Source organism: Vibrio sp. La 4.2.2 (assembly GCF_027586995.1).
Taxonomy (GTDB): Bacteria; Pseudomonadota; Gammaproteobacteria; order Enterobacterales; family Vibrionaceae; genus Vibrio; species Vibrio mediterranei.
In genome coordinates this window covers 1-57,132 of the sequence record NZ_JAPPTJ010000011.1, presented here as the reverse complement: position 1 = coordinate 57,132, position 57,132 = coordinate 1, and the positions used below count along the sequence as shown (strand labels likewise).

61 protein-coding genes and 5 tRNA genes (1 of these 66 only partly in view) are annotated in these 57,132 nt (G+C 45.0%); 22 read left to right on the top strand and 44 right to left on the bottom strand.

The features are described from left to right. From OH456_RS21090 to lafA, 14 genes are all read right to left on the bottom strand, one after another. Window positions 1-491, bottom strand: the start of a protein-coding gene (locus tag OH456_RS21090; protein ID WP_038223373.1) for an ABC transporter substrate-binding protein. It extends 766 nt beyond the left edge of the window; the window shows 491 of its 1,257 coding nt (coding positions 1-491); it begins with the start codon at window positions 489-491; its stop codon lies off the left edge, out of view. A 98-nt stretch (window positions 492-589) separates the two neighbouring features. Next, window positions 590-2,044, bottom strand: a complete 1,455-nt coding sequence (locus tag OH456_RS21085) for an ATP-binding protein (RefSeq protein ID WP_198557450.1) — start codon at window positions 2,042-2,044, stop codon at window positions 590-592. Between the two features lie 3 nt (window positions 2,045-2,047). Further along, a complete protein-coding gene (locus OH456_RS21080; RefSeq protein WP_006074338.1) occupies window positions 2,048-2,776 on the bottom strand; it encodes a response regulator in 729 nt (242 codons plus the stop codon). Between the two features lie 161 nt (window positions 2,777-2,937). After that, entirely contained in the window at window positions 2,938-4,395 is a 1,458-nt protein-coding gene (locus OH456_RS21075; protein ID WP_198557449.1) for a protein adenylyltransferase SelO, read from the bottom strand. A 418-nt stretch (window positions 4,396-4,813) separates the two neighbouring features. Then, the gene (locus tag OH456_RS21070) at window positions 4,814-5,104 is read right to left on the bottom strand and encodes a hypothetical protein (protein WP_006074335.1); all 291 of its coding nucleotides are present in this window, start codon (window positions 5,102-5,104) and stop codon (window positions 4,814-4,816) included. Beyond that, the gene (locus OH456_RS21065) at window positions 5,097-6,065 is read right to left on the bottom strand and encodes an OmpA family protein (RefSeq protein WP_124941227.1); all 969 of its coding nucleotides are present in this window, start codon (window positions 6,063-6,065) and stop codon (window positions 5,097-5,099) included. Before OH456_RS21065 ends, OH456_RS21070 begins: the two co-directional genes overlap by 8 nt. Window positions 6,066-6,081: 16 nt before the next feature. Continuing rightward, a complete protein-coding gene (motA, locus tag OH456_RS21060) occupies window positions 6,082-6,948 on the bottom strand; it encodes a flagellar motor stator protein MotA (protein ID WP_006074333.1) in 867 nt (288 codons plus the stop codon). Beyond that, window positions 6,936-7,643: a sigma-70 family RNA polymerase sigma factor gene (locus tag OH456_RS21055; protein ID WP_006074332.1), complete on the bottom strand. Its 708-nt coding sequence runs from the start codon at window positions 7,641-7,643 to the stop codon at window positions 6,936-6,938. Before OH456_RS21055 ends, motA begins: the two co-directional genes overlap by 13 nt. A gap of 9 nt (window positions 7,644-7,652) precedes the next feature. After that, the gene (locus OH456_RS21050) at window positions 7,653-8,087 is read right to left on the bottom strand and encodes a flagellar biosynthesis sigma factor (protein WP_124940757.1); all 435 of its coding nucleotides are present in this window, start codon (window positions 8,085-8,087) and stop codon (window positions 7,653-7,655) included. Window positions 8,088-8,089: 2 nt separating this feature from the next. Next, window positions 8,090-9,271 carry a flagellar hook-length control protein FliK gene (locus OH456_RS21045; protein ID WP_270034198.1) on the bottom strand — a complete coding sequence of 394 codons (1,182 nt, stop codon included), beginning with the start codon at window positions 9,269-9,271 and terminating at the stop codon, window positions 8,090-8,092. Further along, window positions 9,271-9,573, bottom strand: coding sequence for a hypothetical protein (locus OH456_RS21040; RefSeq protein ID WP_006074329.1), 303 nt, complete (start codon window positions 9,571-9,573; stop codon window positions 9,271-9,273). Before OH456_RS21040 ends, OH456_RS21045 begins: the two co-directional genes overlap by 1 nt. After that, window positions 9,557-9,961 (bottom strand): flagellar export chaperone FliS, encoded by a 405-nt coding sequence (fliS, locus tag OH456_RS21035; RefSeq protein ID WP_006074328.1) that lies wholly within the window; start codon window positions 9,959-9,961, stop codon window positions 9,557-9,559. Before fliS ends, OH456_RS21040 begins: the two co-directional genes overlap by 17 nt. 12 nt (window positions 9,962-9,973) lie before the next feature. Next, window positions 9,974-11,296: a flagellar filament capping protein FliD gene (gene fliD / locus OH456_RS21030; protein ID WP_236111563.1), complete on the bottom strand. Its 1,323-nt coding sequence runs from the start codon at window positions 11,294-11,296 to the stop codon at window positions 9,974-9,976. Between the two features lie 66 nt (window positions 11,297-11,362). After that, window positions 11,363-12,253, bottom strand: a complete 891-nt coding sequence (gene lafA, locus OH456_RS21025) for a lateral flagellin LafA (protein WP_124940754.1) — start codon at window positions 12,251-12,253, stop codon at window positions 11,363-11,365. Between the two features lie 164 nt (window positions 12,254-12,417). Here lafA and OH456_RS21020 point away from each other — a divergent pair, with 164 nt between their 5' ends. Further along, window positions 12,418-14,505 (top strand): flagellar biosynthesis protein FlhA, encoded by a 2,088-nt coding sequence (locus OH456_RS21020; protein ID WP_124940753.1) that lies wholly within the window; start codon window positions 12,418-12,420, stop codon window positions 14,503-14,505. 66 nt (window positions 14,506-14,571) lie between these two features. Here OH456_RS21020 and OH456_RS21015 read toward each other — a convergent pair whose 3' ends face one another. Further along, window positions 14,572-15,087, bottom strand: coding sequence for a glycine zipper 2TM domain-containing protein (locus tag OH456_RS21015; protein ID WP_270034197.1), 516 nt, complete (start codon window positions 15,085-15,087; stop codon window positions 14,572-14,574). A 192-nt stretch (window positions 15,088-15,279) separates the two neighbouring features. Between OH456_RS21015 and OH456_RS21010 the strand changes: the two genes are divergently transcribed. Both OH456_RS21010 and OH456_RS21005 read left to right on the top strand, forming a co-directional pair. Then, entirely contained in the window at window positions 15,280-15,633 is a 354-nt protein-coding gene (locus OH456_RS21010; protein WP_270034196.1) for a hypothetical protein, read from the top strand. A gap of 63 nt (window positions 15,634-15,696) precedes the next feature. Next, window positions 15,697-16,296 carry a thiol:disulfide interchange protein DsbA/DsbL gene (locus tag OH456_RS21005; RefSeq protein WP_270034194.1) on the top strand — a complete coding sequence of 200 codons (600 nt, stop codon included), beginning with the start codon at window positions 15,697-15,699 and terminating at the stop codon, window positions 16,294-16,296. 68 nt (window positions 16,297-16,364) lie between these two features. On the opposite strand, the gene flgA is transcribed toward OH456_RS21005, so the two are convergent. From flgA to OH456_RS20910, 19 genes are all read right to left on the bottom strand, one after another. Then, complete coding sequence (gene flgA, locus OH456_RS21000; RefSeq protein ID WP_124940749.1) at window positions 16,365-17,072, bottom strand: flagellar basal body P-ring formation chaperone FlgA; 708 nt, start codon at window positions 17,070-17,072, stop codon at window positions 16,365-16,367. Then, window positions 17,065-17,484 carry a hypothetical protein gene (locus OH456_RS20995; RefSeq protein ID WP_236111570.1) on the bottom strand — a complete coding sequence of 140 codons (420 nt, stop codon included), beginning with the start codon at window positions 17,482-17,484 and terminating at the stop codon, window positions 17,065-17,067. Before OH456_RS20995 ends, flgA begins: the two co-directional genes overlap by 8 nt. Then, window positions 17,477-17,761, bottom strand: a complete 285-nt coding sequence (locus tag OH456_RS20990) for a flagellar biosynthesis anti-sigma factor FlgM (RefSeq protein WP_270034193.1) — start codon at window positions 17,759-17,761, stop codon at window positions 17,477-17,479. Before OH456_RS20990 ends, OH456_RS20995 begins: the two co-directional genes overlap by 8 nt. A gap of 60 nt (window positions 17,762-17,821) precedes the next feature. After that, a complete protein-coding gene (locus tag OH456_RS20985; protein WP_198557442.1) occupies window positions 17,822-18,829 on the bottom strand; it encodes a hypothetical protein in 1,008 nt (335 codons plus the stop codon). A gap of 13 nt (window positions 18,830-18,842) precedes the next feature. Further along, on the bottom strand, window positions 18,843-19,847 hold the full coding sequence (locus OH456_RS20980) for a FliG C-terminal domain-containing protein (protein ID WP_006074317.1): 1,005 nt from the start codon (window positions 19,845-19,847) through the stop codon (window positions 18,843-18,845). A 25-nt stretch (window positions 19,848-19,872) separates the two neighbouring features. Beyond that, window positions 19,873-21,546, bottom strand: a complete 1,674-nt coding sequence (gene fliF / locus OH456_RS20975) for a flagellar basal-body MS-ring/collar protein FliF (protein WP_270034192.1) — start codon at window positions 21,544-21,546, stop codon at window positions 19,873-19,875. A 14-nt stretch (window positions 21,547-21,560) separates the two neighbouring features. Next, window positions 21,561-21,944, bottom strand: coding sequence for a flagellar hook-basal body complex protein FliE (locus OH456_RS20970; protein WP_124940746.1), 384 nt, complete (start codon window positions 21,942-21,944; stop codon window positions 21,561-21,563). Window positions 21,945-21,965: 21 nt separating this feature from the next. After that, window positions 21,966-22,883 (bottom strand): OmpA family protein, encoded by a 918-nt coding sequence (locus OH456_RS20965; protein ID WP_236111574.1) that lies wholly within the window; start codon window positions 22,881-22,883, stop codon window positions 21,966-21,968. Window positions 22,884-22,891: 8 nt separating this feature from the next. Continuing rightward, entirely contained in the window at window positions 22,892-23,776 is an 885-nt protein-coding gene (gene flgL / locus OH456_RS20960; RefSeq protein ID WP_006074313.1) for a flagellar hook-associated protein FlgL, read from the bottom strand. 10 nt (window positions 23,777-23,786) lie between these two features. After that, window positions 23,787-25,166 carry a flagellar hook-associated protein FlgK gene (flgK, locus tag OH456_RS20955; protein WP_270034191.1) on the bottom strand — a complete coding sequence of 460 codons (1,380 nt, stop codon included), beginning with the start codon at window positions 25,164-25,166 and terminating at the stop codon, window positions 23,787-23,789. Continuing rightward, on the bottom strand, window positions 25,166-25,762 hold the full coding sequence (locus OH456_RS20950) for a rod-binding protein (protein ID WP_270034190.1): 597 nt from the start codon (window positions 25,760-25,762) through the stop codon (window positions 25,166-25,168). Before OH456_RS20950 ends, flgK begins: the two co-directional genes overlap by 1 nt. Beyond that, window positions 25,762-26,889 carry a flagellar basal body P-ring protein FlgI gene (locus OH456_RS20945; protein WP_270034189.1) on the bottom strand — a complete coding sequence of 376 codons (1,128 nt, stop codon included), beginning with the start codon at window positions 26,887-26,889 and terminating at the stop codon, window positions 25,762-25,764. Before OH456_RS20945 ends, OH456_RS20950 begins: the two co-directional genes overlap by 1 nt. Beyond that, a complete protein-coding gene (gene flgH / locus OH456_RS20940) occupies window positions 26,889-27,521 on the bottom strand; it encodes a flagellar basal body L-ring protein FlgH (protein ID WP_443088643.1) in 633 nt (210 codons plus the stop codon). Before flgH ends, OH456_RS20945 begins: the two co-directional genes overlap by 1 nt. A 129-nt stretch (window positions 27,522-27,650) precedes the next feature. Beyond that, on the bottom strand, window positions 27,651-28,436 hold the full coding sequence (flgG, locus tag OH456_RS20935) for a flagellar basal-body rod protein FlgG (RefSeq protein ID WP_270034187.1): 786 nt from the start codon (window positions 28,434-28,436) through the stop codon (window positions 27,651-27,653). A gap of 11 nt (window positions 28,437-28,447) precedes the next feature. Next, complete coding sequence (locus OH456_RS20930) at window positions 28,448-29,182, bottom strand: flagellar basal body rod protein FlgF (RefSeq protein WP_006074307.1); 735 nt, start codon at window positions 29,180-29,182, stop codon at window positions 28,448-28,450. 4 nt (window positions 29,183-29,186) lie between these two features. Beyond that, entirely contained in the window at window positions 29,187-30,413 is a 1,227-nt protein-coding gene (flgE, locus tag OH456_RS20925) for a flagellar hook protein FlgE (protein WP_270034186.1), read from the bottom strand. Between the two features lie 129 nt (window positions 30,414-30,542). Continuing rightward, window positions 30,543-31,208: a flagellar hook capping FlgD N-terminal domain-containing protein gene (locus OH456_RS20920; protein ID WP_270034185.1), complete on the bottom strand. Its 666-nt coding sequence runs from the start codon at window positions 31,206-31,208 to the stop codon at window positions 30,543-30,545. A gap of 45 nt (window positions 31,209-31,253) precedes the next feature. Then, window positions 31,254-31,682 (bottom strand): flagellar basal body rod protein FlgC, encoded by a 429-nt coding sequence (gene flgC / locus OH456_RS20915; RefSeq protein WP_006074304.1) that lies wholly within the window; start codon window positions 31,680-31,682, stop codon window positions 31,254-31,256. 24 nt (window positions 31,683-31,706) lie between these two features. After that, window positions 31,707-32,054 carry a flagellar basal body protein gene (locus OH456_RS20910; RefSeq protein WP_006074303.1) on the bottom strand — a complete coding sequence of 116 codons (348 nt, stop codon included), beginning with the start codon at window positions 32,052-32,054 and terminating at the stop codon, window positions 31,707-31,709. A 170-nt stretch (window positions 32,055-32,224) separates the two neighbouring features. On the opposite strand from OH456_RS20910, the gene OH456_RS20905 reads away from it, so the two are divergent. From OH456_RS20905 to flhB, 6 genes are read left to right on the top strand one after another with little or no spacing between them, the layout of a single operon-like run. After that, on the top strand, window positions 32,225-32,992 hold the full coding sequence (locus OH456_RS20905; protein ID WP_270034184.1) for a FliM/FliN family flagellar motor switch protein: 768 nt from the start codon (window positions 32,225-32,227) through the stop codon (window positions 32,990-32,992). Beyond that, entirely contained in the window at window positions 32,985-33,368 is a 384-nt protein-coding gene (locus OH456_RS20900; RefSeq protein WP_006074301.1) for a FliM/FliN family flagellar motor switch protein, read from the top strand. The genes OH456_RS20905 and OH456_RS20900 overlap by 8 nt, the downstream gene beginning before the upstream one ends. Window positions 33,369-33,394: 26 nt before the next feature. Then, entirely contained in the window at window positions 33,395-34,132 is a 738-nt protein-coding gene (gene fliP / locus OH456_RS20895) for a flagellar type III secretion system pore protein FliP (protein ID WP_270034183.1), read from the top strand. After that, complete coding sequence (gene fliQ / locus OH456_RS20890) at window positions 34,129-34,398, top strand: flagellar biosynthesis protein FliQ (protein WP_006074299.1); 270 nt, start codon at window positions 34,129-34,131, stop codon at window positions 34,396-34,398. The genes fliP and fliQ overlap by 4 nt, the downstream gene beginning before the upstream one ends. A gap of 5 nt (window positions 34,399-34,403) precedes the next feature. Beyond that, complete coding sequence (gene fliR / locus OH456_RS20885) at window positions 34,404-35,183, top strand: flagellar biosynthetic protein FliR (protein ID WP_006074298.1); 780 nt, start codon at window positions 34,404-34,406, stop codon at window positions 35,181-35,183. Continuing rightward, window positions 35,176-36,324, top strand: a complete 1,149-nt coding sequence (gene flhB, locus OH456_RS20880) for a flagellar biosynthesis protein FlhB (RefSeq protein WP_062462695.1) — start codon at window positions 35,176-35,178, stop codon at window positions 36,322-36,324. Before fliR ends, flhB begins: the two co-directional genes overlap by 8 nt. On the opposite strand, the gene fdhF is transcribed toward flhB, so the two are convergent. Then, window positions 36,305-40,420, bottom strand: a complete 4,116-nt coding sequence (fdhF, locus tag OH456_RS20875; RefSeq protein WP_270034181.1) for a formate dehydrogenase subunit alpha — start codon at window positions 40,418-40,420, stop codon at window positions 36,305-36,307. The two genes, flhB and fdhF, sit on opposite strands and share 20 nt — an antisense overlap. 425 nt (window positions 40,421-40,845) lie before the next feature. Between fdhF and OH456_RS20870 the strand changes: the two genes are divergently transcribed. Continuing rightward, complete coding sequence (locus OH456_RS20870; RefSeq protein ID WP_006074295.1) at window positions 40,846-41,253, top strand: hypothetical protein; 408 nt, start codon at window positions 40,846-40,848, stop codon at window positions 41,251-41,253. Window positions 41,254-41,478: 225 nt separating this feature from the next. Here the strand turns inward: OH456_RS20870 and OH456_RS20865 are convergent. Continuing rightward, window positions 41,479-41,555 (bottom strand) — tRNA-Pro (locus tag OH456_RS20865). Between the two features lie 255 nt (window positions 41,556-41,810). Between OH456_RS20865 and OH456_RS20860 the strand changes: the two genes are divergently transcribed. The 3 genes from OH456_RS20860 to rluF all read left to right on the top strand — a co-directional run bounded on the left by OH456_RS20860 (window position 41,811) and on the right by rluF (window position 43,777). Beyond that, window positions 41,811-41,951 (top strand): DUF3149 domain-containing protein, encoded by a 141-nt coding sequence (locus OH456_RS20860; protein ID WP_038229728.1) that lies wholly within the window; start codon window positions 41,811-41,813, stop codon window positions 41,949-41,951. A 139-nt stretch (window positions 41,952-42,090) separates the two neighbouring features. Next, a complete protein-coding gene (smrA, locus tag OH456_RS20855) occupies window positions 42,091-42,672 on the top strand; it encodes a DNA endonuclease SmrA (RefSeq protein WP_006075558.1) in 582 nt (193 codons plus the stop codon). 76 nt (window positions 42,673-42,748) lie between these two features. After that, a complete protein-coding gene (gene rluF / locus OH456_RS20850; RefSeq protein ID WP_270034180.1) occupies window positions 42,749-43,777 on the top strand; it encodes a 23S rRNA pseudouridine(2604) synthase RluF in 1,029 nt (342 codons plus the stop codon). 20 nt (window positions 43,778-43,797) lie between these two features. Here rluF and ybaK read toward each other — a convergent pair whose 3' ends face one another. The 8 genes from ybaK to hemA form a co-directional block, all read right to left on the bottom strand. Further along, entirely contained in the window at window positions 43,798-44,274 is a 477-nt protein-coding gene (ybaK, locus tag OH456_RS20845) for a Cys-tRNA(Pro) deacylase (RefSeq protein ID WP_038229724.1), read from the bottom strand. A 117-nt stretch (window positions 44,275-44,391) separates the two neighbouring features. After that, window positions 44,392-46,056 carry a bifunctional UDP-sugar hydrolase/5'-nucleotidase UshA gene (gene ushA, locus OH456_RS20840; RefSeq protein ID WP_038223381.1) on the bottom strand — a complete coding sequence of 555 codons (1,665 nt, stop codon included), beginning with the start codon at window positions 46,054-46,056 and terminating at the stop codon, window positions 44,392-44,394. A gap of 373 nt (window positions 46,057-46,429) precedes the next feature. After that, the gene (kdsA, locus tag OH456_RS20835) at window positions 46,430-47,281 is read right to left on the bottom strand and encodes a 3-deoxy-8-phosphooctulonate synthase (protein ID WP_096993838.1); all 852 of its coding nucleotides are present in this window, start codon (window positions 47,279-47,281) and stop codon (window positions 46,430-46,432) included. A gap of 17 nt (window positions 47,282-47,298) precedes the next feature. Continuing rightward, on the bottom strand, window positions 47,299-48,108 hold the full coding sequence (locus OH456_RS20830; protein ID WP_006075552.1) for a SirB1 family protein: 810 nt from the start codon (window positions 48,106-48,108) through the stop codon (window positions 47,299-47,301). A gap of 3 nt (window positions 48,109-48,111) precedes the next feature. After that, entirely contained in the window at window positions 48,112-48,495 is a 384-nt protein-coding gene (locus tag OH456_RS20825; RefSeq protein WP_006075551.1) for a SirB2 family protein, read from the bottom strand. Between the two features lie 33 nt (window positions 48,496-48,528). Next, complete coding sequence (gene prmC, locus OH456_RS20820) at window positions 48,529-49,377, bottom strand: peptide chain release factor N(5)-glutamine methyltransferase (RefSeq protein ID WP_236111599.1); 849 nt, start codon at window positions 49,375-49,377, stop codon at window positions 48,529-48,531. Window positions 49,378-49,386: 9 nt separating this feature from the next. Then, window positions 49,387-50,475, bottom strand: a complete 1,089-nt coding sequence (prfA, locus tag OH456_RS20815) for a peptide chain release factor 1 (protein ID WP_038229716.1) — start codon at window positions 50,473-50,475, stop codon at window positions 49,387-49,389. A gap of 27 nt (window positions 50,476-50,502) precedes the next feature. Further along, complete coding sequence (gene hemA, locus OH456_RS20810) at window positions 50,503-51,762, bottom strand: glutamyl-tRNA reductase (RefSeq protein WP_270034179.1); 1,260 nt, start codon at window positions 51,760-51,762, stop codon at window positions 50,503-50,505. Window positions 51,763-51,934: 172 nt separating this feature from the next. On the opposite strand from hemA, the gene lolB reads away from it, so the two are divergent. The 9 genes from lolB (at window position 51,935) to OH456_RS20765 (ending at window position 56,992) form a co-directional block, all read left to right on the top strand. Next, window positions 51,935-52,555, top strand: coding sequence for a lipoprotein insertase outer membrane protein LolB (gene lolB, locus OH456_RS20805; protein WP_270034178.1), 621 nt, complete (start codon window positions 51,935-51,937; stop codon window positions 52,553-52,555). 11 nt (window positions 52,556-52,566) lie between these two features. Beyond that, window positions 52,567-53,439, top strand: a complete 873-nt coding sequence (gene ispE, locus OH456_RS20800) for a 4-(cytidine 5'-diphospho)-2-C-methyl-D-erythritol kinase (RefSeq protein WP_270034232.1) — start codon at window positions 52,567-52,569, stop codon at window positions 53,437-53,439. 27 nt (window positions 53,440-53,466) lie between these two features. Then, the gene (locus OH456_RS20795; RefSeq protein ID WP_031495558.1) at window positions 53,467-54,417 is read left to right on the top strand and encodes a ribose-phosphate pyrophosphokinase; all 951 of its coding nucleotides are present in this window, start codon (window positions 53,467-53,469) and stop codon (window positions 54,415-54,417) included. A gap of 121 nt (window positions 54,418-54,538) precedes the next feature. After that, window positions 54,539-55,129: an aminoacyl-tRNA hydrolase gene (gene pth, locus OH456_RS20790; RefSeq protein ID WP_038229709.1), complete on the top strand. Its 591-nt coding sequence runs from the start codon at window positions 54,539-54,541 to the stop codon at window positions 55,127-55,129. A 10-nt stretch (window positions 55,130-55,139) separates the two neighbouring features. Then, window positions 55,140-56,231, top strand: coding sequence for a redox-regulated ATPase YchF (ychF, locus tag OH456_RS20785; protein ID WP_031495560.1), 1,092 nt, complete (start codon window positions 55,140-55,142; stop codon window positions 56,229-56,231). Window positions 56,232-56,524: 293 nt separating this feature from the next. Continuing rightward, window positions 56,525-56,601 (top strand) — tRNA-Met (locus tag OH456_RS20780). Between the two features lie 38 nt (window positions 56,602-56,639). Then, a tRNA-Leu gene (locus OH456_RS20775) sits at window positions 56,640-56,724 on the top strand. A 34-nt stretch (window positions 56,725-56,758) separates the two neighbouring features. Beyond that, window positions 56,759-56,833 (top strand) — tRNA-Gln (locus OH456_RS20770). An 82-nt stretch (window positions 56,834-56,915) separates the two neighbouring features. Then, window positions 56,916-56,992, top strand: a tRNA-Met gene (locus OH456_RS20765). Window positions 56,993-57,132: the final 140 nt, after the last annotated feature.

Genomic DNA, 57,132 nt, shown 5'->3' with positions numbered 1-57,132 from the left:
TCTAGAGTTTCGGGAACCGAATCCACTCCCGATTTTTCTAACACTTGTGGATTGACCCAGAGCCAGTTAACTCGGTGGATATTGACTGGAACAGCAACATATTTGCCATCGTACTTCATGCCTGCCGCTACGACAGGTGGCAATACTTCATCCCACCCATCAGCTTTGGCAACATCATCAAGATTGGTCAGAAAACCTAAACCTCCCCACTCTTGAATATCCTCACCTTTGATCTGGGCAGCTGACGGAGGATTACCCGAGACCGCTCGAGTTTTCAGCACTGTCATAGCGCTTTCACCACCTCCACCAGCAATGGCAAAGTCCTTCCAGGTGTAACCTCGCTGCTCCAATTTCTGTTTTAGGATTTGAACCGATTTAGCTTCACCGCCAGATGTCCACCAGTGCAACACCTCAACTTCACTCGCTTGCAGAAAAGTAGGAAAGATTGTGGAAGTAAGCAGTAACGCTAGTAGTGATTTACGCATATTCATTGCCGTTATCTGTGCATCGATATCACTATAGTGATATCGAGTTATTGGATTCAGTGACTTTAACGCTCTGTTTGAGGTTAATTCAATAGCTAGCCTGCTTAGGCCTCTAGGTTGGGCGGAATAAACACTTGTACTTCTAGCCCACCAAAATCTGCGTTACGAATGATCAAATCGCCGCCAAGGCCGTGCAATATACTGCGACAGATCCCCAAGCCTAAACCATGCCCCTCTTTATCCGTTGCAATGCGAACATATGGCTCGAACACTTCTTCGATGCGAGACTCCGGTATGCCAGGACCTTTATCTAAAATGGTAATGATGATCCATTTGGGATTCTCTTCAATGCTGACAAATGCTCGATTGCCATATTTAACCGCATTATCGATTAGGTTAGTCAGCACTCGTTTAATGGCTAGTGGCTTAACAACTACTGGCTCCATCGGAAGCGCGGTGAAACTAACCAGCGTATGCACTTGGTTATGTGTCTCTGAAACACTGCGAATCATCTCATTGAGGTCAATGTAGGCATTGTTTTCATGTAAATCGGTATCACGTACACACTGCAGCGCGCCTTTCACCATCATTTCAAGGTCATCCAGATCTTGGTTAAACTTGTCTCGCCTGACATCATCATCTAGAAGTTCTGCTCTCAACCTCAAACGTGTAATAGGCGTTTTCAAATCGTGAGAGATAGAAGAAAACAGGTGTTCACGGTCAGATACATACTGGCGAATACGTGTCTGCATACGGTTAAACGCACGTGTTGCCGTCACGAGTTCAGAAGCACCAGCTTCTCTTAATGGTGGCTGATCGATGTCCATACTCATTTCATTCGCAGCTTTCGCCAATCTTCTCAAAGGCTTAACTTGAGCACGAACCAAAAGGAAAGTCAGGATCAGCAACAAGGTTGTAGAAGTAAATAAGAACACCATTTGATCTTGAGTCAGCATGGTATCTTCGAGCTGAATATATGGTGAAGGCAATAAAGCCGCGATATAGATCCACTCATCTTGATTAAGCTTCAATTGTACCACCAGAATTGGCGGGTCTAGTGGACCTAGCGTTAACGTATGGTGTGCCCAAGACTTAGGCAGATCTTTGATAAAAATATCGTTTTTGAGCAGTCGTAAGTTTTCTGCTTTCGAGAAGTTCACCTTTACAGCTTCTATGGTCGGTAGCTTCTCTTCCAGCACTTTGGTCACCGAATCCATAGACGCCAGTTTAAGCGGGGTGTCTGGAATCGGGTCAACGATGAGCTCTTCTTTATTGAATGAAACGAAGAAACGAGTACCACCCATATTACGTATCTGGTCGAGAACAATATGGCGATATTTAATAGGGAGTTTTTGGAAAAAGGTCACCGTTGAAGCGAACATGGTCGCCATACTAGCAGAGGTATCACGAATACCTGATAGCTCATCTTGCTTAGTTTTTTGGTACCAAATTGCCGTGAGTACACCTTGAGAGCACACGACTGCCAACAAAGTCAGCAGCAGTGTTCTCGCGACTAAAGAGTTAGGGCTAAAACGCTTTAGCCAATGAGTTCTAGACATGTGTTATTGGCCATATTCCACTGGAACAGACAGAATATACCCATTACCACGCATGGTTTTAATATAGTGAGGGAAGTTTTTACTAGTGCCTAATCTATTTCGAATTCGGCTTAACTGAACGTCAATGCCACGTTCGTAAGGAAGGGCTTCACGGCCACGAGTCGCAAACGAAATAGTATCGCGATCAAGAATTTCATTCGGGCGCGACAGAAACAGCATTAGCAACGCAAAGTCACTACCGGATAAATCATGCGTACGGCCATTCACCTTATTGGTCATACGATGAGCAATGGTATCCAAATGCCAGTCGCCAAAATCGATCGTTCTTGGTGGCGTTTCTTCTGCCTTATCACCATTGAGATGGGTCCGGCGCAACAGTGCTTTAATTCGAGCCATCAATTGACGCGGACTAAATGGTTTCGCAATGTAATCGTCAGCACCGATTTCTAAACCAATAATTTGATCGGTTTCGTCAGATACTGCGGTTAGCATAATAATGGGTACTTGCGAGTCTCGTCGTACACGCTGACAAAGAGTAAAACCATCGTCTCCCGGTAGCATGACGTCGAGCAGAATAAGATCCGGGTAGCCTTTAGCCTTAATAAACAGCTCCATTTCTACCCCATCTTCAGCAGTAGAAACTTGAAAGCCAGATTTCGTCAAATACTCATCGAGTAAGAGACGGATCTCTTCATCGTCATCTACAACCAAAATGTGCGTCTTAGCCTGCATTTTATTTCCTTAAGTCTGCACTTACTCCCTATAGTGTAAGGCTTTAGCGGAAATTTTATTATTGATTCGTTTATAAAATTTGCAGCTCGAATTTGCGCAAGGTCACAAAAATGACATGATGATACTTTTTAGCCATAAAGGGTTAACAAATTCATTCATCTTTATGATGAGCAACTGATTTCCATACGTTTACCCCATTCAGGTGGAAGCTTGGCAAATTCTTCATGTTCTGCTTGTTCCTCGTAAGGGAATTTGAGTAAGTCCGCCAACTGATGAACCAGTGAAAAATCGCCTTTCTCAGCAAGTTCTATGGCCTGTTGGGCTAAATAATTTCTGAGAATGTACTTTGGATTCGCTAAACGCATTTTTCGGCAGCGCTCGGCTTCAGAATCATTTTCTAACATACAACGTAGCAGGTAGCTTTCTACCCACGCTTGCGCTTTAGCACGATCGATAAACAGGTCAACAACAGGGGCAATGCCGGTACTATCGATATTCGATAGTGCCCTGAAAAATCGGGTGTAATCCACTTTTTCACTTTCCATGAGGTCAAAGCTTCGATTAAAGAAATCTCCATCTTCACTCTGCTTGGTCGACAACCCAAACTTGTCGCGCATTTGGCAACTGTACTCTGTCTGCAAGATTGGCGTAAAGGTTTCCAATCCATGATCTAAGTCTTTTCTATCTATAAGTGGAGACAAAGCATGAGCTAACGCGGTGAGATTCCACATCGCTATGGAAGGTTGATTGTCGAACGCATAACGACCTTGGTAGTCGGAATGATTACAGATATAACCCGGTTCGTAGTCATCCATAAATCCAAATGGGCCATAGTCAAACGTCTGACCCAATATCGACATGTTATCTGTATTCATCACCCCATGAGCAAACCCTTTGGCTTGCCAGTGAGCAATCATTTCTGCAGTTAATCGAACAACTTCAGCGAAGAACGCAACATAGGGCTTGTCAGCGTCCAAACAATCAGGGAAATGCCACTCAATTACTTTATCCGCTAGTAAGCGAAGCTGCTCATGCTGACCGGTATAAAAGAAATGTTCAAAATGGCCAAAGCGAATATGTGTGTCGGCAGCACGAACCAATAATGCTCCCTGCTCCACTTGCTCTCGATACACAGGCGTATCGCTTACCATCATTGCCAATGCTCTAGTGGTAGGAATACCTAACCCTGCCATGGCTTCGCTGCACAAATACTCTCGAATTGTCGAGCGTAGAACCGCCCGACCATCTCCCATTCGCGAATACGGTGTTTGACCCGCACCCTTGAGGTGAAGATCGAAAGTCTGCCCTGACTTTCCTGCGACTTCACCCAGCAACAAACCACGACCGTCACCTAAATCAGGGTTATAAATACCAAACTGGTGACCCGCGTATTTCATTGCGAGTGGCTTGATGTGCTCACTCGATACACTGCCCGAAAGAACATCAAGCAAGGCTTGTTCGCCTTCAACCATCTCTGGAAATCCCAGTTCACCTGCCAGTTCTTGATTCCATGCAACCCAACGAGGATTGTTGAGAGGCGTCGGTTCAACTTGGGTATAAAAGCTATTCGGCAGAGCTAAAAAACGATGAGAAAAGGATAGTGAATCCAGCGAAAACATAGGCGGCTCTATACAAGTCTTAATAACAATTACTTAGAGTATAGCGAGTCGCGGTGGATAGAAAACAAACGAAAAGTGTGGGTATTAACGAAAAGTAAGGATATTAGAAAAAAGAGAGCTTTATAACGGGGAGAAAAAACGATTTACGTTGCCTAGAGGAACGCCCATCTACTAAACAAAGCGTCTGAGTTTGGGCTGTCCCCTAAGAAGTCTAAGTTATTAGAGCATAGCCAGAATGGCTACCACTGTACCGAGAGAGAACAGGCAAGTGCGACTAATAACGCCGAGGTTGGAAGGTTGAATCATTTCTTGATGCATAGGCAAACTCTCCTTTTTGTTACGCTACCATTACAACTTAGGCCTAAATGGTTATTTTTGCAACGCTGTTCGCAAAAATCTTTGAAATAGAGCCAAAAAATTACCAGAAAACGGTCAAAACAACGATGGTGCAACCAAGAAAAGTTGCAAAGCAGATTGGGATAACAAGGTGCTTGTCTCTATCCAGTGAAATAAAGCCTGGCGGCTGATTGATGACAACGGTCACCAATAGGATATTGTACAGTGCGATCAAAACTCCAATAAGAAAAACATCAAAATATACTAAGCTCGTTGCCAAATAGACGTAAAAACCAATTAATACATAATCTATAACCACTAACCAAGCTAAGCACTTTCGCATGTTCAGCACAGAGTGAATGAGTTCAGTCATAACGGCTCATCACTTCAAATGATGTAACTGGCTGATTATAATCTGCTTTTTGCAGCGCTTTACGGTGCGATTCTCGTAAAACTGTGTCGAGTTCTTTTTCTGCCAATGGCGAAGGTCTGGTCGCTTGTTCTAGAGCAAAGGCTTTGTAAACCTTATTCAGTTGCGCCAAAGTTTCAGCGGTTAAAATGTACAACTCGATACGGCGATTAATACCGGATTTGGCGTTATTAAAGTCAATTGGTGCCGTATCACTCATCCCCGTTACTTGAAAAATATGACGCTCTTGAAGACCGCCCTTATCCAAATAGTACCGAGCGCTATTAGCACGATTGCTTGAAAGCTCCCAGTTAGTCATTCGACTTCCTTTATAACGACTTGCATCCGTGTGTCCGGTGATAATCATTTTGTTTTCGATTTTTTCTAGTAATCCGGCTAGGTTCAGCAATAAGTCTTGATAGAAAGGCGTTACCTTGGCCCCTCCTCGGAAAAACATCGGGCCTTTATCAGAGTCTGCGATGACTAGTTTCACGCCTTGAGGTGTTACGAACACACTGACGCTACCTAGGGCATCAATTCCGGATAACTCTTGTTTGACTCGCTGCGCCAAAACTTCCAGTTCTTGTTGGCTATTAAACTCACCTTCAAGTACAGAAGTGTCATTAATGCGATGCAGCTCCGCGTCGTAATGAGAGGTTGCTACATGAGGTAATGGCAGTGGGTTAATTGAGTTGCCACCACTTTCGTTCGTACCTAAGTGCATGATGGGATCATTGCCATAGGCAAAGTAATTCAACAATTTCTTCTGGTCATCCACATCGACGACTTGCAGTATCCACAACACGAGGAAAAGACACATTAGCGAAATCATCAAATCTGCCATGGCAACTTTCCATCCGCCGTGTTGCAGCTCGCCGCGCTTACGGCGCCCTTTTTTATTGATGATGACATTTGGCTGTTCCATCATTCGCTCCTTAGCCCTATGAAGGCTGCTGTCTGAGCACTTCGACTGCTTTTTCTAGCTCAACAAATGACGGCTTATAACGAGTTTCGATGTTTTTGCGTCCAGCATTAGCACACATGTGCGCCGATTGACCTTGAGCGTAAGCAGACAGGATTGATTTCACACACAGTAGTGGCGCTAACTGATTCTCAGAAACATCTTTGATACTGCTAGACATTGGCCCAAGTACACAATAACAACCAAAAACCCCAGTAAATGTTCCCACCAGAGCGCCAGCGATATTCTGACCAATCTCGCTGATCTCACCGTCAAGGCCTTGCATCGTCAGAATGATCCCCATTACTGCAGCTAAAATACCAAGCCCCGGCATAGCCTCAGCAGTAGCGTGTAGTTTCTCGGAAGGCTTGGTGTATTCATCCTCGAGATGCTCGATCTCTTCTTCTAGAAATGCTTCCAATACGTGTTGCGATTGTTTACCAGTGATCACTTGTCGAAATGAATCAATAATGAATTGAGTCGTAAGAGCGTCACTAGTGATCTTTGGATACTTACTGAAAATTTTACTTGAATCAGGATTCTCAACATGAATATCTAACGCTTTGATATTCTGAACTCGTGCAGTATTGATTAGCTCAAACATTAACGATAGTAGCTGTTGATAATAGTCCTTGTTATAAGGCGTAGAACGAAAAGCGATGCCAACTTGCTGAGCCATCAATTTCATCGTTGCAGACGTAGTAGACATTAATAGACTGGCAAATGCCGCCCCAAAAATGATTATGATTTCCGACAGCTTGAAAATAAATTCAAACTTCCCACCAAGAAAAATGAAGCCGCCAAAAATAACGCTCAGCACGATAACAATACCGATTAGTTTTTGCATACATCACTCTCCTTCATTCTACTCTTGAGAATGTCTAAACCTCGGTGTTTTAATCGATGCACTTTGATTTCGTTGATATCGAGGACCAGTGCCGTCTCTTTGGTGCTTAGACTTTTCACGTAAACCAAGTAAAGAATGCGCTGCTCCATCTCAGGAAGCGTATTCAACACTTGTTTCACCTCATTAAAAAGCACTTCTCTGTCTGTCTCCGGAACGGCTGTCACCACCGTTTCCAGCTCAATATCATCAAACACATCCACTAACGTCATCGCTTGTTGATAATCATTACTTTCAATGCCTAAGTAATGACAAATCTCATTAGTTGTGGGCTGTCTTGCCAACTGCTGTACTAATTGTCTTTCAGCGAGCTTGATTCGATTCACCAATTGGCGTTTATCTCGCTCCATATAGTCGCGACGTCTGAGTTCATCGACTAATTCGCCTCGAATTCGTACCGCTACCGCCCGTCGAAAATCATCATTAGCAACATGGTCAAACTTCCTAAGCTCGATGACCAAAGTCATCATGGCCGTTTGCCGTAAATCCTCAAACGTTCCTTCATCAACTGCGTAGCGATATTGATAAAGCAGTCCGTTAATCAACTTGATGTTTTGTTGCAGCACCAATTTTTCTAACTCCTGCAACGTCGCTTGGTCGTTAGTTTGGGTGTGCTGGTATTTGGGCTGCATCAACATAGTAACGACCTATTGAAATACCGCTTTGGTGACAAGTACATCGCCAACTTGCAGGCTCGGTAGTTCATCTAAGTCATCTTTGAGATCATCCTGAATCACATAGATAAACTGTTTGTTGTAGAAATAAGAGGCCTCTTTGACACTGAATTTTTTGATGATGCGGTTCTTAATTCGGCTTAATTGCTCATACACGTATGCGCCATTTTTCTGTGGGGTAAACATCGAAACATCAAGCAAAAGCAAGCTTTGTCGATTGCCCAGGTTAATAGGCACCAGTACATTTTCTAGCTGAATTTCAACCTGCTGCATTTTAGCTGGCTCTGGTTCTTTCGGTGAAAGCCAAGCAGTCAAGGACTCCATATTCAGCGTATTACTTTGGTACAACCAGAAACCTGTGACCGAAAGCGCGAGAGTAACGATGAACGTAACGATAATTTTAGTCATCTCTAAGCCCTCGCAATGTATGCACGATATTCCAAAACATCGCCGTTATCTTGAGAAGGAAGATCATTCGCTTGCGGGCTGACCTCTTGCTCTGAATAATCGCTCTGCTCTTGAGATTGAAACTGCTGTGAGTTCGATTGTTCCAAAGAGATATTTACCTCAGACAGCTCACTATTTTGTGCGACGAGCTCCGCCCTCAAACGCTCTGACGTTGCTAAAATTGCCTCTCGCGTGGCAGCAGATGTAGCGCTCATTTGTATCGTGACCCGCTCGCCATCAACTCTTACGTGCATCTCCACTTTTCCAAGCTCAGGTGGATCAAAGCGTATTCGAGCCGCTTGATTCATGGTGTCCAATTGAAGTTGTATTTTATCTCTCAACACTTGATGAATTTGTCTTTGACTATCTACATCAAGCGCTTTACTTACCTCAATGGTCGGTACTAATCGACTTGCTATCGTTTCATTGGCTAGATACGGCGCTTCGATGGATTGATGGGTGATTGATCCAAGCGGTAATTGCGTACTAAGCTTTAAGCTAGCTGGTGTCCAAGGGTTCATAGAGCTAGCCTTAGACGCAATGCTAGGCAACGACGACTCCAAGTTGAGCAAATTAGGATTAGTCTGGGGAAGGCCCTTTGGTAGCCATCTGTCCTTAATATCCAATATCACAGCACTCAGTACCTGTTGAGAAAAGGAGGTATTGTTTGAAGTCACTAGCACTTCATCATTTTTGTACTCGTCAGCTTCAAAAGAAAAAAGATGGGACTGCGATGACGCTGCTAGCACTTTAGTAGAATCTGCTATTGAGCGTGCAACTTCATTTAGTCGAAGCGGTAACTGTTCTGCGGGCAGAAGCAAGTTAACACTTGACGTCCGCGTAGGCTCTTCAAGACTCACAGACTCTAAATTACGGCTCTCATTAACCCCGCGAATAACGCTCTCAGAGACTACGACGTCTTGTTCAATAGGCAAGGATTGCTGCACCTGATTAAGCACTGAGAACAGAGTTTGAAATGAATGAGCGAGTGGCGTCATTCGGGTTTCCCCAAGCTCAGAAGACAAGGAACTGAGAGCCGTAGAGGTCGAATTGCTCTTCACCGTCGCATCTACCGCCGACAGCAAATCAAAAACCAATCCATTGGTCGCCCAACTATTTGATGCCATATTCCCTTGCAGTTCCATCACTGTTCTCCTGCTCTCACTTGTGTCTGGGCATACGCTTTATCTCGCTCGCGCAGACTTGAATTGTCACTAAGCTGCTGTTTAAGGATGACTTGTTCATGCTCTACTAATGCTCTGCATTGGTTGTGAACACTTTTCAATCGCACGACCAGAGGCAGATAGCTCGGATGTGATTGCTCTATGGTTAGCAGCACCTGTTTGAGCAAACGATTTAACTTTTCTATCTCAGAAAATTGTCTGTTTTTGACCGCCTGTTCTAGCTTGAGAACAAGACGTTCTACTTGCTCAGGACTGGGCTTCATCAAGCCACTCCATTGCGCCTTCCCATCCCTCTTTAAGATCAGTCATCACTTCAATAAGCTTGTCGATCAGCTCGGTATTCATCTCCTTAGATGCTTCAAATACAGTCGCAATACCATGTTCATAGAGCGCATGGATGTTCTGAATCAAAGCTTCACCTGTCGACAAATCGAGAGAAGCGTCTAGCCCAACTAAGATATCAATGGATTTTTGAGAAGCTTTGGATTTGAGCTCGAGATCCTTATGCTCTATCGCGTATTTAACGCTTTCTAACTCTTGAATCAGACGCTCATGTAGCATACATATCAACTCAAAGCTCGATGAGACCGATGCGTTAGCAGCGACTTGAACATTGGCATAGTTAGCTTGTTGCTGTTTTCCTAATAGCATGGCGGTTTCTCCCTAAACCGTGAAAAGTCCGGAAACAGAATCCAATTGGCTACTTAGTGAGTTCAATTGGGTAAACTGGGCAAGGTAGCGGTTGTAATAGGTTTCATAACGCGTATCCAAAACGGATAGAGCGTCGTTAATACGACTTTTTTCATCGTTCAAGGTATCAATTCGGCGATTGAGCGAGCCATTTGAGAAGTCGATATAGCTCTCTAACTGCGTTTCAAACGCTTCAAACACACCGCCCGTACCTGTAAATAGTGTTTCAAAATCGATGCTAGGAGCCGCACTTTCAAACGTACCCGAGTCCAAACTCAATCTGCCGTCGCGATCAATTTCCAGCCCTAACTCAAAGAGTCGAGTTCCGTCATAGTCAGCTCTAATAACATTGGATAATTGATTTTTGATATTGCGTATTGTGCTATCGGAAGCGAGCACGCCCCGTGCTTCATCTTCGTTTCCTGATTGAGTCAAGTTAGTGATTTCGCTGACGGCGTTGTTGTAGGCGTCTACAAACTCTTGCAGCGATGCTACGGTGGCTGATATATCATCGCCTATATTGATACTAGTCGCAGTATCACCGCTGGTGTTGGCTTTGCGAACCGTGAGGTCTACACCATCTATTAAGTCTTCGAAAGTATTGCTAGAGCTGGTCAGCTGCGTACCAAATTCATTGCCGAGAGTAATAATGGCATCTTGACCAGCTTGTAACGGCGCCGCACTTGCCGCTGCTACCGTAGTATCCCAACCACTTGCCGCATCTGCAGATAAGGTGAAACTGGCATCAACCCCTTCATTGTCGGAGCCAAACAACACTTTCATCGCCCCTTGCGACTTCACTAACGTTGCTTGAATTGAACCGTCAAACTGATCGTTGAAGTAAGTGACAAATTCACTGTAGGTGACATCGCCACTAATGTCGGTATCGGCATCCATAATGTTGATGTTGGTCGTGACTCCACCTTGAGTCACTGAAAAACTTCCAGCCGCAGCCATAACATCGTTCGGATCGGTAGAATTAGCATCAAATACAACTTGATGATTAGAAGCCATCTGCTTAACGAAGACATCAAGATTAACGTCTTCAGCACCTGGACTTGTGGTTAACGAAAAGTAGTCTTCACTAGAGATTGATGTTGAGGTTTGAGTGAGACTAGAGCCGGTTTTTGTAAACTGGTAGATTTTATCTTCGAGAGATTGTAATGCAGATTTGACTTTGTTGATGGCAGAAGTCTTAGACGAAATCGTTGACAATTTTTGGTTATAGCGCAGCTCAAAAGGCTGCACATCTAAGCTTGCAAAATTACTGGCGAGCTGCACCGCATCAACGTTCATGATCCTTCCCTCTTTAGTACAATAAGGAGGTACAGCTCTCTCCTCCTTGGAATGTTGTGACTATGGTTATCCTAATAAGCTCATCGCTAGTTGAGGTACCATTTTCGATGCACTAAGCATTGACGCCCCTGATTGCATTAGCATTTGTTGTTTGCTCATATTGCCCGATTCTGAGGCAAAATCAGTGTCCATAATTCGGCCTTTAGAAGCGTCCACATTTTCAGTCATATTACCGAGGTTGGTAATGGTGTGTTCTAGTCGATTGATTGTGGCACCAAATGTAGAGCGAATTTCACCTAGGTTACCGACAAATCCATTGTCCGTTGCCGTTGCTGGAACGCCAGTCAAAGCATCCATAGCGGCAAGTGCATTAGCTTGTGTTGTCAAATCACCAATACCTAATGACCCAGAAGTACCTACAAAAGTCTGAATGTCGGCTAGAGCCGATGACCCTCCGCCAACCGTTGTATCGAATGTCAACGTTTCTGCTGATGTGCTACCTATCTGGAAATCGATAGTGGCATCAAAAGCCCCTGTACCACTCATCAAGTTGTTACCACCGTAGTTAGTGTTTGCCAAAATATTCGCCAGCTCTTCACCTAACTGCTGATACTCTGAATCCAATGCAGCTAAATCTGCTGTAGTATTCGTACCGTTAGCCGCTTGAGTCGCTAGGTCGTTCATTCGATATGCGATATTAGTCATCTCATCGAAGGCACCCTCTGCTGTTTGCAGCATCGAAATAGCATCTTGTGAGTTACGCATTGCTACATTCATACCACGAGACTGCGCTTCCAAACGGTTAGCAATTTGCAAACCCGCCGCATCGTCCGCAGCTGAGTTAATTCGAAAGCCGGTAGACAGTTTTTCCATAGATTTAGTTAACGCACTGTTTGTCGACTGCAAAGTGTTCTGCGTGACCAAGCTTGCGTAGTTAGTGTGTACTGATATAGCCATCTGATGATCCCCATCTGTGTTTGCTGTTCAGTAACTGCTAACGACAGTGGAAAAATTCCATTTCATTTTTTTCGAAAAAATCACTAAACCTTAAAATTGCAAGACTCAAAAATGAGAAGTGCGTGAAAAATATCCTAGTATTTTAATCAACAATAACCACAAAAATGGCTGTTATGGGAAACGTATTTAAGGCAGTGGCATCAAGGTTAACGATTCCAATCGTACTACTCATGATCCTCGCGATGGTTATTCTGCCGTTGCCACCGATCCTGCTCGATGCGTTTTTTACCTTTAATATCATGCTAGCTATTGTGGTACTGCTGGTCAGTAGTACCGTCACTCGAGTTCTCGACTTTTCTATTTTTCCATCCCTGCTTCTGGTCGCGACATTGCTTCGTTTAACGCTGAATGTGGCATCAACTCGCATCGTTTTGCTTGAGGGTCATAACGGTGGCGATGCCGCTGGTAAAGTCATTCAGTCGTTTGGTGAAGTCGTTATTGGTGGTAGCTACGTTGTTGGTATTGTGGTGTTTGTGATTCTGATGATCATTAACTTTGTGGTGATCACCAAAGGTGGCGAGCGGATCTCAGAAGTATCTGCACGATTTACTCTTGATGCGCTACCAGGGAAACAGATGGCAATCGATGCCGACCTCAATGCAGGTGCCATAGACCAAAACGAAGCCAAAGTTCGACGCTTAGAAGTCGGTGAAGAAGCGGAGTTTTACGGCGCAATGGACGGGGCGAGTAAGTTCGTTCGAGGCGATGCTATTGCTGGACTATTGATCCTGTTCATCAATTTGATCGGTGGCGTGCTGATCGGGATTTTTGAACATGGACTTTCTGCAGAAGAAGCGTTTCAAACCTACGCTTTACTGACTATAGGTGATGGCCTCGTCGCCCAGATCCCATCACTATTACTCGCGACTTCCGCTGCCATTATCGTGACGCGTATTAGTGACAATGATAATGACATGGCACAAACCGTAAAGAGGCAGTTGCTCGCCTCGCCAAACAACCTTTATATGGCAGCGGGCGTAATGTTCGTAATAGGTAGCGTGCCGAATATGCCTCATCTGGCTTTTTATACTTTCACTGTCCTACTGGCATTTGTCGGTTGGCGCCAGTCAAAGTTTCAGGCTACCCCTGAACAGGTTGAATCTGATGTAGGCTCTTTACCTCGCACCAATCATGAAAGCACAATTGATTGGAGCATCATTCCCAATGTCGATGTGATAGCACTCTCTCTGGGATTTAAATTGGTGCCTCTTGCCAATAACAAGAAAGGAGGCAATCTGATCAAGAGTATTCGCGGCAGCCGAAAAACACTTAGCGAACAAATTGGCTTTGTGATTCCAGAAGTGATTATCACCGATAATCTCGCGCTCAAACCCTCAGAATACGCAATTAGCATTGATGGTGATGAAATAGAACGTGGTGAAGTCTATGCCGATAAGTCCATGGCAGTGGGCAACCGAATTGATCATCCAGACTTAGATGGCATCGTGGGTGTCGACCCTGCTTATCAGCTTCCAGCTCTATGGATTAATCAAGCAGACAAAACCAAAGCCATTAACCTCGGATTTCAAGTCATTGAGGTGTATGACGTAATTGCGACTCACGTCAGTAAAGTATGCAGTGAACATCTCGATAATATCTTTAATTATGATGATGTTAAGGCAATCAATCATCGACTCGCTATTCACCACCCTGAACTGGCAGAAAACCTCGCCAACATCATTTCACCGAACCTGCAAATGCAAGTGATTCGTCAGTTACTTGCTCAGCAAGTGCCAATCATTAATGTACGAACCATAGCGAATACCATTATCGAAAGTATCGATACCGTCAAAGATCCAATCTTGCTGTCATCAAATATTCGTGTGGCGTTAAAACGTACCATAGTAAATTTGGTATCACCCAACAGCAAAACCATTAACGCCTTTATTATCGGTTCTGCGTTGGAAAATGAGCTTAAGGGCGCGATTTCTCTTAGCCAACAGAGCGATCCTAATATTCCGTTAGATGCCATCCCTGTCGAGCCCTCTGTCTTACAGAAGTTTCAAAATCGTATGCCTACCATAGTACAAACCATGCAAAGCCAAAATCTGCCACCCGTTATCGTTGTTCCACCAACCACACGACCTATGGTGGCCAAATTAGCTAAGGCTTTTGCCAAAGAGCTTATAGTGCTTAGCTACAATGAAATTCCGAATGAGTATGGGTTAAACGTACTTGGCGATGTTGAGTAGAGTCAAAAAACCGAGTTACGTTAATAACTCGGCATCAATCAGCTCTTTTTTTGGGGGTGGAGACGTTTATTGAGGAATAACAACTTGCCCTGAAACAATCGGAAAAGTACCCGTCTTTGGCTTACTATCCATTCGGATAGTCGTTGGAGTACCTGAGACTTCATAAGTGACATCGTAGCCGACCACTTTGGTAGACGTAGTGTATTTTGTTGTGCAGCGTCTTTCTGTTGTACTTATGGTGTTATTCTTCTGAGCATTTTCTTGGATTTTTCTTCCTGTCATAGCACCCGCTACAGTGCCGACTGCCGTTGCGACGGTTTTTCCTGAACCTCCACCAACTTGATTACCTAGTGCAGCACCTGCGGCCGCCCCACCTAGCGTCCCTAAGAGCTTATTCTCATCTCTAACTTCAGCCTGTCTAGTCACCACTACATCATTACACTCTTGATGCGGTGTTTTTATTGCCTTGGTCACCGCTTCTACAAAAGTTATTTTGGCTTCCGTTGGAGCTTCTTGCTCTTTTTGACAACCAGACATTGCCAACATCGTGATTACTACCAGCGCCACTGCTTTCTTGTTCATGGAATTCTCCTAGTTATTGTTGCTACGGCTGCATGATAAGGAGAAAAGAACCGTGTATTTCAGCGGTGAATGAATTCTATGTCATTGTCTGGTAAAGAGTCAGAGCACTATTAGCGCAGCGTCAAACTGTGATGGTAAACCTGTATTTTTAATGTCCCTAGGGTATGATGCTCGCGTCCTAATCGTTGTTTGATGGCCATGTTTTCTCGTTGTTTTACCGTTACACTAGCTCTGTTCCTATCAGTCATTATGCTGGTAGTGAGTTTTGTTGCGATCAGTAACGAGTCAAACGAAGTCTTTTCCCATTCTCTCTCAACGCTCGATAGCCACACCAACTCAGTTGTCTCTAACAAAGCACTATCAAACAAAGTGGAAATGGCTAATCCACATCAATGCTGTGCGTCATTTTGTTTGCTTAAAGTTCCTTGTGGACAATCATTGGTCGTACTTAACTCGAGCACCACGTCGCTCGCCTTAATGTCAATTGATGACATAGGCAAAGCAATTGGCAGAGTTCAAACCCTTTTCCGCCCTCCTATCGCATAACTCCGTTTCCCCAGCATTTAACGCGAGATTTCGCACCCTATTTATTTTTTCGGAGTTATCCCTATGAAGGCATTGTTTACCCTTTTTTCTGCGCTACTACTAAGCGTATCGGCTCATGCGGCTAAATTTGAGCAAGGTACTCACTACAAGGTATTGGATGTTGAAAAGTCAGCCACACCCAAAGTAACCGAGTTCTTTTCATTTTATTGTCCACACTGCTACAAATTCGAATCTGTAGTAGAAAACCTCAAGCCTGCGCTAGCTGATGGCGTTAAATTTGAGAAAGTTCACGTTGCGTTTATGGGCAATGATATGGCAGTACCAATGGCAAAATCGTACGCCACCATGGTTGCTTTAAAGGTAGAAGATAAGATGGTTCCTGCGATGTTTAATCAGATCCACGAAATAGGCAAAAGACCAGTTAACGAGCAAGAGCTCAAACAAATCTTTGTCAGCAATGGTATTGATGGCAAAGCCTTTGACTCGGCGTACAACAGTTTTGTCGTCAACTCAATGCAGAAGAAATTTGATAAGCAGTTTGATGCGAGCACATTAACTGGCGTACCTGGTGTATTAGTTAACAACAAATACATCGTTCAGCCGACAGGTATTAAAAGTTATAAGGAGTACAACGAATTAGTGAATTACCTGCTCACGCTGTAGTGGCTTTAGTTCTGCTCAGACAAGCATAAGAAAAACCTAGAGCTTCACCTTCGCTCTAGGTTTTTTCGTTAATACACTCTCACTTGATTTTTCTTGATCACTACACCTCGCAACAGTTTCCCCGACTGCTGATTTTGAACCGATACCGTGTCGCCGACTAAACCACTTTCAAGAGCCGTTCCCAACGTCTCTAGCCGTATCGTCTCTGACTGGTAAACCACATCAACGGCCTGACCTTTCTCCACATCGTAATCAAGATACAAACGTGATGTGGTCAGAAGCTCGCCCTTTTTCACCGAGCGCTTCAATTTACTTCCCACAACTTCACTGGGTTTAAAAAATACCTTTTTATCGGTGTAGAGTTTAATTGGCTTTATTGCGATGTCGGAGGGAGATAAGCGCTGGCCTTTTCGCAAAGCTTTATCGGCTGTCACAGCCCAGATAGTGAGGCTGGCTGACGAAGTTGCAGATAAACTCCACCTCTGAGCTTCACATCGTAATGTCCACTTCTGCTTTCCCAGTTTAATCTCACTACGATGATGAATTGCTACTGGTTTTGAGCAAGGCTCGAGTTGATGAATAGCTTTTGAAAAACGAATACTGACATCGAGTTGATACTGTTGCGGGTAACGATAGCGAACTGTCTGCTCTATCAGCGAATGAATACGAGTGGAAAGGTGTTGCTCGAGCTCAGAACTCGAAGCAACTGCGGCTTGCATATTAGTTATGCAGCCGTACGCGATAAGCAATATGAGTAATAATCCGGTCTTAGACATTAATCCTTAACTTATGTTTTCCAAGCGCTTCCTCCATCGCTTGGTGCTGCATCAGCATGATATTACCTTGGCGCTCCAGCTTGGTCTTACATTGTCCAATTGATTGTTCAATCTGCTTATCCAAAGCTTGAACTCGTTGCAGCACCCCACCTTGTAGTTTTGCCTGTATCACTTTGGTGTATTGCCTGTCCTGACAACCCAGCCGCTTTGCCATTGCGTAGCGCTTTAGGTCGGCTTCAGCCATTCGATGAGTTAGTGAAGTGATGGTTTGGTTAAGTGACTCTAAATTTTGATATTCGCGATTGAGTATCGCCGCGCGAATATCGTCTAGTCCAGAAGATAGCTGGCGAGAAAACTCCAAAATATGCTGACCATAGGTAATGTAGCCTATCAACGTGCTTTTATTACCCATGGTCTAGTCTCGCTATAACTTTCGCTAGCTCATCCATATCAAACACCAATTCCCCCGAGGCTATTTGCGCTTTGATTTGTTCAACCTTGGCGCTATCAATTTCTTCAACTCCGTCAAAAAAACTCTTCGCATTTTCCAACAAGTCCACTTCATGTTGTGACAGATTGATTTGCTTCACTTTGACCTTTTGGTCTGGCTCAACCTTTTTGTTTTGAACCACATCAACTTGGGTATGCGGAACAATATGCTTCACATTATCGACCTTGATTTGACTCATATCCCGTTACTCACTTTGCTCACTTCTAATTAACTATAACGGCAATATTTCACGTCTGTTTCACCTTTTTCTCAGTAACTTGATAACGTTGTCTCGGCTAGGGCCACTAAAACCACGATGAATGGACTTCAACGATAGCTCTGGGTTATTTGCTAAATGCTGTTTAAAGCTGCCAAACTGCTCCAATTCAGGATGGGTACAAAAAGCAATGAGTTGATTTGCTCGTACTTTTTTTGTTTTTAGTACTTTCGATAGCGCTAAATACAACTTATTGACTCGCTCAAGCAGTGCTTCGATGTGTTGTATCGCGCCCGATTCATTCACCAGTAAACGACCAATGGTGTCTAGCACTGGATAACAGGCTTGAGCTTGAACGGCTATCGGAGCACCTTCAGCGTAACGCCCACCCTGTCCGGAAACGAAAACTTGGCCGTCCCACGCACGCCAATGCTCATCTCGCATTCCAATCACAAACTCTTGTTGTTGATTAAGTCGTAACTGCAAATGGGCATACGCAAACATCATCTTAAACTGCTCTAACAAGACTTCACGGTCTTCTGTGCGCTCAAAGGCTAACGCCACCAGCCGATTATTGATGTAGAGCGACACCACCTCATCTCGCAAACGCTCTCGTTGGAAATCGAGCCCTGGTATCGTAAATTCAATGAGAGGATTATCGGTTTGAATAGGAGCAAAGCTAGAATCCACGACATAGTGACCAAACAAGCGCTTTTGACTCCAAAACAGTAACTTCTTCTTGATGGTATCGATTTGGTTAGCTTGATCTGGACTGTAATGCGCCAACTCAGCAATCTGTCTAAGTTTGATAAGTTCACTAGCGACAGTTCTTAGAACTTCTCCGGCCATCATTAAGCGGCTATACATCTTGTGCGAATCGGACACTTCTGCGATAAGCTTGGGGCGTTCTTGCAAGTTCAACTGCATCATTTGCTGGTGCAATAAGACTGATGAGGGTTGGCGCGTCGAAAGCTTTTCCGGACGTTTTATCTTGCCCGCACTCGCTGGATTGACCTGATTTTTCCTCTGTGTAATCCCGGTTAACTTCATCCTACCTCTCCCACTAGGTCAATCGTGGCTCGTTGGCAAAGTTGAGCTTAATTATCTCTTCAGACTGCATCTGCTTAACAATGTCGATTACTTCTTTTCGAGCCTGTTCTACCTGACTTACGGGCACAGCACCGATACGTACCAAATTTTCTTTTAGCTCGGTAGAAACCCGCTGTGGCATAGAGTTGATGATGTACAGGCGGCAATCTTTGTTTGTCCCTTTAAGGGCGTATGCCCATAACTCAAGACTGACTCTTTCATTAATGAGGTTGATAGTTTCAAGGTCTTGATTAAACAGAGTGAAGAAGTCAAACATCGCCTCTTCTACCAGCTCAGCAGCTTCTTCATCATGATCGTGAAGAAATTGGAATAAGTTGCTCTTATCGCCGGAATAGCGATTGATAAGGTTTGCCACCACCTTTGAGCCTTGTAGGCTTGCTGATCCGCCGCTGTGATAATTGATTTTGCAGCGATCGATAAGGTCCTTTAGCGTCTCCATTAACCCAGAGGTCAAAACCTGTGTTTTGGATATTTGCAGAATCAACTCGTGGCACTCTTGTTCATCGTATTCGTCCATGACTCTAGCGCTGTACTCAAGTGGCAAATGAGCAATCAGTAACGCCTGCAAATTAATGTGTTCTTTCTTGAGGTCGTTGACTAACAAATCAGGCGGAATCCAAGCCAGTTTTTCTGCGTGCGAACGAATCTCATCACCGTAGATTTCGGATACCAAATCTCGTGCTAAGTTACCGTTGAGCGTCTTCTCCAAGACATTGGTTATATATTGTCGTGTCCCACCTAGAATGCCTGAGTGCTTTCTAAAATCATCAAAAAAACCGGACAACGAAACCAGCGCATCTTTAGCCTTAATGTCTTTCATTTTACTCATCGCATGAGTAATCTGTTTGATCTCTTCATGGGTGAATCCTTTGAGAACCTCAGACCCAATATCTTCGCCCATACTCAATACCAACATGGCGACACCATCCACAGACTGATAAGTTTGTTTGTCATCCATACACGTCCCCTCTGATAATCCTTTGCTATGCCTGAATCCACGTTCGCAAAATCTCGGCTACTCGATTTGGGTCTTCTTTAGCGATAAGTTTCAGGTGCTTGATCTGCACCTCTAGCGGGCTATCGGCCGATGGCAAATTGTCGTCCAACGCTTTGATACCCGTGGCATCAATGCCTAGTGATTCCAGTTTCGACTGTAAGGCCGCTTCTGCTGCTCGTTCTTCTTTGGTAATCACATCATCGTATTCCATGCTCTCGGCTTCTTGTTCCTCCTGCTCAGCGGACTTCGTTAAATATTGAGTCAGCGGGCGCAAGACCACCATGATCATTAAACCACTCAACATCACACCCAATAGATACTTGAGTGGCTGCATAATATTGGTATTTTCAAACCAAGCTACGGGGGCTTGATCTGGAATACTGGCAACCACAAACGGGAAATGTGTGATGTGTATAGTGTCACCGCGAGTTTCGCTGAACCCTATTGCAGAGCGAACCACATTTTCGACATTAGTAAGCTCTTCCGGTGTCCAGGTTTGATTGGCGTTGGCCAAGTCATTGACGACAATAGAAACAGAAAGGTTTTGTAACACGCCCTGTTGATGTTGGATATGACGTACTTTGCCACTCACCGCATAATCTCGTGACGTTTCGCTGCGATTCACCTTAGCGTTTGGCTCCGGCTGAGGCTCGCCATCGGTCACTGGGGGCGTGTTACTCAAGGCACCCGGAATACCCAGAGCCATTGAGGACTCATTTACATCGTTAAGAAGAGTTTCCTTTCGCACAACGGGGTCAGCATAAATTTCTTCTGTCTCTTCTATGCGGGAGAAATCAATATCACTTGCGATTTGAACTCGGAAATTACTGGCACCTAGAATTGGAGTAAGCATATCTGTGGCTTGCGCAACCAAGGTTCTTTCTAGGTTACGTTTATAGTCAGATTGCTTACCTGTGGTGACCGTGATATCGCCAACGGTAGCATCGTTAGATAATAAGCGGCCGTGCTGGTCAACGACTCTCACATGTTCCGACTTAAGACCAATGACAGCACCAGATACCAAATTGATTACCGATTCAACTTGAGTCGGTTTGAGATCCATTCCATTGATGATGTGGACGATAACAGACGCTCTTGGTTGTTCTCCGTCTTCACGCATAAACAAGCTTTCTTTCGGAATAGCGAGGTGCACCCGGGCCAAGCTGACCGCACTCATAGTGGTTATACTGCGCGCCAACTCTCCTTCTAATGCATGACGGTAACGGGCATTCTCCATAAACTGGCTTTCACCAAGGCTTTTTGAACTATCGAGTGAATCAAAGCCACTTGGCAGTTGTTCTTTTAACCCTTTTGACGCCAGAATCATGCGAATTTTAGCTACATCACCTTCCGGAACCAATATCTGACCATCATCTTGACTAAGCTGGTAACGTATCGATTCTTCGTCGAGGAGCTGCAAAACTTGGCTAGAATCGAAGTTTGCTGACTTGCTATACAAGGGCCGAAACCGCTCCGCCGATGTCCACAGCATTATGACAATGATCGCCGCCGTAATCGTGGCGAATATGGTGATAATAATGACGTTGCGTTGCGAGCTTTGCCAAAACGTATTAAGCCAGCCAGAGGCTTTGTTGAGCTTCTCTTTCGCCGCTCCCATATTGTTGGCTAACGCTGGTTTTGTTTCTAATTCTGCAGCCATCGCCGTTCCCTAGCCTAAATAGGCATCTTTATGATGTCTTGGAAGTTCGACACCATTTTGTTTCGCACTTGCATCAGTGCGTTAAAGGACAATTGCGCTTTTTGCGACGCTACCGTTGCGCCTAAAAGGTCATCGCTTTTACCCAATTCTACGGCGGTTATCTTGTCAGACGCGTGAGCTTGGTATTTGTCCACTGTATCCAGCACCCCTTTTAACGCATGACTGAACTGCAATGCACTCTCTGAAGTAGGGTTGACTTGGGTATTGTCATGAATAACCCCCTTTACCGCTGCCGATACCATCGTTTGATTGGAAAATGGATTGGTCGCAATTTGTTGCTGATTGTGCATTTTGCCAATTAGCTCTTGTTGTAATTGCATTGCGCTGATTTTTTCCATTACTCGCTCTCCATCGCTGCGTCACTTACGTACCAATCGAATTTCTACGCGACGATTTTTGTCACGACCTTCTTCAGTGGTGTTGTCATATTTAGGGTAGCGATCACCATGTCCACGTATCTCTATCATCTTTTTCGACACCCCGTTTTCAACGAACCACTGTGCAACATCTGACCCACGCTGCTTTGAAATTTGCAGATTCGCCACGGAATCCCCTGAATTATCGGTATAACCATCTATCAAAATCTTAACGATTTTAGGGTCACGCTTTACCAGAGAACTTATGTCATCAATGGTACGTTTTTGCAGTTCCGTTAAGGTCACAGCGCCGCTTTGAAAATGCAGTTCAACGCGGCGTGCATGTTGAAAGTTCACGGGAGGCAAACCAAAGCGGCAATGGTTAAATTCATCTAGTGCGGGCCTGAAATTCGTGGTCGGGAAATAGATATCAAAATCCATAGCATTAATGTTGAACCAGGCACCACTAGCCATGTCTTCTAGTAGTAGCGTCGCACCATCTGCCGTGACTAAAGCGGGACCTTGCTGTTGGATCTTTTCAATGGTGGTTGTGGTATAGGATTTAGAAATCCCCCAGACAGGCTCTGTGGTATTAAACGAAGTGGAAGAAGGGAGTGAGCGTACGCCACGTTTCTCCACCTTGATTTGTAAAGGGTTGGCAGCCAGTAGAACAAACTGTACCGAAAAACCGGTATGAGGGTCGAAAGATTGCAAGACACACTGGTCAACAGATTGATTAAATTGCCATTGCACACTATCAAACGGAACAATATAACGTTGAGCTAGAGCCTGAGTAGGCATCATCACTTTAGCTATTATCAAGCTAACCATCATCAAACGAATTAAGTACAAGGCCCCAGACATAGACTGTAGTCGAGCCCCGAACCAATTCGGTAGTCTTGTATGACGAGGTTTAACCATATCGCTTCTCATATCAAATCAAACAGAGAAATACCGGCGACGCGCGCGAAGGTTTTTTGCGTGGCTTCTAGAGCAATCATACCTTGGTTAAGTTCCACCGAAGCTTGTGCATAATCCAACTCCTCAAGTTCTGAGCGCACCGTTTCGGCAAAAAACACCATATCAATGCTAGTTTCTTTGAGTCTATCCAAGGCGTTATATTGGCTACCAATATCTGTCAAAGACACCAACAAGTTCTGATGCAAAGCTTGATTAGTATCGAGCGCACTATCTAATGCTGGCGTAAACCCAGCTGTCGGAACTTCCAACTCAGCGATTGCATTGTCCAAATCAGTAAAAATAGCGTTGGTGCCGATAATATCCGTGATGGTTAAGTTGCTTGGTACATATTGGTCATCGCCAACTTTGGTTTCACGATAATCTGAATTACTGTTTAAGGTATAAGGCGGTGTTGTCGATATAGCTTGGTTTGTTATGTCTGTGCCTGAAAACAAATAGCTTCCTTCATTCGCTTGATTTAACGTGGTGAGCATCTCTGTTTTCAGCGATTTCAGCTCTAGCACTATCCCAGCACGACTTTGTGCATCTAAAGTACCATTCTTACCTTGAAGTAGTAGCTCATTGACCTGTTGGGACAGCTCTTCTAACGTATTCACATTGGTTTCATAGCGAGTCAACTGAGACTGCACATTCTCAATATTGCGCTGGTATTGCTGATTATCAGAGACCGTCTTTTTTAGTCCTTCAAGGCGCACCGCCGCAATCGGGTCATCGGAGAGATGGTTAAGCTTCAACCCAGTCGACATCTGCTCAAACACTTTATTGAGACGAATGTTGTTATCCATTAGCGAACGCTGCATAACCGCATTAAATTGTGAGTCCGTTACTCGCATCACTGCTCTCCTAAAACGCTTTTAACAAGGTCTGAAACATTTGATTGGCCGTACTGATCACTTTCATATTGGCCTCATAGGCATTGAGATAAAGCAACATGTTCGCGGCTTCTTCGTCTGAGTTCACCGCGCTGACACTATCTCTGGCGACTTGCGCATCTTCCACGCTAATTTGTGCTGCTGTCGCTTCACTTTCAGCTTGTCGGGTAAAAATACCGATGTCTCCCAACAACCCCGAATATGCGCTATAGGGCGTTTTGCCAACAACCAACCCATTGGTTAACGGCGTCTGAGATAGCATGGAAAGATCTTTGAGAACATCACCGTTGCCGGAAAGCGTTGCACTAGAAGAAAACGCCAGCGCTTGTGCGCTAATCGTAGGGTCAATGGCAAGCGAGTGCGCTTCACTCCCCACCGTGTAAGTAAATAAGCTTTGCCCAACGGTTCCGTTAAGATCAAAGCCCGAACTTAAGGCATTATTGACCCCGTCAGCGAGTCCTTTTGCGAGATCGGCCAATGTCGCTTTAATCGGCTCGTATTGGCTCAGTTTTAAGGCTTCTAGCGCACCAAGTTCTCCACCTAGCGAGTCATCAACCGCAGTCGTCATTGATTGGAAAGTAATGGAAAGATCGGTGCTATAAGGATCACCACTCGAAAAGTCGCGAGTGAGTGAAGCCGAAAAACCGCCAATAACCAGCGGCTGTCCATTAGGCGTGGATAACTCAACACCGCCCGCGGTATATATCACTTGCACATCTAACGATTTTGAGAGCTCGTTAAGCTGTTTGTCCATCTCATCTTGTAGTCCTGCTACTCCTTTACCGAGCAGTGCGTCTTCTTGAAGTTTTTGATTCAGAGCAGCGATACTTTCAAGCTGGCTATTTACATGAGACACGATGGCTCCGTATCGTTCACTTTGCGCCGCCTCTTGCTGACTAAGTTGGGCTGAAACTGAGTTGAATTGCTGTGCTAACGCATCTGCGTTAGTGAGCACTTGTTGTCTAAATGCGATGCTCTCTGGAGTCACACTGGCTTCATCAATCGCGGCAAAAAAGCCATTAAGACCCTGCGTTAAACTCAAACCGTCAGCACCCAACAGATTTTCAATATTAGATAAACCGTCAAAATAACTTTGTGAATATTGCGCCGATTCGGTAGCTTCGCGTAAACGATTAATGGAAGACTGCTCTGCAATCCGAATAATGTCTCCCACTTCAACACCAGCCCCCAAATTGATCCCGTTGACGAAATTTCCAGACGATGTTGCTTCTAAACTGACTACCTGACGACTATAACCCGGTGTATTCACGTTGGCGGTATTTTGCGCCGTCGTATTTAACGCCACACGATTGGCGAGTACACCACTGAGTCCAATATTGACCATTCCCATTATTTACTCTCCTTATCTAGAGGACGGTTGGGAACTTGCGATGACAATTGCTTGAATATCATCTCGGCGAGCCCAAATGAGGATTGACGGCTAATACGCTGCGCCAACTGGGCATCGAGCATTCCTTGAAACATGCCATCCGACTTCATGGACAGCGGATTGTTTTCATCACTCATAGCCTCGCTTGCAGAGCGCATACGAGTGAGCATTTGTTGCAGAAATAACGCCTCAAACTGCTGCGAAGCTGCCAACAATCCCGCTCCAGAATTGTCGTGTTTCATTTGAGCTAAGGCATGATTGTCTAAATAGAAGTTCGCGACATGTTGGCTCGCCTGAGTATGAGCTGGAACCGATAATTGCCCGGAGAACGCTGCCAGCCCTGCTCGCTGCGAACTTTCAACCATCAAGGTTTCAAAACTCACTGTTTGCGCTTGTGCAGGGCTCGGCGAATGTAATGACGACGCCACTACGGATACGTCTGCTTTGGTGGATGCAACGTTCTCTATCCCAGGCTTAATTTCACACCGCTGCTTTACGGTGAAAGGAACTTGGCTAGATAATTGGGTTATTAAAACCAGTGCGTTTGAATCAAGCATTAGATCACCACCAAATCACCGTTGATAGCACCTACTTCATCCAGCGCTTGCAAGATTTGCATCAACGCTTCTGGAGTAGCGCCAATATTATTAATCGCATCGACGATTTCTTGCAGATTGGTACCACGAGGCCACACCATCGTCGTACCGTCATCTTCATCGACGCTGATTTGAGTATTTTGGACAATGGCTGTTTCACCCGCAGTATTGAACGCACCTCCCGGCTGTGACACCGACTCGGATTCTAAAATTGTCACGGTAATCCCACCTTGGCTTACCGCCGCCTCGGAAACCGTCACATTCTGGCTGATCACTACAGTGCCTGTTCGCGAGTTGAACACCACCTTAGGCAAACGACGACCTTCTTCGACTTGCAACTCTTGAATCATCGCAACAAACATCACTCTGTCTTCGCTATCAATAGGTGCAGACACTTCAACTTGGCCTTTATTGAGCGCCTTCGCAACTTGCCCACCAAATGTCTGATTGATAGCTTTGGAAATGTTCAGTGCAGTTTCGTAATTAGGCTGCTTGAGTTGTAAACGAATCGTCGGATCCCGGTCAATACCGGTTGAGATTTCTCGTTCTAAGGTCGCACCATTGGGTATGCGGCCAACAGTCGGGGTATTTCGAGTCACGCTGGTGCCGTTTTCACCCGTAGCGTTAAACCCGCCAACTACCAAGCTACCTTGAGCCACCGCATAAACTTCACCATCAATACCTCGAAGTGGAGTAAGTAACAAAGTCCCACCGCGCAGGCTTTTGGCATCCCCTAACGAAGAAACCGTTACGGTCAGGGTTTGACCCGCTCCTTGATGTGGCTCGACCGCGGCAGTCACACTCACCGCGGCAACGTTTTTCAGTTTAGGGTTGGTGCTATCGTCAAGTTGCACACCAAACTGTTTGATCATATTCACCACAGACTGCTGAGTGAACTTCACTTGCGATTTATCACCGGAGCCATCTAGCCCAACTACCAAGCCATATCCAATCAGTTGGTTTTGTCTGTCGCCGTAGACCTCCGCGACCTCAGCAATCGCTCTTGCGGCCAAAGTTGGTGGTGCCCAGCTAAGTAGCCACAAAGGCAACAACAAATGGATGAGGTAACGCCATTTCAACGTCATCATTAAAACGGCATCCAAGGTGAATTAAAGAATTGAGTCAGCCAGCCAGCGGTATTGGTATCGGCAAAAGTTCCTCTGCCTGCATATGTGATACGCGCGTCTGCAATACGTTGAGAAGAAAGTGTATTATCGGCTTGAATGTCATCCACTCGCACATTCCCCGTCAGACGGATGTATTCATCGCCTTGATTGAGTTTCAGCCACTTCTCCCCTCGAACTCTAAGCACGCCGTTAGGCAGTACATCGTAAACCGTCACCGTAATAGAGCCTGATAAGCTATTACCCTGTGTAGATGCAGCGGCACCATCAAAATCTCGTGTTGCATCAATAGCGGCGCCGCCTTCAGCGTAGGTCGTCGTGCCAAGAGTCGGCGCAGCAATCGTCGCGCTGGAATCTTTACCATATTGAGTCGAAGCGCTCTTATCTGACTCTGTTTTCTCATCAAGCATAACAGTAAGAATATCTCCCACCCGATAAGCTCGACGGTCTTGAAACAAGGTCATGGCTGTCGTTCCAGTATACAAGCTGCCCTTGCTAACTCGTGTAACCTGATAATCTAATTCTGGCGGAGCATACGCTTCATCATTAGGAGATGGCGGGATAAATTCATCCTGCCGACCCGCGCAACCAATCATATTCACGACCAGAAGTGCGACAACTGCGATGTAATAAAGCACACCAATCGCATGAGACTTTGCAAGCCCCGCTTTATTCGCTTTTTGCTTTTCCATCTCAGCTTCCTTCATGCCTACTTCCCTCTGTCGCTATGACTGCTGAGCAATGTATTGCAGCATTTCATCGGCTGCACTGACCATTTTTGCGCTCATTTCATAGGCTCTCTGAGTGGCAATCATGTCGACCATTTCCTCCACCACCTGGACATTGGAACCTTCAAGTGCACCTTGTTTTAATTGCCCTGAGCCCTCGGTTCCTGCCACTAGCTCTACTGCTTCTCCAGAGCCTTCCGTTTCAGCAAACAAGTTGCCGCCTTGCGCAGCGAGTCCCGCTGGGTTCATGAATTTCACTATCGTAATTTGGCCTAAAGCCTCTGGCTTTACTTGTCCCGGAATCGTTGCTGTTGCTACGCCATCAGCAGTAATGCTCACCAACGTGGCTTCTGGCGGAATGACAATTTCAGGGATGAGTGGGTAGCCTTGTGTATTGACCAACTGCCCATCTGAATTGGTTTGAAACTGACCGTTTCGGGTGTAGAGAAGCTCACCATCCGAGTTCTCTATTTGGAAAAAACCGTCACCAAGTATGGCTAAGTCAAATTGCTGGTTGGTGTTTTGAACATTACCTTGAGTAAAAACTTTTTCTGTCCCTACTACGCGAACGCCATTCCCTAACTGAATTCCTGTGGGATGTTCATTGAGTTCGGTGGTTTCTGTCCCCGCCTGCTTATCGACGCTGTAAAAAAGGTCTTCAAATACCACGCGGTCTCGCTTGAAACCGACCGTATTGATATTGGCAAGATTGTTAGAAATGGCGGTCATTTTCGCATCTTGTGCAGCCATCCCTGTTTTGGATATCCATAAAGCACTGTGCATAATTTTCTTCCTTAAGCCTTAAGTAGCTTATTCCCTATCTGAGCAATTTCATCGGCCGATGCCATGACTTCAATTTGCATTTCATATTGTCGAGTGAGTGACATGATGCTAACCAGCTCTTCGAGGCTTGATACGTTACTCGCCTCCAGATACCCAGAACGTACTTGAACCGTAAAGTCTTCAGCTAACACGCCGCCTCCTTTAGGAACAAAGTGGCCGCTGGCATGCATGGTCATTTCATCGTATTCAGGCTTGACTAACTTGAGCGCACCTACCTCGACCGAGGCTTCTCCACCAATTGGAGTCACTGAAATCAGGCCGTTTGCACTGACGGTAATAAACTCAAAATCGGGCAGAATCATAGGGCCTTCGATTGACATAACACGGCGCTCACCAAGATAAAGCTGACCATTGCCATCTAATCGAAAATTTCCGGCACGGGTGTACAGTTCGTTCGGTTCGCCATCCAAGCCTTCTAAGGTAATAAACCCATCGCCATTAATAGAGACATCCAGAGGGCGTTCGGTGCGAATATCTTCACCTTGCGCGAAGTTATTGATCGACGAATTGGTTCTAGAAGTCACGGAAGTCAAAAAACCAGAGCCTTCCAAACGCATTGGTGAGGAGTGTTCCATCAGTGCCTTAAACCCTATGGTGTCGGCATGAGAGAGGTTGTTGGCGCGAACGTGCTGAGCAAGCATGGTTCGCTCAGCACCTTTCGCTGCACTAAACAGTATTGGATTCATAGTCCTACACCACGTTGAATAGCGCTTGTGTTAACTGATCTGAGGTTGAGATAGATTTGGTGTTGGCTTGATAGTTACGCTGTGCGGTCATTAAAGCCACCAACTCAGAAGTCAGATCCACATTCGAGCCTTCCAAAGCCCCTGACGTTAAATCACCGAACACGCCACTGCCTGCAGTACCTAAAACTGGAGTTCCGGAGCTAAAGCTTTGTAGCCATGCGGTATCGCTGGTTTTGATCAGGTTTTGAGGGGCGGCAAAGTCTGCGAGTACCACTTGGCCTTGCAGTTGAGATTGTCCATTGGTGTAAGTGGCAAAAATGCGTCCATCATTTTCCATTCGAACACTGGCATAATCACCGGAGGTGTAGCCGTTGGGACTATTTTTAGACACCACAAAGTCACTACCAAACTGAGTAACCGACGATAAATCTATACTGACTGTCACACCGTTTGCACCATTAGCCGGGTCAAAATTCACGCTGTAGTTCCCCCCTGATGCAATGGTTCCATCTGCGTTAAAGGTAAAATTAGCGCTATCAGTGGTAGTTGGAGAACCCGCAGGAACTAATGCGTCAGCGGCATTAATGGCTTGACCATCCACTAAAACATGGACATTCCAATCATTGGAAGCCCCTTTCACAAAGTACTGACTTACCGTATGTGGATTGCCCAGCGAGTCATAAACTGGGGTAGTGTAAGAATGGTTGTAGGTAGAAGAGTCGCTGTAATCAAATGCCGCAGCAGGGACTTGCTCTCGCGCATCTAAATTAGCCACAAACTCGATACTGTCGGTCTCTCTTGCTTGCAGTGAAGCCGTGCTGATTTGTACTGTGCCAACCGAACCCAAGAGCAGATTATTATTGCCATCCACCGAATAACCTTGCAGCGCTGCACCGCTATTGGCGGTAATAACACCATCGGCATTCATATTGAAAATACCCGAGCGGGTATAAAGAGTTTGCCCTTTGCTGTCTTCTAAAACAAAGAACCCATTGCCACTCAAGGCCATGTCCAGTGAACGCCCAGTGCCCGTTACCGTGCCACTTTTCTCAAAGTTTTGCGACACACCAACTACTTCAACGCCACCAGCTTCACTTCCGCTGTAAACCGACGCAAACTCGGTTCTCGACTCCTTAAAGCCTGTTGTTGAAACATTAGCAATATTATTGGAAATAGTGTTGAGCTCTGAGTTAGAGGCATTTAGCCCACTCAGTGCAATACTAAAGCTCATAATGTCATCCTCTTCATTCAAAAGAGGCTATCTCCGCTAACTCTCTGGTTAGCGGAGAACGACAGCCGTCATCTTACTTACAAAAACTTAAAAAAGGTCAAAGACCAAAAATACTTGCGAAAATACAACTTAATTAGAGAAGGCCGCCACGTCGTAAAACGCCACTAAACCTACTCCTTGCACTTGCAGATGGCTTGTTCCGCCTACAAGCGGCGTTGTCACCTGCTCAACCTTGCCATGCTGATAAATCGCTGGCTGGTAATTTTGTCCACTGTCCAATGTCACTTTCATTTGGTACGCGCCATTCAGACCCATCGCTTTGGCATCAAAAGCAAAATCAACCCGCCCTGCACTATTGGGGCCTAACGTTACCGTTTTCACTTGCCCAAGATGATTCACCAACTCGACAGCCACTGTATTGGACGCGGCTTGCAATTGAATATAACCAGTGTGTGTGCCCTCACCCGATGCGGATAGTTGGTCACTTTTGACGGTGACTGTTTTGTCCATCAAGGCTGCAGTACTCAGGACTTGCAAGTTATCGAGCATCGTTGTGTTGTTTTGCATCAACTGAACTAGGTTCTCTGTGCTCTCTACTTGAGAAAACTGCGCCAACTGCGCAACGTATTCAGTCCCATCTGTCGGGTTCAACGGATCTTGGTTTTCAATCTGCGCCACCATCAAGGTGATGAATTCATTCTTTAACGCCCCAGCACTGTTTGGGTTTTCTTGGGGGGGCAATGTTGACGCAGACTCAATATTATTGACCTGCGCAGCTCCGGATATAGTCGTCATAGGTATATTCCTTAGAAACCACTGGTTCGCAAATGCAGGACACTGCTAACTGCGCCACAGTCCCATTAGTGATTGCTGCATAGACTTGACGTTACCAAGCACTTCGACACTGGCTTCGAAACTGCGAGTCGCCGAGATCATATCAGCCATCTCGTTGACGACATTGATACCTGAGTAGTAAACATAACCTTCGTCATTTGACAGAGGATTGTTTGGTTCATAGCGCCCCTCCATCATCGAGGACACTTCAACAACGTCAGCGATGCGAATTGGTACCACACCTTGATGTTGGGTTTCTTGTGCATTGAAATGGTTGTAAACCGCGGAAAATATCGGTTTGAGTGGTTTATAAACTTTTGAAGGGTCACCAGAAACAGAATCGGCGTTCGCCAAGTTACTGGAGATAGTGTTAAGCCTCACGGTCTGAGCGCTCATTGCTGAGCCCGCCGTCTCATAGATACCTAAGAATGACATGGTGTCCCTACCTAATCAATTCACTTACTGGCCCTTGATGGCCGTTTTGATACCATTAATTTTCGACTGCAAAAATGCCAAGCTTTGGTGATAGTCCATCACATTTTTGGCGAATCTTGCCTGTTCATTTTCGAGTTCAACGGTATTGCCATCTCGCGTTCTTTGCACTGGAATCCGGTATTGTGCTGAGGTATCGATATACCAGTCTTTGCTGTTACCAATACCACTCAATACTGCATCAAACTTTAGATCCATTGCCTTGTAATTTGGGGTGTCCACATTGGCAATATTCGAGCTTAATACCGCTGCTCTGTCCAAACGAAACTGCACTATCTTGGGGTGAACCCCAAGCGCATCGTCTAAGTGAATCATGCCCTAGCCTCATCCATCATCGACCCGATTTAAAAGCAAAATAGGTCGTTATAGTTTTGTGTATTTCTCACTCAACCCAAGTTGAAATGAGAATGCTATAACCTATAGTTAGGAATAATTAGCGTGTCAAATTTGAGAACGCTCACAAATAGTAATTATTGGGACTTGACATGAAAGAATGTTCGTTAACTGAATTCGGTAACCCGAGTATTAAGATGCGTAAATTCCTGCTTAAACACGCCGGGCATTTCTCTAATGAAGTTGTTGATATTTTTAAATTTAACTTCTCTTGTCGACACGTTAAAGCCAGTTTTTCAGAGGCGCACAAACCACCTAAAAACAGCATCAAAACAGTGCTAAACATCGAAGACTTCGGTCATGTTTTTTTCTTTATCGAGCCACAAGCTGCCGATATTCTGCTATACAAGCACCTAAACACACCATCACCTACCCAAAAATCGAAGAGAAGTAGTAGTGACACAACACTCACTCAAACTCACTTAAGACTGTTTCAAAAGCTCACTATGGCGATCACTAACATTCTTACTGCTGATGCAAGCCATTACGCGGTTGAACATACAGATCATCAGCCTTCAGACATTGGTACTACCATCACTTTCAGCTTCGATGAGCAACAAATCGACATCACTTTTATGTTGGATGATAGATATGTTAAGAAGCTACGCGACGTGATGGAAAGTAACGAAACTTTCGATAGAGAGGAAATCCTAAACAATTTGCGATATCAGCCGGTTGAATTGGGGTGTGTAATGCTCCACGGACAGTGCACGCTGCACGAGTTGTCCAAACTGCAACCCGGTGATTTTATGCCCATGACCTTATGTAAAAACTTGACGGTCAAAGTAAATGGGCACCCAACTTTTTTTGGCAAACTTCAATCTATTAACTCTGAGTTAGGAGTAGAAATCGATGGCTAGCGATAAACAAACTCCGCCCATTGACAATTCGATGAGCGACCTCAACTTACACGAAGAATTGCCAGATCTCGACGATTTGGATTTGGATGACCTTGCAGACGATATTGAATTCGAAGCTGAGCAAAGTGATGTCAGCAATGTATCCCTACTGAAAAGCATTCCTGTCGACATCACGGTAGAAGTTGCTCGTAAAACGTTAATCTTAGACGAGCTGCTCAATTTGAAAGCCGGCAGCGTAGTCATGTTAGAGAAACACGAGGGTGACCCGGTAGATATAAAAATCAATGGTACTGCATTTGGTACTGGCGAAATCGTCTCAAAGAATGGTCAATATGGCGTTAGGTTGTTGAGCATTATAAAAAAACCTAGCAAGTAGCTGTTTGGGCGAGCTCAAGGACGACAATGCCAATACGAATTTTACTGATGGTGCTTACTTTTTGGTTCTCTCCTACGCAAGCAGAGGGGCTGACTATATTGAGTGAAACCAACACATCAGAAGGGGCTGAATACAGCGTTAAGCTGCAAATTCTGATATTGATGACGATGCTGAGTTTTGTGCCAGCGTTTGTCATCATGTGCACCAGTTTCACAAGGATCATTATCGTATTAGCGATATTACGCCAAGCCTTAGGATTACAACAAACGCCTCCTAATCAGGTTTTGATTGGTATTGCCCTGATCTTTACTTTGCTGATTATGCGGCCTGTCTGGACCAAGATATACGACACGGCTTATGTTCCTTATTCCACCGACGATATCACTCTAATGGAGGCCTTAGCCTCGGCAGAAAAACCACTGCGCCGTTATATGCTGGACCAAACCCAACGCAAAGCGCTCGAGCAAGTGACGAAAATAGCCGGAGAGAAAACCCTCGCCTCTGATGAAGAAATCCCTTTCTTAATATTACTACCCGCTTATTTGCTGAGTGAGTTAAAGGTGGCGTTTCAGATTGGTTTCATGCTGTTTCTGCCGTTTTTAGTGATCGATCTCGTTGTCGCATCTGTACTGATGTCCATGGGTATGATGATGCTTTCGCCACTCATTGTTTCCTTACCCTTTAAGCTCTTAGTATTTGTCATCGTTGACGGGTGGGGTTTGCTGATGGGTAGCCTTGCCAATAGTTTTTGGATTAGCGGATGAGTCCAGAAGAAGCCGTTACGCTTGTCAGTCAAGCCATATGGGTCATCATCCTGATGGTCTCTGTACTAATTGTACCCAGCCTTATCGTCGGCTTAGTGGTAGCCATCTTCCAAGCGGTTACCCAAGTCAACGAGCAGACGCTGAGTTTTCTTCCAAGACTTCTAGTGACCTTACTGTCCATCATTTTGGCGGGGCATTGGCTACTACAGGAAATCAGTGACCTATTTCTGTTTATCTTTGATGCGATTCCGACCAAAGTTGGGTAATCGTGATGCAGCTTACATTTACTGAAATCACTCAATGGCTTGGTATTTTATGGTGGCCCTTTGTCCGTTTAACGGGCCTATTTCTTATTGCGCCTTTCTTTGGTGACAACGCGATTCCTGTAAGAGTTAAGCTACTGTTTGCTTTTATCTTTTCGTTACTGCTGGCTCCGCTGGTCCACGAAGTGCCACCCTTTAATCCATTTAGTATCGATACCCTATTGTTTTCTCTGTATCAGTTAATTTTTGGTTTCCTCGTTGGCTTCGCCGTTATGATCTTCTTCACTATTTTTTCTATTGCAGGACAAGCTATTTCGATGCAGATGGGACTAGCGATGGCGGTGATGAATGATCCAGCTAATGGCATCAGTATCGCCATTATTGGACGGATTATGTTTATCACCTCAATGCTACTGTTCCTATCCCTTGATGCGCATTTGGTGGTGCTGTTGGTGTTCAAAGAGAGCTTTACCTATTGGCCGCTTGACTCCACTTTCCCCTTCAGCAGTATCGATTATGTACTCAAAATGGTGTCGTGGATGTTTGCGACAGGTTTGCTAGTGGCAGTGCCCGCGATAGTGGTGATGCTGCTTAGTAACATCACTTTTGGTCTGATGAATAAAGCGGCCCCTTCCCTAAACGTGTTCGCACTTGGTTTTCCAATGACCATGTTACTGGGCTTATTTGCGTTAATGGCATCCTTAACGGGTATTGGCGATCACTACTTTGATTTAGTTCTGGAGCTTAACCAACACCTGCATTACATGTTGAGGCTACCTAATGTCTGAGCATCAAGATTCGGGCGATAAAAGTGAACAGCCCAGCCAACATAAACTCTCCAAAGCTCGCAGAGAGGGACAAGTTCCGCGTGCCAAAGAGTTTGTCTCTTCTATCACCCTTATCAGCGTGGTGGCCTATTACGTCCTGAATATCGATATGATTAAGCAAACATTTATTGAGCTGTTCTTAGTCAGTTTTCAATTCGATACTCAAACCATCAGCCATTGGATGACTTCGGTCGAACTGTTAGGCACCGCCCTTTTTTCCATGGTGATGTTGTTTTTTCCGCTATTGATTTACCAAATTATCGCCGCCATATTTGGCTCTACTTTATTGGGAGGGTGGATTTTCAGCCCTTCACTACTAACGCCCAAGCTTGAAAAAATCAGTCCTATAAAAGGGATAAAGCGTATTTTCTCAACACAGTCCGTGGTGGAGCTGTTTAAAAATGTGTTTAAGGTAACGCTGTTTTTCAGTTTGTTGTACTGGGTGATTTCCAGCTATATCTCCGTCATCACTAACCTGGTAAGTGCCCACTTTGATACTGTGGTGTTCACTGTCGCTACGATTACCATAGAGTACCTTGGTTACTTGCTGCTTATTGTTCTGATATTTGGCCTTTTTGACTTCCCCTATCAGCGTCATGAATTTACTAAGCAAATGAAGATGACTAAACAAGAGGTAAAAGATGAGCATAAGGAGCAAGAGGGACGCCCAGAAGTGAAGGCGCGAATCCGACAAATCCAAACTCAAAATGCCAAACGAGGTGCCAATGAAAGAGTGCCAAAAGCCAATGTGGTACTCACTAACCCTACGCAATATGCCGTCGCCTTGATTTATGATTTGACTCAGGCCGAAGCACCTTTTGTTGTTGCGAAAGGCAAAGATGAAGTGGCGGTATACATTCGTGAATTGGCAGCGAAACACAGTGTTGAAGTGGTGGAAAGTGCTGAGCTTACTCGAGCTATTTACAATACGACCCAAGTTGACCAAATGGTGCCTAATCAATTGTTTGTGGCCATCGCTCACATTCTTACCTACGTTAACCAACTGAAAGCATGGCGCCAAGGACAAAGAAGCAAGCCAAATGGCTTGCCTCGTTTCGATATCCCTAAGGTTTGGTCTGATCCTAATGAACCGGCTGAGTAACCGTCTCTAGTCTGACAGCCGACACTTTAAACTCAGGTATTTTGGCGTAAGGATCCGTAGCGGTATTGGTTAGCTTGTTCGCCGCAGACTCGGCAAAGTGGAACGGCACAAATACCACACCTTGTTGCATTCGCTTAGTGACAAAAGCAGGCGCACTAATTTCACCACGACGTGACACCAGTTTCACGGTCTCACCATTAGTAATACCTAATCGCTCTGCTTCTTCCACACTCACCATAATGCGTGGTCCCGCAAGATTGTCTAACCCTTTAGTTTTACGAGTCATGGTACCAGTGTGGAACTGTTCTAGAAGACGCCCCGTCGTCAATATTAACGGGTATTCGTCATCAGGGAGCTCTGCGGCATATTCGAATGGAATAGCTTTCATCGCCCCTTTACCGCGAACGAACTGGTCTTTGTGCATGATGCGCGTACCAAATGGCTTAACCTCATTACACGGCCATTGCAGACCATTACCACCTATCGACTGCCAACGAATACCATGATATTGCGGTGTGACATCGGCGATTTCCTCAGTAATATCCTGAACCGTTTGGTAGGCCCAATCACTGCCCATAGCATTGGCGATTTCTTGAATAATGCGCCAGTCTTCTTTCGCTTCACCCGGAGCTTGAACCGCAGGCACTAAACGCTGAACTCGTCGTTCTGTATTGGTAAAGTGTCCAGCCTTCTCTGCAAACGAGTAAGACGGCAGAACCACATCCGCGAGTTGCGCGGTTTCCGTTAGGAATATGTCCTGAACCACTAAGAAATCGAGCGACTTCAATCCATGAACGGCGTGCGCTTGGTCTGGGTCACTAAGCACAGGGTTCTCGCCCATGACATACAACGCCTTAATGTCACCATCACAGGCACCATCAATGATTTCCGTCAGCGTTTTACCTTTCTCTGTCGGTAAGGTCTCACTATTCCAAGCCTTGGCGAATTTGGCCTGAACCTCTGGATTAGTGACCTTCTGATAGCCTGGATAATCCGTTGGTAGAGCCCCCATATCACATGAGCCTTGAACGTTTGATTGACCACGTAGAGGGTTAATGCCGCCACCTTCAACTCCGACGTTACCACAAAGCATTTGTAGATTGGCTATCGAGCGCACGTTGTCGTGACCTGTCGTGTGCTGCGTGATTCCCATCGAGTAGAACACTGACGTGACTTTTGCCGTGCCAATGAGCTCTGCCAATCGCTCGATATCGAACGCAGCCACACCGGTCACCAACGCAGCATTAGCCGGTGAGTAAGACTCTTTACGAATCTCTTCAAGCAAGTCGCTATAACCTTCGGTGCGCTCTTCAATATAGGCATCATCTTGCCAGCTATTTTTATCAATCACATGCATGATTGAGTTAAGTAACATAACGTCTGTACCTGGACGGTGACGAACATACAATTTGGCATGATCGACCATATCGATACGTTTTGGATCGGCCACAATCAAGGTTGCCCCGTCCGCGACTGCTTGTTTGATATGAGAAGCAATGATTGGGTGAGCAGCACTGGTGTCTGAACCAATAATAAAGATAACGTCCGAGTGTTTGATACTTGGAATATCGTTGGTCATCGCGCCACTACCAAACGCTGCTTCCAAACCTGTTACTGTCGAGGAGTGACACAACCGCGCACAGTGGTCGATATTGTTGGTGCCAATTTCACGACGGAACAGTTTTTGGAATGCGTAGTTATCTTCATTAGTGGTTTTTGCCGATGAGAAACCAGCCAAGCTGTCACTGCCATACATAGACTTAATTTTACTCAGCTTATCAGCGACGTACTGCACGGTTTCATCCCAAGAGGCAGGCACCAATTCGCCTGCTTTTCTAATCAGTGGCGTAGAAAGTCGCTCTTCACTTTGGATGAAATCAAAGCCAAAGCGGCCTTTCACACACAACATGCCTTGGTTTACTGGAGACGTTTTATCCCCTTTGACGTAACGAATTTTGTTGTTCGCCGCATCCACGTATAGCTCAACACGACAACCTACCCCACAATAAGTACAGATAGTTTTCACCGGTGTCAGCATCTCGATTCGACCGTGAGATTTATCTCGCTTATCAGACAGCGCTCCCGTTGGACACACCTGAACGCACGCACCACATTGAACGCAGTTACTATCGCCCATAGTGGCACCGTTAGGAAAAGAAGGACGATGTGACGTTTCTGAAAAGTTTAATATACCGTGAACCGATTCGGTCTGACACGCATGAACACACGAGCCACAACTAATACAACGGTTTGCATCGAAAACAATAAACTCGCTGGTTTTGTCCACTGGGAACATTTTACGCTGGTTAATGTTTATCTCTCGATAATCCACTTTGTACTCAGTGGCGTAATCGCGAAGGTCACATTGAGTGTTTGCTTGGCAGCCACATTCTAAACAGCGCGCAGCCTCGGCAATGGCCTTCTCATCCGACATACCCAGTTCAACTTCTTGATAAGTTGTTTGGCAGGCTTCTACTGACAACTGCTCAGCTTTAGCTCGCGCTTTGGCTTTTTCTTGCAGATATTCTGTTTGGCGAACTTCGCTCAAACGCTCTGCTTTGTGACTATTAAACGCTCTAGGTTCAGGTTTAAAGTGACCTTGAAGAATGTAACGCTCAATAGCATCGGCAGCCTTCTTGCCATCAGCGATAGCTTCAATGGCAGTCGCTGGTCCACGTCTGAAATCACCAATACTGTATACATTGTAACCATGGTGCATCGAATCACCGTCAGAAGACGCAGTACCCCAATCGGTCAAAGGCAAAGGATGTTTGGCGGATTTAAGAAACTCGACGTCCGGTTTTTGCGATAGCGCGGAGATAACAGTATCAAAAGCGACAGTCTCAGTTTTATCGGTAGAGACAGGGCGGCGGCGACCAGAACTATCAGGCTCTCCCAACTCCATTATCTCTAACTCGATATGCTCAACACGCCCCTGTGAATCGGCAAGATTGCATTTGGGATTGGTCAAAAACTTAAACTTAACCCCTTCTAGCTCTGCCGCTTCAATCTCATGCAGTTCGGCTGGCATCTCATTTCGAGTGCGACGATAGATAATGGTCGTCTCCGCACCTTCGCGAATGGCAGTTCGCGCACAATCAATCGCGGTATTACCACCACCGATCACAGCCACCTTCTTGCCAATTGTGAAGGTTTTGTCCGTCATATGGTCTTTTAGGAAATCAACACCAAGTATACAACCCTCTAAGTCAGAGCCCGGATACGGCATATTGACCGCTTTGGTTGCTCCAACAGCAAGGCAGACCGCTTCATAGTTGTCTGTCAGCTCATCAAGAGCAATATCTTTACCAAGAAGTGTATTGGTATGGATTCTCATCCCACCACGGCACATCAGCTCAATTTCTTTATCCAGAATATCTTTCGGCAAACGGTACTCTGGAATGCCATAGCGAAGCCAGCCACCAGCCTCTGGCATAGATTCAAAAATGTCGACAGCAAAACCTTGGTAGCTAAGGTAATAACCACATGCCAATCCACCTGGCCCTGCACCAACAATGGCGACTCGGTGGCCGTTGTAAGGGAGTTTCGGCGGCTCAAATTGCTCGGCTAGCGATAAATCAATATCTGCGGCGTGACGTTTAAGCTGGCGAATTGCGAGCGGTTCGTCAACCAAGGTACGACGACATTCATGTTCACAAAAAGCAGGACACACACGACCAATGGAAATCGGCATAGGTAGCGTGTCTTTGATGATTTTTACGGCTTCGTGATGATCGCCTTGTGCGATATGGTGTAGGTAGGTTTGAATATCGACATGTGCAGGACATGCGACTTTGCAGGGTGCTTCACAGTCGGCATTGTGATCCGCAAATATTTTATTGAGTGCCTGTCTTCTAAGGTTGTTAATTTGAGCGGACTGAGTAACGATGGTCATGCCATCTTGGATTTTTGTCTCACACGCCTTAACAATACCTTTCCCCACCACTTCAACGACACAAAGGTCGCATGACTGCTTGTCGTCGTGCTTACTGATGGAGCAAAGAGAAGGGACATCAACTTGAATATCTTTTGCGACATCTAGGATGCTCTTGTTTTCGCGCAGAAGATACGTTTGACCGTTGATAATTACATTCATATAGAGCTATCTCTTTCAGATCGATGAAAAAACTCCACTGAACTCGCACTCGAAAGCACACGACGTTATCGCCGTGTAAGAAAGGTAACACGCAGTTTATTGACGCTATCTAGCGACTGAAAAACCTCGTAGACACAAAACCTTGTAATAAGTACGACAAACCATCAGTCAATCTCTGCTCTAATGATCCGTGTCACAGTGGTAGAACAAATCTAAAATGAGAAATCTTGGTGCTCTCAGGGAGTCCCCCTTCAAGGGGATTTAAATTAGGAGCGAAACTACCTTAATTATACCCACAGTGTAATTAAGGTCAAACATCCCTACTTTAAGTGAGTGTAATTCTCATTGGCGTAAAATGGTAAATAGTGAATCGCAGTGATTGATACCTTAATCAGGTCAGCAGAAATCATAACGAGGATTCAAAAATGAAAGTACTTAAAGATATCGCCATCAGCTCTATTATCACTACTGTCGTAATGCTAGTACTCAATGCTTCTTGGGACTGGGTGTTCATCGCAAGCCTTGAAGTGGCAGTATATGCATCGGTGGTGTTAACCGGCATGCTTAAAGGTGCTATCTCGCTTGAAAAAGTTATGGCGTCGTACTTTCTTAAGCACAAAACTCTACCAAAGCTCAAACGTGGTATTTCGTCTTACATTATCTTAGTGGGCTCGAAGTTTCTCGCCATGGGCATTATCGCTATGCTGTTCGGTCAGCATGTAGCCTTTACAGGTGCATTTGGTGGCGTTGTCGCGTTCTTCGCTATTATCTTTGCCGTGCTGGGCTTGGAAGGCGTCGTAGCAAAACTCGGCAGCAAAGCTAGACTAGCTTAAAGAAGTTTTTGATACTCAGAAATGCAAAAAACCTCGCTAAAAAGCGAGGTTCTTTTGAAAGTAAAAAGCCCCGCTATGAAAGCGAGGCTTTTTGAAAAGTGGTCGGTGAAGAGGGATTCGATGGGACTGGCCATCCAGCCCCTGACCCGCATGGGTTCTTCTCCACTACTAAAATTATGCTTAGAAAGTAAAAAGCCCCGCTTTGAAAGCGAGGCTTTTTGAAAGTGGTCGGTGAAGAGGGATTCGAACCCCCGACCCTCTGGTCCCAAACCAGATGCGCTACCAAGCTGCGCTATTCACCGAGATTGTTGTCTTGAGTTTTGCTCAACAACGGATGCGTATATTAATGATAAATTCTTTTGAAGCAAGGCTTTTATAACAACTTTCTTTGCATTTGAGTTTGATTGCTCATCATATCGCCAGAAGCACGAAAAATGTGACCAAATACACACAGTGACATACAGGTTATTAACACTCAAAGTACAATTGATCCAGATCAGTGTTCATTTTAACACCAAAAGTTAACTTATCCCTGTCGTCAATACTTTGGAGGAAACATGGACTTTTGGCTTGATCTCCTATTTGGTAATGCAGTGGGCTTATCTTCAATGCTAGTTATCTTTGCAGCGCTGGGCTTGATGCTGTTTTACGGTGGTTTCTTCATCTACAAAGTAATGAATGACAAATCTCCTCACTAGAATCGCTTAGCTTCTATTTCGAATAGAAAACCGCTATGCACCGGAGTGGATCGCCTGTTCACTCCGGTTTTTTATTGCTCTCACCTATTGCTAATATTCGTATATACTCCAGTTAAAATGGCTTATCCGAGATGAAGTTATGTCTCAAGACGATGATCTGGATCTATTCCAACAGATGATGGGCGATGTGAAGCCGATTCACAGCGACACCGTTGAACTTAAAAAGACCCACCAAGTGTCTGACGCGCATTTGGCCAAGCGAGAAGCAGCACTCTGGCTTTCTGAGCAAGACCCTGAGTACCTTTCAATTGATTACGCTCCGATGATCAAACCAGACGACTTAATTGAGTTTAAGCGTGATGGCATGCAGGAAGGTGTTTACCGCAAACTGAGACTGGGTAAGTATCCGCTGCAAGCAAAACTCGACTTACACCGGAGAACGCTTAAAGAAGCACGCGATGAAGTGGTGAAGTTTCTGCAACAGTGTATGCGTATGGACATCCGCACTGTGCTTATTGTACATGGGCGCGGCGAACGCTCTAACCCACCAGCATTAATGAAGAGTTATCTTGCACATTGGCTAACTCAGATAAAAGATGTTCAGTGCGTTCATAGTGCGCAGCGGTTCCATGGAGGAAGTGGTGCGGTCTACGTTATGCTAAGAAAGAGCCAAGAAAAGAAGCTTGAGAATCGAGAGCGTCATCAAAAACGTACGAGTTAAGTGACTTACCGCTCAGTTGAGTATAAAATACGCGACCTTAATTTTGTGTCTGACCAATATAGAGTGAATACTGCGCATGCCTAACGCTGCTGAAGGAAAACGCCTTAACAAATACATTAGTGAAACTGGCTTTTGTTCTCGTCGTGAAGCTGACAAGCTGATCGAACAACAACGTGTCACTATTAATGGCAAAATTCCTGAGATGGGAACCAAAGTGTTGTCAGGAGACAATGTTGAAATCGACGGTAAACCAGTTCGCAGCAAAGAGAAACCAGTCTATATTGCGTTGAACAAACCAACGGGTATCACATGTACAACCGAACGTGATGTTCCGGGCAACATCGTTGATTTCGTTGGCCATCACAAACGTATCTTCCCAATTGGTCGACTAGATAAACCGTCCGATGGTCTTATCTTTTTGACTAACGATGGCGACATCGTTAACAAGATTCTCCGTGCGGGTAACAATCACGAGAAAGAGTATGTAGTACGTGTCGACAAACCTGTAACTCGTGATTTCTTGAAAAAGATGGGCTCAGGTGTTGCGATTCTGGACACAGTAACTCTGCCTTGTCGTGTCGAGCAGGAAACCAAATTTTCTTTCCGTATTACCCTAACTCAAGGGTTAAACCGTCAAATTCGCCGTATGTGTGAAGCACTGGGTTTCGAAGTGTTAAAACTTCGCCGAGTCCGCATTATGAACATCTCTATTGATGGAATTCCCAATGGCAAATGGCGCTACTTAACTGATCAGGAAGTGGCTGAGATTCACCGCCTTTGTGAAGGTTCAGTGAGTACGGAAGAAGCATCACGCAAAGATGCTAAAGGTCGTCATATCACTAAGGCTACCGATGCTAAGCTGCATGACGCTCGAGCAGAAGCAAAGCGTGACAAAATGAAGACCTTCTCTGGACACGGTGCAGATGAGTTTCGTCGTAGCCCGAATAAAAACAAACGTCACAAGCAAGAGCAAGGACGTTCAGATAAGGCTCGTAATCACCATGGTAAGACGCAAAACCGTAAACCGGTTGCTGCTAAACCAGATTCATCTAAGCCAAGTAAACCGAGAACGCGCGTTGGCGGTACCCTATCTCTCAAGAAATAGTCAGTGTAAATGAGGCCTGCTTAGGCCTCACATAAGTTGACAAACTTCGCACGCGTTAGCATCGCCAAATCACTCGGTGCTAACTCAATCTCCAAACCTCTTTTTCCAGCACTGACGCACATTTGCGCTCTCGCTTCCGCTGAGATATGAATAAAGGTCGGTAACAACTTCTTTTGACCAAGGGGGCTGATGCCACCCAACACATAACCCGTGGTTTTTTGTGCGATATCTTTATCTGCCATCTCCGCTTTTTTCCCACCAGCAGCCTTTGCTGCGAGTTTTAGGTTCAGCTTTTCTTCAACAGGTATCACCGCCACAGCAAGGTTTTTCGGTTCTCCATTGATGGCGAACAGTAGAGTTTTAAACACGGATTCAGGATCTTGTCCTAACGCTTCTACCGCCTCTAAACCATAACTTTCATGCCTTGGGTCATGGTCATATTGATGAACGGTATGAGTGATTTTTTTCTTTTTGGCAAGGTTAATAGCCGGTGTCATAACGTATCCTTGGTAGTTGCTACCGTTAACGTCGACTCTTGAGATTAGAGTCGTCAAAATAGAAAAGCGGCGCCGAATGGCGCCGCTCTATTTTATCTACTAAACCGGAATAAAAGTCTAGTTCTTATAGATGATTTCGCCTTTAGGCTGATACTTATTCACATCGATTGGGCTGTTTGCTTCTAGGTACTCTTTAAGTACTTCCGCATCCACAAAGCCAGTGTTTACGTGACCAGGGTGACCTGTAAGCTTCGGATAACCGTCACCACCAGCTGCGTTAAAGCTTGGTACAGTGAAACGGTATGTTGCTTTAGGGTCTAGAGGCTTACCATTGATAACAACATTCGATACTGCATCTTTACCCACTGTCATAGAAATGCCAGCGAATTGAGCATAAGCACCAGAATCTACAGGTTTCGTTGCTACTACGTTCAAGTAATCGACAACTTCAGCACCTGTCATATCGGTGTAAGTAATAATGTTGCCAAATGGCTGTACGATAAGTACATCTTTGTAAGTCACATCACCTTCAGCGATAGAGTCACGTACACCACCAGAGTTCATGACGGCAAAGTCAGCTTTAGCACGTTCCATGTGAGCCGTACCAATCAGACGACCTAGGTTAGTTTGCTGGAAGCGAACAACATTACGGTCACCCTCTAGCTTACCGTTCGTTTCAGCAATTTTCGCACCTAGTTGCTCTTGGCCTTTTTCCTGGAATGGCGTTAAGAATGCCACCATTTCTGCATCTTTCTTGATTTCATCTTCAACAAGAACACGTTGCTTCTTGCCATCGATCTTAACTTTCTTCTTAAGGTTTACAGGGATAAGGTCATAGCTGACCATATCTAGCTCACCATTTTTGAATTCGTAGTCGGCACGGCCAACGTACTTACCCCACTCGTACGCTTGCACAATCCAAGTGCCGTTTTGGATGTCAGGCTTACATTCATCACTTGGCTTGAAGTTCTTCTTAACGACGTTAGGACCTTCCATACAAACCGGCTCTTGTGAGTGACCACCCACAATCATGTCTAAGTCGCCTTCATCAAGGTAACGAGCAAGCGCAACATCACCTGGGGCGTTTACACCACGCTTACCATTTTCGTAGTGACCCATGTGGGTAACTGCGAAAATTAGATCAGGTTTCTCTGTCTCTTTTAGCTCAGCGATCAGTTTCTTTGCTTCTACTTTCGGATCGCGGAACTCGATACCACCGATGTATTCAGGGTTACCGATCTTCGCAGTGTCTTCCGTTGTTAGACCAATAACAGCGATCTTAATGCCCTGCTTGTTGAAAATGTGGTATGCATCAAACAGGCGTTCACCTGTTTTCTTGTCATAAATGTTTGCAGACAGCATTGGGAAGTTAGCCCACTCTTTTTGCTTAAATAGCACTTCTAGCGGGTTGTCAAATTCATGGTTACCAAGTGCCATAGCATCGTAACCAATCATGCTCATACCTTTAAAGTCAGGCTCAGCATCTTGTAAATCAGACTCTGGAACCCCAGTGTTGATATCACCGCCAGATAGAAGCAATACGCTGCCACCATCCGCTTCAACGTCAGCACGAATTTGGTCAATCAGCGTCTTACGCGCTGCCATACCGTACTCACCATATTTGTTTTCCCAGAAGCGACCGTGGTGATCGTTAGTATGAAGAATAGTGAGCTTATAAGTCTCATCAGCATTCCATTCTTGCTCTGGTTGGGTTGCGCATCCTGCTAGTGACGCGATGATAGCCGCACTTAGTACGGACTTAAACATAAGGCTTTTTTTCATTTTCATACCTTTGAATTTTGGGGATCCACTGCCTATAGCGTTGTATAAACGCCACACATTTGCCGATTTGTAACGAATAGACATAAAGAGAAACATCGACAAAATATGCGATAGTTTAAATTAACCCTACGAACATAACATTCTCATTTCACTTTTATGTAATCTATGTCACAAGTTGCTGAGTATCAGGTTATAAACTCATCAGAATAAATTTGTGATTCTACATAAGGTTAATTAAAGCACTGAGGTATGGCGAGGGATTCAGCTGTTACGAGGTTGTAATTCTGAGAAGAAACGATTGCTCAACATATTTAGTGAACATAAAAAAGAAGCCAGTCTAAATGACTGGCTTCTATATCAGAAATAAGCACGCTTATTTAATGTCAATGTGCTCAAAACCTTTGATAAGATCATCCAACGCTTTCATTTGCGCTAAGAATGGTTCTAGCTTATCTAAAGGCAGTGCTGACGGACCGTCACATAGTGCTTTATCTGGATTCGGGTGCGCTTCAATAAATAGACCCGCAATTCCCGTCGCAAGTCCCGCTTTTGCAAGCTCGACCGTTTGTTCACGACGACCACCAGATGCCGCACCCGATGGATCACGCATTTGTAGTGAGTGCGTCACATCGAAAATGATTGGGCTACCGTTAGAAGCTTTTTTCATCACGCCAAAGCCAAGCATGTCGACCACAAGGTTATCGTAACCATGACATGAGCCACGTTCACAAAGAATGATTTTATCGTTACCACACTCAGCGAACTTATCAACAATGTTACCTACTTGCCCAGGGCTCATAAACTGAGGCTTCTTAACGTTGATAACCGCATTTGTTTTTGCCATCGCTTCAACAAGGTCAGTCTGACGAGCTAAGAAGGCTGGTAGCTGAATAACATCTACCACGTCAGCAACAGGTTGTGCTTGCTCTTCTGTATGAACATCCGTAATGATTTTCACGCCAAAGGTGTCTTTTAGCTCTTGGAAAATCTTCATGCCTTCTTCAAGGCCAGGGCCACGATAAGAATGCACTGAGCTACGGTTCGCTTTATCAAACGACGCTTTAAATACGTATGGAATACCTAGCTTTTCTGTCACCTTCACATAGTGCTCACAGATTTGCATCGCTAAATCACGTGATTCCAGCACATTCATTCCAGCAAAAAGCGTGAACGGCTTATCATTTGCTACCGGGATATCACCTACGTGTACCGTTTTCATTTCCATGTTTGTTATCTCAATATTTAGTGAAGAGTGACAGGTGAGCGACTGATCGCCGAAACCTGCGTTTTCAGTAATTCTATTGCCGGATCATCTGGGCACTGATCGATGAAATACTGAAAATCAGTTGCCGCGATTTGATGACAATCCAGTTGTTGATAAATATAGCCTCTATCCCGAATCTCATAAGGGTCATCGGGAACAAAAGTCAAAGCCAGATCGGTACATTGCAATGCAAGCGTGTACTTCTCTTCTCGCAATAATGCGCTTTTAAGTAAAGCTAGCCAGCGACCAATTACCGTTGGGTTATCAACTGTCGCTAAATGTTTTGCCTCTAACTTCACCAACGGACCATCGTTGCCAATTAGCCAAGCGTGTAGACGCTTCTTGCTAACATATTCCCCATCGTAAGGGTTGATGTAGCTTGGTGCTTCATTTGGCCAACAGACTTTAATCAAAAACTGCGTTGGGAATGTTACAGCTTCTAATGGAAGACCGAGCTTTCTCCCTAAGTAAAGCAAGATAGCTCCTAGACTAACCGGTATGCCTTTGCGTCGCTCAAGGACTTTATCGATAAACGCATTTTCAGAGGAAAAATACGCATCATGGTCCCCACTAAACTGCCACTCGGTGTAAAACAGTCTTAACAGCGAGTCTAGGCGCTGCTTATCATCGCGCAAATGGAACAATTGCTGCTCAGCTTCTTCCAATAAACGAGCTAGCTCTAACTCCGCCCAATGATCTTGAGTATTAGGATCCACCGCTTTGTTTAAGATCAGTGCTCCTTCAACCAACTCAATAGCATCAAAATCTTCGTCAAACAGTTCAATCATTGCTTACCCCATAAGGAATGGCGTTTTCAGCATGGCAATCTTAGCTGCCATCATTAACCATCCCAATGCGCCTAAAAACGCACATGTTCTTAATAAGTTGTTCTTTGCTAATTTAATCGTGAAAAACGCCAACGCAAAATAAGCCATAATGCAGGTGACTTTTTCGGTCATCCACGGCGCTGCAGCCGTAAATGGGACAAAACCTGTGATTGCAATCAAACCAAAGCCTGATAACAACAGTAGTGAATCATTAATGTGAGGGAAGCGCTTCAAAAACGGATGATTCACCTTCGGGGAGTTAGCGACCAGTAAGCCAAATCGTACTGATAGCAACACCACTGATATGGCGATGGTCATCAAGTGAAAATGCTTTAATCCTTCATACATGCTGCTTCTCTCTTTCTCTTTATTGTATTTCTGTTATGGGTTCCATTGCCCAAGAGTCACACGATCATTGCCGGCGTAATCTTGTTCAGTGACTACATGACAAAAGCCATTGTTTTCCAAGATTTCTCTTACAGCTTGCCCTTGCTCAAAGCCATGCTCAAACAACAGCCAGCCGCCCTCAAGCAAATGAGTGGGCGCTTTAGCCGTGATGGTCTCAATATCCGCCAGCCCATTATTCTCAGCGACTAATGCCGTTGATGGTTCAAATCGAACATCACCTTGAGATAGATGGGGATCATTTTCGTCAATGTAAGGGGGATTGGAAACAATTACGCTAAATTTGTGCACAAGATCGACAGGTTCGAACCAACTTCCCTGCGCAAACTGACAATTGGTAATATTGAGTTTTGTCGCGTTGCTTCGAGCGAGCTCTACCGCTTCCGTTTGAAAATCAACTCCCATTACTGAGCGTGTTTTCAGTTCTGAAGCCAGTGCCAACGCGATTGCTCCGGTGCCCGTACCTAAGTCTAAAATATCACCATCATTCACAAGGGCCTTATCAAGTGCGAGCTCAACTAAGCGTTCTGTATCAGGTCTTGGGATAAGCGTGCTTGGAGCGACATTTAAAGGCAGCGACCAAAACTCTCGTTCACCAAGAATATACGCTACGGGTTCGCCTGCGATACGACGATTTAACAACGCCTCGAACTGCTCTGCTTCATTAGACGTTAATGCTTTTTCAGGCCAGGTAAGTAGATAACTACGCGGTTTTTCAAGAACATGACACAGCAGGACCGCCGCATCTAATGAAGGTGATTCGCTACCAGACCCAGAAAGAACAAGCGATGCTCGTTTGAGCACCGCTTCAATAGACATATCCAATGACATGGATTAGTTGTGCTCCGCTAGAGCCGCAAGTTGGTCAGCTTGGTGTTCTTGCAGTACCGGATCAACAAGAGACTGCAAGTCACCTTCCATGACCTCAGACAGACGATATAACGTCAAGTTGATGCGATGGTCTGATACACGACCTTGTGGGTAGTTATAAGTACGAATACGGTCACTACGATCACCTGAACCCAATAGGTTACGACGGGTATCTGACACTTCAGCGGCACGCTTTGCTTCTTCTGCGGCAATAATACGCGCGGCAAGAACAGACATCGCTTTCGCTTTGTTCTTATGTTGAGAACGCTCGTCTTGACACTCAACCACAGTCCCTGTTGGTAAGTGAGTAATACGAATAGCTGAGTCAGTAGTATTAACGTGCTGACCACCCGCGCCTGATGCACGGAACGTATCGATTTTAAGATCAGCCGCTTTGATCTCTGGGATCTCTGCTTCAGGAATTTCAGCCATAACCGCAACAGTACATGCTGAAGTGTGAACACGACCTTGAGATTCTGTTGCTGGAACTCGTTGAACACGGTGGCCGCCAGATTCAAACTTAAGCACGCCATAAGCACCATCACCAGACACTTTAGCGATCATTTCTTTATAGCCGCCTTGCTCTGATTCATTTGAGCTCATCACTTCGATACGCCAGCCTTTCTTCTCCGCGTATTTGCTGTACATACGGAATAAGTCACCTGCGAAAATACCTGCTTCATCACCACCTGCACCAGCGCGGATTTCTAAGAAGCAGTTACGCTCATCGTTTGGATCTTTCGGTAGAAGAAGTACCTGCAGTTCATCCGCAAGACGCTCAATAGTCGCCTTCGCTTCTTTGATTTCTTCTTGTGCCATTTCACGCATTTCTGCGTCATCTTCGTTTGCCATATCTTCAGCCGCTTCAAGATCTTCTTGTGCTTGCTGATAGGCTTGGAAACACTTGGTCACTTCTTCAAGTTGCGAGTACTCTCTTGAAAGAGCGCGGAATTTGTCTTGGTCTCCAATGATCTCTGGATCGCCAAGTAGATGCTGAACTTCTTCATATCGTTCAACAAGAGTTTCCAATTTAACTAAAATGGAGGCTTTCATAATTGCAGTCTTTTCTCAGGGTAAGGCTTATTTAGTTTGGTCTAAACCCAAACTTTGTCGGATGACCATCAGTTTAGCAGGATCTCCCTGCTCAGCGGCATCTTGTAGCGCTTTTGTCGGCGCATGAATAAGCTTGTTTGTTAATTTATTACTCAGCTCTAGCAGAACTTTCTCAGGGTCTCCCCCTGCTGCTAACGCTTGTAAACTTTTTGACAGTATATCTTGTCGGGTGTCATTTGCGTGTTTTCGGTATTGTCTGATGCTATCAACCGCTTGCAGTGAACGCATCCATGTCATGAATTGCGCACTTTCTTCACTCACAATCGCTTCTGCTTGAATCGCTTCGACTTTACGTTGCTCGATATTGCTATCGACGATAGATTGCAAATCATCTACTGTATATAGATACGCGTCACTCAACTCGCCCACTTGCGATTCAATATCTCGTGGGACGGCGATGTCGATAAGCAGCATAGGTTGATAGCGACGTTGTTTTATCGCTGATTCAACCACCCCTTTGCCTATAATAGGCAGCGGGCTCGCAGTTGAGCTAATGACAATATCCGCTTTAGGTAGTACATCAGGTATTTCATTAAGTGCAATAACTTGTGCGCCAAACTGATTCGCTAATATTTCCGCTCGCTCTTTGGTTCGGTTAGCCACAATCATGTTCTTGCAACCGTGACCTTCCAAGTGCTTGGCCACCAGTTCAATGGTTTCGCCTGCACCAACTAAAAGCACAGTTGAGTCAGCAATTGATTCGAAGATTTGTCGAGCTAGGGTACAAGCCGCGTAAGCGACAGAAACGGCACTACCACCAATTTCGGTTTCAGTACGCACTCGCTTAGCAACAGAGAACGTCTTTTGAAAGAGTTTCTCAATTCCACCTTCTACAGATTGATGCTCACGGGCATCACTGTAGGCTTGCTTTACTTGCCCAAGTATTTGTGGTTCGCCAAGGACGAGTGAATCTAAGCCGCATGAAACGCGCATCAGATGTTTTATTGCCGCTTGTTCTTCATAAACATACAGAGAAGGCTTCAACTCTTCTGCTGCTACATCGTGGAAACGAACAAGCCAGTCTATTAATTGTGATTTGTTGGAATCACCAGTATCACAGTAAATTTCGGTGCGGTTACACGTTGACAGAATCACAGAGCCATTAACTTTGGTATTTTCTCTTAGCTCATTCAGTGCTCTGTTGAGTTTTTCAGGTGGAAACGCCACCTTCTCCCTCAGATCCACTGACGCCGTATTGTGGTTTATACCAATAGCAAGCAATGACATGTAACGCGAATTCTCTGATACAGATTTGACAAATAGGCCAGAATTTTACTTGATGGCACCATTTATTGAAAGTCTCTTACCAATATGTTTTCCTGAGTTTGTGGGATTGATGCTATAGTCTCTCAATATTGTATTGAATTTGCACAATAAACCATCACGTAAGTTGTTCCCTATGTACAAACTCCATCGACGTCTTTTTTATTTTTTTGCGGCATTATTTCTGTTTGGGTGCAGTAGTTTGCCTCCAGAGCCAGAAAGTGTTGAATGGCAAGCACATAAAACCGAGCTTGAGTCTCTTACTCAATATACGGCCAATGGCAAACTCGGTTATATTTCCCCAGACCAGCGCCAAACTCTCAACTTTCATTGGAGTCATTCCGATAATTTCACCCAAGTCCGTCTGACTACCTTTCTTGGTCAAACCGTGTTTAATCTTACTTCAACACCAAACGGTTCTTTTATCGAAACGTATGATGGACAAAAATTGTCAGGGAAAGATGTGAATGCGCTCATTGAGCAATTAACCGGGCTCGATATCCCAATCGAACAATTGAGCGATTGGCTGGTTGGCCTACCGGCGACTGCCGATAGCTATCAGCTAAACCAATTTAATACCGTCGGCAGTTTACAAAAACGTATTGCCAACAAAACGTGGAACCTTGATTACAATGAGTACCGCAGCTTTACACTAGAAGGGACAGAGAACTCATTGCCCATGCCGACTAGGATGCAATTAGTGCAAGGCGATACCAAACTCAATCTTGTCGTTTCAAAATGGACAGTAACACAGTGACCCAACATAAAATGATCACCGACACTACTTCATGGCCTAGCCCTGCCAAACTCAACCTGTTTTTATACATCACAGGTCGCCAACCTAATGGCTACCATGAATTGCAGACCTTGTTTCAATTCATTGATTTATGCGATGAACTGACTATTACCGCCAATACTAGTGGTCAAATTACTCTATCCCCAGATATTGATGGTGTCGCCACCGAAGACAACCTAATCTGGAAAGCAGCATCTGCGCTTCAAAACAGAGCTAACTGTACTTATGGTGCTCATATAGAGCTTAACAAGATTCTTCCCATGGGTGGCGGGATTGGTGGTGGTTCATCCAATGCGGCTACCGCACTAGTAGCATTGAACTTCCTTTGGCAAACCCGACTGACAACGGATGAGCTAGCGGAAATAGGTTTGGCATTAGGTGCTGATGTGCCAGTGTTCGTTCGCGGCTTCGCAGCTTTCGCTGAAGGTGTCGGCGAAAAACTGTCTGAAGCTACCCCTAAAGAACAGTATTACCTAGTTATTAAACCTGAAGTTAGTATTGCTACCGTCGATATATTCACACATCCTGATTTAACTAGAAACACGCCAAAGCGAGCATTATCAATACTTTTGGACTCACCTTACGTAAACGATTGCGAAAAAATTGTCCGAATGCTGTATCCAGAGGTTGATAACCAACTTTCATGGCTGCTACAATACGCGCCGTCAAGATTGACGGGGACTGGATCTTGCGTATTTTCTGAGTTTAACAACGAGGAAGAGGCAGAAAAAGTCCTTGAAATGCTTCCTGACAATGTCTCCGCTTTTGTAGCAAAAGGATGCAATCGCTCTCCTTTACTAGAGACTTTGGCTAAGTATGAATTAGCCCTATTACAATCTGTTTAAACTGGACGCAACCCTGAGGTTTCCACCGTGCCTGATATGAAGCTATTTGCTGGTAACGCTACACCTGAACTAGCCCAACGTATTGCTGATCGTCTATACATCTCTCTAGGAGATGCTACTGTTGACCGTTTCTCTGATGGCGAAGTCGCTGTTCAAATCAATGAAAACGTTCGTGGTAGCGATGTATTCATCATTCAGTCAACATGTGCGCCAACTAACGACAACCTAATGGAGTTAGTGGTAATGATTGATGCAATGCGCCGCGCTTCAGCAGGCCGTATTACTGCTGTTATTCCTTACTTTGGTTATGCTCGTCAAGACCGTCGTGTACGCTCTGCTCGTGTGCCAATCACTGCAAAAGTTGTTGCAGACTTCCTGTCTAACGTTGGTGTTGACCGCGTTCTTACTATCGACCTACACGCAGAGCAAATTCAAGGCTTCTTCGATGTACCTGTAGATAACATCTTCGGTACTCCAGTGCTTCTTGAAGATATGGCTGACCGTGGTCTAGAAGATCCTGTTGTTGTTTCTCCAGACCTTGGTGGTGTTGTCCGAGCTCGTGCAACAGCGAAAGCACTAGGTGATATCGACATCGCGATCGTAGATAAGCGTCGTCCACGTGCTAACGTTTCTGAAGTAATGAACCTAATCGGCGACGTTGAAGGTCGTGACTGTGTTATCGTTGATGACATGATCGACACTGGCGGTACGCTATGTAAAGCAGCAGAAGCGCTTAAAGAGCGTGGTGCTAAGCGTGTATTCGCATACGCAACTCACGCAGTATTCTCTGGTAACGCAGCGAAGAACATCAAAAACTCGGTTCTAGACCAAGTTATCGTGACTGACTCAATTACGCTTTCTAAAGAAATGGCTGCAACAGGTAAAGTAACGCAACTTACTCTATCTAGCATGCTTGCAGAAGCTATTCGTCGCATCAGCAACGAAGAGTCAATCTCAGCAATGTTTACTAGCAAGTAACATTCGCACCTAATTTGAAAAAACCACTTCCTTATGAAGTGGTTTTTTTGTCTTCGCGTTTTTTGTACAGATTTAGTGTGCTATCATACCGCGCTTTTGAGATTCAAGAGAGATCTTAACGTTGACTCAGCAGATAAAATTGCTTGTAGGCCTTGCTAACCCAGGTCCTGAATATGTGAGAACTCGTCACAATGCAGGTGCATGGGTGGTAGAGGAACTTGCTCGTATCCACAATGTTACGCTAAAAAACGAAGCTAAGTTCTTCGGTCTCACTGGAAGAATTTTAGTGAACGGCAGTGATTTAAGACTGTTAATTCCAACCACATTCATGAACTTATCTGGCAAGGCCATCGCAGCCTTAGCAAAGTTCTACCAGATAAAACCTGAAGAGATCATGGTCGCTCACGATGAGCTAGACTTACCTCCAGGCGTTGCAAAGTTCAAGAAAGGCGGCGGTCACGGTGGTCATAATGGTTTGAAAGATACCATTAGCAAGCTGGGCAACAACAAAGAATTCTATCGTCTTCGGATTGGCATTGGTCATCCGGGGCACAAAGACAAAGTGGCGGGTTATGTCCTTGGAAAAGCGCCAGCAAAAGAGCAAGAATGCCTTGATGCTGTCGTTGACGAATCTGTCCGTAGTTTAGACATCTTACTAAAAGATGGACTAACAAAAGCACAAAATCGCTTACACACCTTCAAAGCTGAATAAGGTTACAATCATGGGTTTTAAATGTGGCATCGTTGGTCTACCAAACGTTGGTAAATCAACTCTGTTTAACGCACTGACTAAAGCAGGCATCGAAGCGGCTAACTTCCCGTTTTGTACTATCGAGCCAAACACAGGCGTAGTACCTGTGCCAGATCTACGTCTAGATGCACTAGCGAAAATTGTTAATCCACAGAAAATTTTACCAACAACGATGGAATTCGTTGATATCGCAGGCCTAGTTGCTGGTGCGTCAAAAGGTGAAGGTCTTGGTAACAAATTCCTAGCTAACATCCGTGAAACTGACGCGATCGGTCACGTTGTTCGTTGTTTTGAGAACGAAAACATTGTTCACGTAGCAGGTAAAGTATCACCAATCGAAGACATCGAAGTGATCAACCTTGAACTAGCTCTAGCCGACCTTGATTCTTGTGAGCGCGCAATTCAGCGTAACGCTAAGAAAGCAAAAGGTGGCGATAAAGACGCGAAGTTTGAGCTAACCGTACTTGAAAAACTACTTCCAGTTCTAACGGAAGGTGGTATGGCACGTACTGTTGATCTAGCGAAAGAAGAACTCGCAGCTATTGGCTACTTAAACTTCCTAACGCTAAAACCAACCATGTACATCGCAAACGTTAATGAAGATGGTTTTGAAGATAACCCATATTTAGACGCTGTTCGTGAGTACGCAGAGAAAGAAAACAACGTTGTTGTAGCCGTATGTGCAGCTATCGAATCAGAGCTTTCTGAGCTTGATGACGAAGATCGTGAAGAGTTCCTTGCTGATATGGGCATTGAAGAGCCGGGCCTAAACCGCGTAATTCGTTCTGGTTATGAGCTACTTACTCTTCAAACTTACTTCACCGCTGGTGTGAAAGAAGTACGCGCATGGACTATTCCTGTTGGTGCAACTGCGCCTCAAGCTGCAGGTAAAATCCACACAGACTTCGAAAAAGGCTTCATCCGTGCAGAAGTTGTTGGTTATGACGACTTCATTCAATACAACGGTGAATCTGGTGCAAAAGATGCGGGTAAATGGCGTCTAGAAGGGAAAGAATACATTGTTAAAGATGGCGATGTTATTCACTTCCGCTTTAACGTATAAGTTACCGAACATCTAAAGTGATTAAAAAGCCAGCAACTGCTGGCTTTTGTTGTTTTATAAGGTCTGCCATTGTTCAGTCACTTTGCAAAAACGCATTAACTTTCTGGTAGAGCGATGATAATTGAACAACAGATTTAGATCAGAAACAGAGCGGTTTGATTAAAAAAAGTTCGAACGGCACTTTTTCGCAAATTTCTTCGCAAAAAAAGTTGACGCATCAAATTCAACTACGCATAATGCGCCCCGTTCTCAGCGATAAGGCAACTTTCGAAGAGAATCAACAATATGGAAATGGCTACGTAGCTCAGCTGGTTAGAGCACATCACTCATAATGATGGGGTCACAGGTTCGAATCCCGTCGTAGCCACCATTTCCTAAGCACTCTTATTTAGAGTATTTAGGAAATATGCGGAAGTGGCGGAATTGGTAGACGCACCAGATTTAGGTTCTGGCGCCGCAAGGTGTGAGAGTTCAAGTCTCTCCTTCCGCACCATATTTAGTGTGATTGACACTTTAATCAATCTTGTTGGGCTATCGCCAAGCGGTAAGGCAGCGGCTTTTGATGCCGCCATTCCCTGGTTCGAATCCAGGTAGCCCAGCCACAATTTAAGTGATAACGTTTTTTTTAGAAAAACTGTTGGCACTAGAGCGTAGTTTGTATTATATTCTCTCGCTCTCAAGAGTGGCTACGTAGCTCAGCTGGTTAGAGCACATCACTCATAATGATGGGGTCACAGGTTCGAATCCCGTCGTAGCCACCATTTATTTGAACTTGTAGGTTCGCCTTCAAGTACAACGTTAAGATTGAGTTTTACCAATTACTCTCTTAACTATAAGTTTTGTTGCGGAAGTGGCGGAATTGGTAGACGCACCAGATTTAGGTTCTGGCGCCGCAAGGTGT

Coding starts and splice junctions, on each gene's coding strand:
- OH456_RS21005 (WP_270034194.1), top strand. CDS start 15,697: ATGAAGGCATTGTTTACCCTTTTTTCTGCGCTACTACTAAGCGTATCG.
- OH456_RS21010 (WP_270034196.1), top strand. CDS start 15,280: ATGGCCATGTTTTCTCGTTGTTTTACCGTTACACTAGCTCTGTTCCTA.
- fliS (WP_006074328.1), bottom strand. CDS start 9,961: ATGCTATTAGGAAAACAGCAACAAGCTAACTATGCCAATGTTCAAGTC.
- fliR (WP_006074298.1), top strand. CDS start 34,404: ATGCAGCTTACATTTACTGAAATCACTCAATGGCTTGGTATTTTATGG.
- flgH (WP_443088643.1), bottom strand. CDS start 27,521: ATGATTGGTTGCGCGGGTCGGCAGGATGAATTTATCCCGCCATCTCCT.
- ybaK (WP_038229724.1), bottom strand. CDS start 44,274: ATGACACCGGCTATTAACCTTGCCAAAAAGAAAAAAATCACTCATACC.
- rluF (WP_270034180.1), top strand. CDS start 42,749: ATGCCTAACGCTGCTGAAGGAAAACGCCTTAACAAATACATTAGTGAA.
- OH456_RS20860 (WP_038229728.1), top strand. CDS start 41,811: ATGGACTTTTGGCTTGATCTCCTATTTGGTAATGCAGTGGGCTTATCT.
- ispE (WP_270034232.1), top strand. CDS start 52,567: ATGATCACCGACACTACTTCATGGCCTAGCCCTGCCAAACTCAACCTG.
- kdsA (WP_096993838.1), bottom strand. CDS start 47,281: ATGGAAATGAAAACGGTACACGTAGGTGATATCCCGGTAGCAAATGAT.
- OH456_RS21050 (WP_124940757.1), bottom strand. CDS start 8,087: ATGACTAAAATTATCGTTACGTTCATCGTTACTCTCGCGCTTTCGGTC.
- OH456_RS20830 (WP_006075552.1), bottom strand. CDS start 48,108: ATGATTGAACTGTTTGACGAAGATTTTGATGCTATTGAGTTGGTTGAA.
- OH456_RS21080 (WP_006074338.1), bottom strand. CDS start 2,776: ATGCAGGCTAAGACGCACATTTTGGTTGTAGATGACGATGAAGAGATC.
- prfA (WP_038229716.1), bottom strand. CDS start 50,475: ATGAAAGCCTCCATTTTAGTTAAATTGGAAACTCTTGTTGAACGATAT.
- flgE (WP_270034186.1), bottom strand. CDS start 30,413: ATGAGCTTTAGTATTGCACTGAGTGGGCTAAATGCCTCTAACTCAGAG.
- flgG (WP_270034187.1), bottom strand. CDS start 28,436: ATGCACAGTGCTTTATGGATATCCAAAACAGGGATGGCTGCACAAGAT.
- OH456_RS20980 (WP_006074317.1), bottom strand. CDS start 19,847: ATGGATGACAAACAAACTTATCAGTCTGTGGATGGTGTCGCCATGTTG.
- OH456_RS20970 (WP_124940746.1), bottom strand. CDS start 21,944: ATGGAAAAAATCAGCGCAATGCAATTACAACAAGAGCTAATTGGCAAA.
- OH456_RS20965 (WP_236111574.1), bottom strand. CDS start 22,883: ATGGTTAAACCTCGTCATACAAGACTACCGAATTGGTTCGGGGCTCGA.
- OH456_RS20870 (WP_006074295.1), top strand. CDS start 40,846: ATGAAAGTACTTAAAGATATCGCCATCAGCTCTATTATCACTACTGTC.
- hemA (WP_270034179.1), bottom strand. CDS start 51,762: ATGTCATTGCTTGCTATTGGTATAAACCACAATACGGCGTCAGTGGAT.
- smrA (WP_006075558.1), top strand. CDS start 42,091: ATGTCTCAAGACGATGATCTGGATCTATTCCAACAGATGATGGGCGAT.
- OH456_RS21065 (WP_124941227.1), bottom strand. CDS start 6,065: ATGGAACAGCCAAATGTCATCATCAATAAAAAAGGGCGCCGTAAGCGC.
- ychF (WP_031495560.1), top strand. CDS start 55,140: ATGGGTTTTAAATGTGGCATCGTTGGTCTACCAAACGTTGGTAAATCA.
- flgK (WP_270034191.1), bottom strand. CDS start 25,166: ATGGGAATGGTCAATATTGGACTCAGTGGTGTACTCGCCAATCGTGTG.
- OH456_RS20905 (WP_270034184.1), top strand. CDS start 32,225: ATGAAAGAATGTTCGTTAACTGAATTCGGTAACCCGAGTATTAAGATG.
- motA (WP_006074333.1), bottom strand. CDS start 6,948: ATGCAAAAACTAATCGGTATTGTTATCGTGCTGAGCGTTATTTTTGGC.
- OH456_RS20900 (WP_006074301.1), top strand. CDS start 32,985: ATGGCTAGCGATAAACAAACTCCGCCCATTGACAATTCGATGAGCGAC.
- fliF (WP_270034192.1), bottom strand. CDS start 21,546: ATGGCTGCAGAATTAGAAACAAAACCAGCGTTAGCCAACAATATGGGA.
- OH456_RS21020 (WP_124940753.1), top strand. CDS start 12,418: ATGGCTGTTATGGGAAACGTATTTAAGGCAGTGGCATCAAGGTTAACG.
- flhB (WP_062462695.1), top strand. CDS start 35,176: ATGTCTGAGCATCAAGATTCGGGCGATAAAAGTGAACAGCCCAGCCAA.
- lolB (WP_270034178.1), top strand. CDS start 51,935: ATGTACAAACTCCATCGACGTCTTTTTTATTTTTTTGCGGCATTATTT.
- OH456_RS21015 (WP_270034197.1), bottom strand. CDS start 15,087: ATGAACAAGAAAGCAGTGGCGCTGGTAGTAATCACGATGTTGGCAATG.
- OH456_RS21070 (WP_006074335.1), bottom strand. CDS start 5,104: ATGACTGAACTCATTCACTCTGTGCTGAACATGCGAAAGTGCTTAGCT.
- fliP (WP_270034183.1), top strand. CDS start 33,395: ATGCCAATACGAATTTTACTGATGGTGCTTACTTTTTGGTTCTCTCCT.
- fliD (WP_236111563.1), bottom strand. CDS start 11,296: ATGAACGTTGATGCGGTGCAGCTCGCCAGTAATTTTGCAAGCTTAGAT.
- OH456_RS20985 (WP_198557442.1), bottom strand. CDS start 18,829: ATGAAGTTAACCGGGATTACACAGAGGAAAAATCAGGTCAATCCAGCG.
- fdhF (WP_270034181.1), bottom strand. CDS start 40,420: ATGAATGTAATTATCAACGGTCAAACGTATCTTCTGCGCGAAAACAAG.
- flgA (WP_124940749.1), bottom strand. CDS start 17,072: ATGTCTAAGACCGGATTATTACTCATATTGCTTATCGCGTACGGCTGC.
- ushA (WP_038223381.1), bottom strand. CDS start 46,056: ATGAAAAAAAGCCTTATGTTTAAGTCCGTACTAAGTGCGGCTATCATC.
- OH456_RS21075 (WP_198557449.1), bottom strand. CDS start 4,395: ATGTTTTCGCTGGATTCACTATCCTTTTCTCATCGTTTTTTAGCTCTG.
- flgL (WP_006074313.1), bottom strand. CDS start 23,776: ATGCGAGTAACGGACTCACAATTTAATGCGGTTATGCAGCGTTCGCTA.
- OH456_RS21045 (WP_270034198.1), bottom strand. CDS start 9,271: ATGGAACTGCAAGGGAATATGGCATCAAATAGTTGGGCGACCAATGGA.
- OH456_RS20930 (WP_006074307.1), bottom strand. CDS start 29,182: ATGAATCCAATACTGTTTAGTGCAGCGAAAGGTGCTGAGCGAACCATG.
- OH456_RS20990 (WP_270034193.1), bottom strand. CDS start 17,761: ATGAGTCAAATCAAGGTCGATAATGTGAAGCATATTGTTCCGCATACC.
- OH456_RS20825 (WP_006075551.1), bottom strand. CDS start 48,495: ATGTATGAAGGATTAAAGCATTTTCACTTGATGACCATCGCCATATCA.
- flgC (WP_006074304.1), bottom strand. CDS start 31,682: ATGTCATTCTTAGGTATCTATGAGACGGCGGGCTCAGCAATGAGCGCT.
- OH456_RS20920 (WP_270034185.1), bottom strand. CDS start 31,208: ATGACGACTATATCCGGAGCTGCGCAGGTCAATAATATTGAGTCTGCG.
- fliQ (WP_006074299.1), top strand. CDS start 34,129: ATGAGTCCAGAAGAAGCCGTTACGCTTGTCAGTCAAGCCATATGGGTC.
- OH456_RS21040 (WP_006074329.1), bottom strand. CDS start 9,573: ATGAAGCCCAGTCCTGAGCAAGTAGAACGTCTTGTTCTCAAGCTAGAA.
- OH456_RS21055 (WP_006074332.1), bottom strand. CDS start 7,643: ATGTTGATGCAGCCCAAATACCAGCACACCCAAACTAACGACCAAGCG.
- OH456_RS20950 (WP_270034190.1), bottom strand. CDS start 25,762: ATGCTTGATTCAAACGCACTGGTTTTAATAACCCAATTATCTAGCCAA.
- OH456_RS20995 (WP_236111570.1), bottom strand. CDS start 17,484: ATGGGTAATAAAAGCACGTTGATAGGCTACATTACCTATGGTCAGCAT.
- OH456_RS20945 (WP_270034189.1), bottom strand. CDS start 26,889: ATGATGACGTTGAAATGGCGTTACCTCATCCATTTGTTGTTGCCTTTG.
- OH456_RS21085 (WP_198557450.1), bottom strand. CDS start 2,044: ATGTCTAGAACTCATTGGCTAAAGCGTTTTAGCCCTAACTCTTTAGTC.
- OH456_RS20910 (WP_006074303.1), bottom strand. CDS start 32,054: ATGATTCACTTAGACGATGCGCTTGGGGTTCACCCCAAGATAGTGCAG.
- lafA (WP_124940754.1), bottom strand. CDS start 12,253: ATGGCTATATCAGTACACACTAACTACGCAAGCTTGGTCACGCAGAAC.